General features: G+C 34.1%; 60 protein-coding genes, 1 pseudogene and 1 riboswitch (1 of these 62 running past the window's edge). Of the genes and pseudogenes, 29 read left to right on the top strand and 32 right to left on the bottom strand.

Features of this window, described 5'->3' with window-relative positions:
* On the top strand, positions 1 to 24 hold the 3' end of the coding sequence (locus ACQY29_RS07975) for a purine-nucleoside phosphorylase (protein ID WP_428224692.1). 789 nt of this gene lie to the left of the window's left edge; only the last 24 of its 813 coding nucleotides appear in the window; its start codon lies off the left edge, out of view; it ends in the stop codon at positions 22 to 24.
* On the opposite strand, the gene ACQY29_RS07970 is transcribed toward ACQY29_RS07975, so the two are convergent.
* The 5 genes from ACQY29_RS07970 to ACQY29_RS07950 form a co-directional block, all read right to left on the bottom strand.
* The gene (locus ACQY29_RS07970) at positions 11 to 2,224 is read right to left on the bottom strand and encodes an ATP-binding protein (protein ID WP_428224691.1); all 2,214 of its coding nucleotides are present in this window, start codon (positions 2,222 to 2,224) and stop codon (positions 11 to 13) included. The genes ACQY29_RS07975 and ACQY29_RS07970 overlap by 14 nt on opposite strands.
* A 30-nt stretch (positions 2,225 to 2,254) precedes the next feature.
* Positions 2,255 to 3,256 (bottom strand): type I glyceraldehyde-3-phosphate dehydrogenase, encoded by a 1,002-nt coding sequence (gap, locus tag ACQY29_RS07965; RefSeq protein ID WP_428224690.1) that lies wholly within the window; start codon positions 3,254 to 3,256, stop codon positions 2,255 to 2,257.
* A gap of 118 nt (positions 3,257 to 3,374) precedes the next feature.
* Positions 3,375 to 4,247 carry a lipoyl synthase gene (gene lipA / locus ACQY29_RS07960; RefSeq protein ID WP_428224689.1) on the bottom strand — a complete coding sequence of 291 codons (873 nt, stop codon included), beginning with the start codon at positions 4,245 to 4,247 and terminating at the stop codon, positions 3,375 to 3,377.
* 74 nt (positions 4,248 to 4,321) lie between these two features.
* Entirely contained in the window at positions 4,322 to 5,038 is a 717-nt protein-coding gene (locus ACQY29_RS07955; RefSeq protein WP_428224688.1) for a hypothetical protein, read from the bottom strand.
* A 121-nt stretch (positions 5,039 to 5,159) separates the two neighbouring features.
* Positions 5,160 to 5,987 carry an energy transducer TonB gene (locus ACQY29_RS07950; RefSeq protein ID WP_428224687.1) on the bottom strand — a complete coding sequence of 276 codons (828 nt, stop codon included), beginning with the start codon at positions 5,985 to 5,987 and terminating at the stop codon, positions 5,160 to 5,162.
* 339 nt (positions 5,988 to 6,326) lie between these two features.
* Here ACQY29_RS07950 and ACQY29_RS07945 point away from each other — a divergent pair, with 339 nt between their 5' ends.
* From ACQY29_RS07945 to ACQY29_RS07895, 11 genes are all read left to right on the top strand, one after another.
* Positions 6,327 to 7,001 (top strand): DUF2461 domain-containing protein, encoded by a 675-nt coding sequence (locus ACQY29_RS07945; RefSeq protein ID WP_428224686.1) that lies wholly within the window; start codon positions 6,327 to 6,329, stop codon positions 6,999 to 7,001.
* 66 nt (positions 7,002 to 7,067) lie between these two features.
* Positions 7,068 to 8,081: a UDP-N-acetylmuramate dehydrogenase gene (gene murB, locus ACQY29_RS07940; RefSeq protein WP_428224685.1), complete on the top strand. Its 1,014-nt coding sequence runs from the start codon at positions 7,068 to 7,070 to the stop codon at positions 8,079 to 8,081.
* 47 nt (positions 8,082 to 8,128) lie between these two features.
* Positions 8,129 to 8,629: a GNAT family N-acetyltransferase gene (locus tag ACQY29_RS07935; protein WP_428224684.1), complete on the top strand. Its 501-nt coding sequence runs from the start codon at positions 8,129 to 8,131 to the stop codon at positions 8,627 to 8,629.
* Between the two features lie 33 nt (positions 8,630 to 8,662).
* Entirely contained in the window at positions 8,663 to 9,391 is a 729-nt protein-coding gene (locus ACQY29_RS07930) for a phytanoyl-CoA dioxygenase family protein (protein WP_428224683.1), read from the top strand.
* Between the two features lie 103 nt (positions 9,392 to 9,494).
* On the top strand, positions 9,495 to 10,103 hold the full coding sequence (locus tag ACQY29_RS07925; RefSeq protein ID WP_428224682.1) for an FMN-binding negative transcriptional regulator: 609 nt from the start codon (positions 9,495 to 9,497) through the stop codon (positions 10,101 to 10,103).
* A gap of 275 nt (positions 10,104 to 10,378) precedes the next feature.
* Entirely contained in the window at positions 10,379 to 11,491 is a 1,113-nt protein-coding gene (locus ACQY29_RS07920) for a glycosyltransferase (RefSeq protein WP_428224681.1), read from the top strand.
* Positions 11,482 to 12,030 (top strand): RNA polymerase sigma factor, encoded by a 549-nt coding sequence (locus ACQY29_RS07915; RefSeq protein ID WP_428224680.1) that lies wholly within the window; start codon positions 11,482 to 11,484, stop codon positions 12,028 to 12,030. Before ACQY29_RS07920 ends, ACQY29_RS07915 begins: the two co-directional genes overlap by 10 nt.
* 646 nt (positions 12,031 to 12,676) lie before the next feature.
* Positions 12,677 to 13,921, top strand: coding sequence for an MFS transporter (locus tag ACQY29_RS07910; RefSeq protein WP_428224679.1), 1,245 nt, complete (start codon positions 12,677 to 12,679; stop codon positions 13,919 to 13,921).
* A 97-nt stretch (positions 13,922 to 14,018) separates the two neighbouring features.
* On the top strand, positions 14,019 to 14,777 hold the full coding sequence (rluF, locus tag ACQY29_RS07905) for a 23S rRNA pseudouridine(2604) synthase RluF (RefSeq protein ID WP_428224678.1): 759 nt from the start codon (positions 14,019 to 14,021) through the stop codon (positions 14,775 to 14,777).
* Positions 14,778 to 14,862: 85 nt separating this feature from the next.
* Positions 14,863 to 15,726, top strand: coding sequence for a helix-turn-helix domain-containing protein (locus tag ACQY29_RS07900; protein WP_428224677.1), 864 nt, complete (start codon positions 14,863 to 14,865; stop codon positions 15,724 to 15,726).
* Positions 15,727 to 15,805: 79 nt separating this feature from the next.
* Positions 15,806 to 16,345 (top strand): YbhB/YbcL family Raf kinase inhibitor-like protein, encoded by a 540-nt coding sequence (locus ACQY29_RS07895; RefSeq protein WP_428224676.1) that lies wholly within the window; start codon positions 15,806 to 15,808, stop codon positions 16,343 to 16,345.
* Positions 16,346 to 16,501: 156 nt separating this feature from the next.
* Here ACQY29_RS07895 and ACQY29_RS07890 read toward each other — a convergent pair whose 3' ends face one another.
* Both ACQY29_RS07890 and ACQY29_RS07885 read right to left on the bottom strand, forming a co-directional pair.
* Positions 16,502 to 16,999: a DUF4252 domain-containing protein gene (locus ACQY29_RS07890; protein ID WP_428224675.1), complete on the bottom strand. Its 498-nt coding sequence runs from the start codon at positions 16,997 to 16,999 to the stop codon at positions 16,502 to 16,504.
* Between the two features lies 1 nt (position 17,000).
* Positions 17,001 to 17,276, bottom strand: coding sequence for a hypothetical protein (locus ACQY29_RS07885; RefSeq protein ID WP_428224674.1), 276 nt, complete (start codon positions 17,274 to 17,276; stop codon positions 17,001 to 17,003).
* 47 nt (positions 17,277 to 17,323) lie between these two features.
* On the opposite strand from ACQY29_RS07885, the gene ACQY29_RS07880 reads away from it, so the two are divergent.
* Positions 17,324 to 18,730: a S41 family peptidase gene (locus ACQY29_RS07880; RefSeq protein ID WP_428224673.1), complete on the top strand. Its 1,407-nt coding sequence runs from the start codon at positions 17,324 to 17,326 to the stop codon at positions 18,728 to 18,730.
* Between the two features lie 43 nt (positions 18,731 to 18,773).
* On the opposite strand, the gene ACQY29_RS07875 is transcribed toward ACQY29_RS07880, so the two are convergent.
* From ACQY29_RS07875 to cobU, 7 genes are all read right to left on the bottom strand, one after another.
* Positions 18,774 to 19,811: a YncE family protein gene (locus ACQY29_RS07875; protein ID WP_428224672.1), complete on the bottom strand. Its 1,038-nt coding sequence runs from the start codon at positions 19,809 to 19,811 to the stop codon at positions 18,774 to 18,776.
* Between the two features lie 3 nt (positions 19,812 to 19,814).
* The gene (locus ACQY29_RS07870; RefSeq protein WP_428224671.1) at positions 19,815 to 21,662 is read right to left on the bottom strand and encodes a TonB-dependent receptor plug domain-containing protein; all 1,848 of its coding nucleotides are present in this window, start codon (positions 21,660 to 21,662) and stop codon (positions 19,815 to 19,817) included.
* Positions 21,663 to 21,697: 35 nt separating this feature from the next.
* Positions 21,698 to 22,012, bottom strand: a riboswitch (cobalamin riboswitch).
* Positions 22,013 to 22,170: 158 nt separating this feature from the next.
* On the bottom strand, positions 22,171 to 22,698 hold the full coding sequence (cobC, locus tag ACQY29_RS07865; protein WP_428224670.1) for an alpha-ribazole phosphatase: 528 nt from the start codon (positions 22,696 to 22,698) through the stop codon (positions 22,171 to 22,173).
* Positions 22,683 to 23,486 carry an adenosylcobinamide-GDP ribazoletransferase gene (locus ACQY29_RS07860; protein WP_428224669.1) on the bottom strand — a complete coding sequence of 268 codons (804 nt, stop codon included), beginning with the start codon at positions 23,484 to 23,486 and terminating at the stop codon, positions 22,683 to 22,685. Before ACQY29_RS07860 ends, cobC begins: the two co-directional genes overlap by 16 nt.
* Positions 23,487 to 23,725: 239 nt before the next feature.
* The gene (gene cobT / locus ACQY29_RS07855) at positions 23,726 to 24,736 is read right to left on the bottom strand and encodes a nicotinate-nucleotide--dimethylbenzimidazole phosphoribosyltransferase (protein ID WP_428225893.1); all 1,011 of its coding nucleotides are present in this window, start codon (positions 24,734 to 24,736) and stop codon (positions 23,726 to 23,728) included.
* A gap of 115 nt (positions 24,737 to 24,851) precedes the next feature.
* Positions 24,852 to 25,499: a diphthine--ammonia ligase gene (locus ACQY29_RS07850; RefSeq protein WP_428224668.1), complete on the bottom strand. Its 648-nt coding sequence runs from the start codon at positions 25,497 to 25,499 to the stop codon at positions 24,852 to 24,854.
* 3 nt (positions 25,500 to 25,502) lie between these two features.
* On the bottom strand, positions 25,503 to 26,012 hold the full coding sequence (gene cobU / locus ACQY29_RS07845; protein ID WP_428224667.1) for a bifunctional adenosylcobinamide kinase/adenosylcobinamide-phosphate guanylyltransferase: 510 nt from the start codon (positions 26,010 to 26,012) through the stop codon (positions 25,503 to 25,505).
* A 290-nt stretch (positions 26,013 to 26,302) separates the two neighbouring features.
* Between cobU and ACQY29_RS07840 the strand changes: the two genes are divergently transcribed.
* The 4 genes from ACQY29_RS07840 (at position 26,303) to ACQY29_RS07825 (ending at position 30,360) form a co-directional block, all read left to right on the top strand.
* A complete protein-coding gene (locus ACQY29_RS07840; RefSeq protein ID WP_428224666.1) occupies positions 26,303 to 27,445 on the top strand; it encodes an ABC transporter substrate-binding protein in 1,143 nt (380 codons plus the stop codon).
* A 329-nt stretch (positions 27,446 to 27,774) separates the two neighbouring features.
* Positions 27,775 to 28,782: an iron chelate uptake ABC transporter family permease subunit gene (locus tag ACQY29_RS07835; protein WP_428224665.1), complete on the top strand. Its 1,008-nt coding sequence runs from the start codon at positions 27,775 to 27,777 to the stop codon at positions 28,780 to 28,782.
* Between the two features lie 12 nt (positions 28,783 to 28,794).
* Entirely contained in the window at positions 28,795 to 29,565 is a 771-nt protein-coding gene (locus tag ACQY29_RS07830) for an ABC transporter ATP-binding protein (RefSeq protein WP_428224664.1), read from the top strand.
* Positions 29,566 to 29,598: 33 nt separating this feature from the next.
* Positions 29,599 to 30,360 carry a dienelactone hydrolase family protein gene (locus ACQY29_RS07825; protein WP_428224663.1) on the top strand — a complete coding sequence of 254 codons (762 nt, stop codon included), beginning with the start codon at positions 29,599 to 29,601 and terminating at the stop codon, positions 30,358 to 30,360.
* Positions 30,361 to 30,366: 6 nt separating this feature from the next.
* Here ACQY29_RS07825 and ACQY29_RS07820 read toward each other — a convergent pair whose 3' ends face one another.
* From ACQY29_RS07820 to ACQY29_RS07810, 3 genes are read right to left on the bottom strand one after another with little or no spacing between them, the layout of a single operon-like run.
* Positions 30,367 to 31,329: an acyltransferase family protein gene (locus ACQY29_RS07820; RefSeq protein WP_428224662.1), complete on the bottom strand. Its 963-nt coding sequence runs from the start codon at positions 31,327 to 31,329 to the stop codon at positions 30,367 to 30,369.
* A 3-nt stretch (positions 31,330 to 31,332) separates the two neighbouring features.
* Entirely contained in the window at positions 31,333 to 31,806 is a 474-nt protein-coding gene (locus tag ACQY29_RS07815; RefSeq protein ID WP_428224661.1) for a hypothetical protein, read from the bottom strand.
* A gap of 1 nt (position 31,807) precedes the next feature.
* The gene (locus ACQY29_RS07810; RefSeq protein ID WP_428224660.1) at positions 31,808 to 32,383 is read right to left on the bottom strand and encodes a pseudouridine synthase; all 576 of its coding nucleotides are present in this window, start codon (positions 32,381 to 32,383) and stop codon (positions 31,808 to 31,810) included.
* A 252-nt stretch (positions 32,384 to 32,635) separates the two neighbouring features.
* On the opposite strand from ACQY29_RS07810, the gene rmuC reads away from it, so the two are divergent.
* The 3 genes from rmuC to ACQY29_RS07795 all read left to right on the top strand — a co-directional run bounded on the left by rmuC (position 32,636) and on the right by ACQY29_RS07795 (position 35,142).
* Positions 32,636 to 34,009, top strand: coding sequence for a DNA recombination protein RmuC (gene rmuC, locus ACQY29_RS07805; RefSeq protein ID WP_428224659.1), 1,374 nt, complete (start codon positions 32,636 to 32,638; stop codon positions 34,007 to 34,009).
* A 10-nt stretch (positions 34,010 to 34,019) separates the two neighbouring features.
* Positions 34,020 to 34,388 carry a 6-phosphogluconate dehydrogenase gene (locus ACQY29_RS07800; RefSeq protein ID WP_428224658.1) on the top strand — a complete coding sequence of 123 codons (369 nt, stop codon included), beginning with the start codon at positions 34,020 to 34,022 and terminating at the stop codon, positions 34,386 to 34,388.
* Between the two features lie 196 nt (positions 34,389 to 34,584).
* The gene (locus tag ACQY29_RS07795) at positions 34,585 to 35,142 is read left to right on the top strand and encodes an acyl-CoA thioesterase (RefSeq protein ID WP_428225892.1); all 558 of its coding nucleotides are present in this window, start codon (positions 34,585 to 34,587) and stop codon (positions 35,140 to 35,142) included.
* On the opposite strand, the gene ACQY29_RS07790 is transcribed toward ACQY29_RS07795, so the two are convergent.
* Positions 35,129 to 35,977, bottom strand: coding sequence for a DUF5777 family beta-barrel protein (locus ACQY29_RS07790; RefSeq protein ID WP_428224657.1), 849 nt, complete (start codon positions 35,975 to 35,977; stop codon positions 35,129 to 35,131). The genes ACQY29_RS07795 and ACQY29_RS07790 overlap by 14 nt on opposite strands.
* Before the next feature lie 113 nt (positions 35,978 to 36,090).
* Here ACQY29_RS07790 and ACQY29_RS07785 point away from each other — a divergent pair, with 113 nt between their 5' ends.
* Both ACQY29_RS07785 and ACQY29_RS07780 read left to right on the top strand, forming a co-directional pair.
* Positions 36,091 to 36,462: a hypothetical protein gene (locus ACQY29_RS07785; protein ID WP_428224656.1), complete on the top strand. Its 372-nt coding sequence runs from the start codon at positions 36,091 to 36,093 to the stop codon at positions 36,460 to 36,462.
* Complete coding sequence (locus ACQY29_RS07780; RefSeq protein ID WP_428224655.1) at positions 36,462 to 37,004, top strand: YceI family protein; 543 nt, start codon at positions 36,462 to 36,464, stop codon at positions 37,002 to 37,004. Before ACQY29_RS07785 ends, ACQY29_RS07780 begins: the two co-directional genes overlap by 1 nt.
* 6 nt (positions 37,005 to 37,010) lie before the next feature.
* Here the strand turns inward: ACQY29_RS07780 and ACQY29_RS07775 are convergent, their stop codons facing one another.
* Positions 37,011 to 37,967 carry an ion channel gene (locus ACQY29_RS07775; protein WP_428224654.1) on the bottom strand — a complete coding sequence of 319 codons (957 nt, stop codon included), beginning with the start codon at positions 37,965 to 37,967 and terminating at the stop codon, positions 37,011 to 37,013.
* Positions 37,968 to 38,019: 52 nt separating this feature from the next.
* On the opposite strand from ACQY29_RS07775, the gene nhaA reads away from it, so the two are divergent.
* On the top strand, positions 38,020 to 39,165 hold the full coding sequence (nhaA, locus tag ACQY29_RS07770; protein WP_428224653.1) for a Na+/H+ antiporter NhaA: 1,146 nt from the start codon (positions 38,020 to 38,022) through the stop codon (positions 39,163 to 39,165).
* A gap of 17 nt (positions 39,166 to 39,182) precedes the next feature.
* On the opposite strand, the gene ACQY29_RS07765 is transcribed toward nhaA, so the two are convergent.
* On the bottom strand, positions 39,183 to 41,000 hold the full coding sequence (locus ACQY29_RS07765) for a chloride channel protein (protein ID WP_428224652.1): 1,818 nt from the start codon (positions 40,998 to 41,000) through the stop codon (positions 39,183 to 39,185).
* A 326-nt stretch (positions 41,001 to 41,326) separates the two neighbouring features.
* Here ACQY29_RS07765 and ACQY29_RS07760 point away from each other — a divergent pair, with 326 nt between their 5' ends.
* Both ACQY29_RS07760 and ACQY29_RS07755 read left to right on the top strand, forming a co-directional pair.
* Positions 41,327 to 42,103 carry a DUF1963 domain-containing protein gene (locus ACQY29_RS07760; RefSeq protein WP_428224651.1) on the top strand — a complete coding sequence of 259 codons (777 nt, stop codon included), beginning with the start codon at positions 41,327 to 41,329 and terminating at the stop codon, positions 42,101 to 42,103.
* Positions 42,104 to 42,159: 56 nt separating this feature from the next.
* Positions 42,160 to 42,783: a hypothetical protein gene (locus ACQY29_RS07755; protein ID WP_428224650.1), complete on the top strand. Its 624-nt coding sequence runs from the start codon at positions 42,160 to 42,162 to the stop codon at positions 42,781 to 42,783.
* Positions 42,784 to 42,834: 51 nt separating this feature from the next.
* Here the strand turns inward: ACQY29_RS07755 and ACQY29_RS07750 are convergent.
* The 6 genes and pseudogenes from ACQY29_RS07750 to ACQY29_RS07725 form a co-directional block, all read right to left on the bottom strand.
* Positions 42,835 to 43,089, bottom strand: a pseudogene (locus tag ACQY29_RS07750) (hypothetical protein); the annotation flags it as partial.
* Positions 43,090 to 43,118: 29 nt separating this feature from the next.
* Positions 43,119 to 43,769: a hypothetical protein gene (locus ACQY29_RS07745; RefSeq protein WP_428224649.1), complete on the bottom strand. Its 651-nt coding sequence runs from the start codon at positions 43,767 to 43,769 to the stop codon at positions 43,119 to 43,121.
* A gap of 2 nt (positions 43,770 to 43,771) precedes the next feature.
* The gene (locus ACQY29_RS07740; protein ID WP_428224648.1) at positions 43,772 to 44,914 is read right to left on the bottom strand and encodes a hypothetical protein; all 1,143 of its coding nucleotides are present in this window, start codon (positions 44,912 to 44,914) and stop codon (positions 43,772 to 43,774) included.
* On the bottom strand, positions 44,887 to 45,300 hold the full coding sequence (locus tag ACQY29_RS07735) for a YkvA family protein (protein WP_428224647.1): 414 nt from the start codon (positions 45,298 to 45,300) through the stop codon (positions 44,887 to 44,889). The genes ACQY29_RS07740 and ACQY29_RS07735 overlap by 28 nt, the downstream gene beginning before the upstream one ends.
* A gap of 126 nt (positions 45,301 to 45,426) precedes the next feature.
* Positions 45,427 to 48,411 (bottom strand): histidine kinase, encoded by a 2,985-nt coding sequence (locus ACQY29_RS07730; protein ID WP_428224646.1) that lies wholly within the window; start codon positions 48,409 to 48,411, stop codon positions 45,427 to 45,429.
* Positions 48,395 to 48,526: a hypothetical protein gene (locus ACQY29_RS07725; RefSeq protein WP_428224645.1), complete on the bottom strand. Its 132-nt coding sequence runs from the start codon at positions 48,524 to 48,526 to the stop codon at positions 48,395 to 48,397. Before ACQY29_RS07725 ends, ACQY29_RS07730 begins: the two co-directional genes overlap by 17 nt.
* A 43-nt stretch (positions 48,527 to 48,569) precedes the next feature.
* Between ACQY29_RS07725 and ACQY29_RS07720 the strand changes: the two genes are divergently transcribed.
* Positions 48,570 to 49,463: an IS1595 family transposase gene (locus ACQY29_RS07720; protein ID WP_138424779.1), complete on the top strand. Its 894-nt coding sequence runs from the start codon at positions 48,570 to 48,572 to the stop codon at positions 49,461 to 49,463.
* Positions 49,464 to 49,473: 10 nt separating this feature from the next.
* Here ACQY29_RS07720 and ACQY29_RS07715 read toward each other — a convergent pair whose 3' ends face one another.
* From ACQY29_RS07715 to rpmH, 3 genes are all read right to left on the bottom strand, one after another.
* Positions 49,474 to 50,115 carry a LytR/AlgR family response regulator transcription factor gene (locus ACQY29_RS07715; protein ID WP_428224644.1) on the bottom strand — a complete coding sequence of 214 codons (642 nt, stop codon included), beginning with the start codon at positions 50,113 to 50,115 and terminating at the stop codon, positions 49,474 to 49,476.
* 345 nt (positions 50,116 to 50,460) lie between these two features.
* Positions 50,461 to 53,316, bottom strand: a complete 2,856-nt coding sequence (gene carB / locus ACQY29_RS07710) for a carbamoyl-phosphate synthase large subunit (RefSeq protein ID WP_428224643.1) — start codon at positions 53,314 to 53,316, stop codon at positions 50,461 to 50,463.
* Positions 53,317 to 53,469: 153 nt separating this feature from the next.
* A complete protein-coding gene (gene rpmH / locus ACQY29_RS07705; RefSeq protein WP_428224642.1) occupies positions 53,470 to 53,631 on the bottom strand; it encodes a 50S ribosomal protein L34 in 162 nt (53 codons plus the stop codon).
* A 224-nt stretch (positions 53,632 to 53,855) separates the two neighbouring features.
* Between rpmH and ACQY29_RS07700 the strand changes: the two genes are divergently transcribed.
* Positions 53,856 to 54,371: a DUF2892 domain-containing protein gene (locus tag ACQY29_RS07700; protein WP_428224641.1), complete on the top strand. Its 516-nt coding sequence runs from the start codon at positions 53,856 to 53,858 to the stop codon at positions 54,369 to 54,371.
* Between the two features lie 150 nt (positions 54,372 to 54,521).
* On the top strand, positions 54,522 to 55,232 hold the full coding sequence (locus ACQY29_RS07695; protein ID WP_428224640.1) for a TlpA family protein disulfide reductase: 711 nt from the start codon (positions 54,522 to 54,524) through the stop codon (positions 55,230 to 55,232).
* 7 nt (positions 55,233 to 55,239) lie between these two features.
* Here the strand turns inward: ACQY29_RS07695 and ACQY29_RS07690 are convergent, their stop codons facing one another.
* From ACQY29_RS07690 to ACQY29_RS07680, 3 genes are read right to left on the bottom strand one after another with little or no spacing between them, the layout of a single operon-like run.
* The gene (locus tag ACQY29_RS07690; protein ID WP_428224639.1) at positions 55,240 to 55,608 is read right to left on the bottom strand and encodes a sulfite exporter TauE/SafE family protein; all 369 of its coding nucleotides are present in this window, start codon (positions 55,606 to 55,608) and stop codon (positions 55,240 to 55,242) included.
* A gap of 6 nt (positions 55,609 to 55,614) precedes the next feature.
* On the bottom strand, positions 55,615 to 56,412 hold the full coding sequence (locus ACQY29_RS07685) for a lytic transglycosylase domain-containing protein (protein WP_428225891.1): 798 nt from the start codon (positions 56,410 to 56,412) through the stop codon (positions 55,615 to 55,617).
* Between the two features lie 46 nt (positions 56,413 to 56,458).
* On the bottom strand, positions 56,459 to 57,118 hold the full coding sequence (locus ACQY29_RS07680; RefSeq protein WP_428224638.1) for an alpha/beta hydrolase: 660 nt from the start codon (positions 57,116 to 57,118) through the stop codon (positions 56,459 to 56,461).
* 155 nt (positions 57,119 to 57,273) lie between these two features.
* Between ACQY29_RS07680 and ACQY29_RS07675 the strand changes: the two genes are divergently transcribed.
* Entirely contained in the window at positions 57,274 to 57,609 is a 336-nt protein-coding gene (locus tag ACQY29_RS07675) for a hypothetical protein (RefSeq protein ID WP_428224637.1), read from the top strand.
* The last annotated feature ends 62 nt before the right edge of the window (positions 57,610 to 57,671 follow it).

Below are 57,671 nucleotides of genomic sequence, written 5' to 3'. Positions count from 1 at the left end.
AAAGAATTGATTAAGCAATACTAGTGTCAGAAAGCAAGTTGGTCTCGATGATTTTATAAAAAACATCGGGATTAAACGGCTTAGTTATGACATCATTCATCCCAAATGACATGAGCATTTCCCTATTTTCATTTAGTGAAATAGCCGTCAGTGCTATGATAGGAGTGTAATCGTTAAATTTTCTAATTTCCTCAGTAGCAAGTGTTCCATTGATACCTGGCAAATGCACATCCATCAATGTGATGTCGTAATGGTTGTTACGCATCATATCGATAGCGTCTTCACCCGTTTCGCAAATCGCTACCAGCATTTGTTTTTTCTCTAAAATCTTTTTGGTAATCATTTGATTGATTTTGTTATCTTCAACCAACAAGACTTTTTTGCCTACAAACACAGTGTCGTCTAATTCTTTTTCGGGGGCCTTTATCAATTCTGTAGAGCCATTTTCTAAAACTAAATCAAAGAAAAATTGCGAACCTTCTCCTACAGTACTGGTTACTTTGATGTCTCCTTTCATTAATGAAACCAAACGTTTTACGATGGTTAAACCTAAGCCAGTTCCTCCGTATTTACGGTTGATTTCAACCGAACCTTGAGAAAAACTCTCAAATATTTCATCCAATTTATTTTCAGGAATACCAATACCAGTATCGCGTACTTCAAAATGAATCGTGCTATGATTATTCTGATTCGAAACAAGTTGTGCGACAAAAGTAACCTGACCTTTTTTGGTGAATTTTAAAGCATTATTAATTAAGTTGATAAAAACTTGGGACATTTTAGTAGGGTCGCCTATCAAAAAATCTGGAATATTGGGGTCGATTTCCATTTTGAATTGGTTTTCATTTTGCCCCGCTAATTCTTTTAAAGAATTGTAAATATTATTGACCAATTCTCTAAAGTTGAAATTGATTAAATCCAATTCAATGTTATTAGATTCAATACGATTAATTTCTAAAATTTCGTTGATATAGGTTAAAAGGTAATTCCCTGAAAACTTCAACGATTTTAAATATTCTATTTGACTTTCTTTAGGGTTTTCATCTAATAAAAGATGTGAAATTCCGTTGATAGCATTCAGTGGCGTACGCAATTCGTGACTTACCGTCGAAAGGAATTCTGACCTTGCTTTAGATGCTTTTTCGATGCGTTCTTTTGCAATTTCCAACTCGTTGTTCTTCTCACGAAGTAATTCATTTGACTTGTTTCGGATGATATTGTTTTTATACAACGATAAACTCAACAAGGATAAAATCGTGATTAAAGCAATACTTAAAATATTGATAAGTTTTGAAAATTGCCCCGCTTTTTCTTGGCTTTTTTTATCCTTATCTAACTTTTCCATCGAACGCATTAAGTCGTCAACTTTAACTTGTTCATTGATTAAATGTTGATTTTTTTGTTCGTCTATGGCTTCTAACGAGTCTTTAATGCGAAGATGCTTTTTTAAATAGATAAGTGCATTATTAGTCAACGCCATGCTGTCATATACCTGACTCAGTTGAAAAGTAGAACGAAGTTGCAAACACGTATTTTTCTCTGGAATACTCAATTTATATGCTTTATCTAAATAGTTTAAAGCATCATTATAGTTTTTTTCTTTACTTTTTACAATTCCTAATTGGTATAAAATTTCCGATTCGTTTTTTTCAATTACTTTAGCTTGTTTCGAATTTAAAAGTTCTGTCAAATTAGCTTCTGCTATTTTAAAATCATTTCTTTTAATGTACAACTTAGCCTTTTCAATTTGCATCACCACTTTGGCATCTAACAAATCGATGTTTTCATACACCGAATTAGCTTTACTAAAATATGTTTCTGCTTTAATTTTATTTCCTTTGTTTAGATAACAAACTCCTAAATTAAAATATGACAATGCTAACTTAGTAGATGGTTCTAAAGTATTGTAAATAGAAACCGCACGTATAATTTTCTCAATAGCGTTATCATATTTTTTTAAATCTAAATACACTAAGCCTAAGGTATAATACCCATTAGCTAACGATGCATTATTTAAATTCTTTTGAGCAAACAATATGGATTTATTAGCATTTTCTAATGCTTTTTCGTAGATTTTTATTTCTTTAAAACGAATGGCTGTTTCCGCGTAATAATATGAGCTATCAATACGAGATTCAACAGTAGTGTCTTCCGAAGCAAATATCGTTTCGGGAGTGAGTAAAGTAATTAAAAAAACAAGTAAAAGGAGAATTCTCTTATACATGGGAATTTTCAAAAAATTCCTTAAATATAATTAATTTCTCACAATAAATTCGATTAAATCAATAATTCTCGATGAATAACCTATCTCGTTATCATACCAACCTACTACTTTCACCATTTTATCAATAACCGATGTCAATTGCGCATCAAAAAGACATGAATTTGGATTCCCTAAAATATCTACGGAAACTATTGGGTCTTCGGTATAGGCTAAGATGCCTTTCAATTCGTTTTCTGAAGCATTTTTAAATGCCAGATTAATTTCATCGATAGTTACTTCTCTTTTAACATTGAAAGTAATATCGGTCAAAGAACCATCAGGCACGGGAACACGAATGCCACAACCACCCATTTTACCTTCCAGTTCAGGGAAAATTTTAGTCAAAGCTTTGGCTGCCCCTGTAGTCGTAGGCACTATGGATTGAGAAGCGCCACGGGCTCTACGTAAGTCTTTATGGGGTTGGTCATGCAAACTTTGGTCGGTCGTAAAGGAATGTACTGTAGTTATATACGCTTGTTCAATACCGCAAAGTTCTTGAATCACTTTAATCATCGGGGCGGCATTGTTAGTCGTACAACTGGCATTAGAAACAATAAGTTCCGAACCGTCTAAAATATGTTCGTTTACACCTAATACTACCGTTTTTATAGTTTCTACTTCCGCAGGTGCCGATAGGATTACTTTTTTAGCACCAGAAGTGATATGCTGATGAATTGCTTCGTGCGTTTTGTATTTACCTGTGCTTTCCACTACAAAATCAATCGCTAAATCATTCCAGTTTAACTTTGAAATTTCTTTTTCATGAAAAAAAGCATACGAATTTTGATTTACACAAATCCTTGTATCGGTATGGCTTACCTCGTAAGGAAGTACGCCATGGATACTGTCGTATTTTAATAAATGCGCCATGGTTTTATTGTCAGCAATATCATTGATGGCAACAACCTCTATGGTAGGGTGATTGAGTAATAATCGGAATAAATTTCTTCCAATTCTTCCAAAACCGTTAATGGCGATTCTTGTTTTTTTCAAGGTAATCTTTTTTGTTAAAAATATAGTTTTTATAACTGCAAAGGACACAAAGAATGCGCTAAGCTCGCTAAGATTTCTAAATTCTAAATTCTAAACTCTAAACTCTAAAATCTAAATTCTAAAGAATATGCTTTTCTGCGTGATAACTTGAGCGTACCAAAGCCCCACTCTCCACATGACGGAAACCTAATTCTTTGGCAAATTTTTCATAATTCGCAAATTCTTCAGGCGTTACATAACGTTTTACGGGTAAATGTTTTTTACTTGGTTGTAAATATTGACCAATAGTGATAATGTCAACATTTTGATTACGAATATCACGAATGGTTTCGTAAACTTCTTCTTCCGTTTCGCCTAAACCTAACATGATACCCGATTTGGTTCTACGAATACCTTGTTCTTTCAAATATTTTAAAACGGCTAAACTACGGTCGTATTTGGCTTGAATACGCACTTCACGGGTTAAGCGGCGTACCGTTTCCATATTATGCGAAACCACTTCTGGATTTGCTTCTATAATACGGTCAATGATTCGTTCTACCCCTTGAAAATCAGGAATTAGTGTTTCTAAGGTAGTTTCAGGATTCATACGACGAATAGCTTTGATGGTTTCAGCCCAAATGATTGATCCCATATCTTTCAAATCATCGCGGTCCACACTGGTAATCACCGCATGTTTGATTTTCATGATTTTAATAGAACGTGCTACTTTTTCAGGTTCGTCCCATTCAACGTCTTCTGGGCGTCCCGTTTTTACGCCACAAAAACCACACGAACGCGTACAAACATTTCCTAGAATCATAAACGTTGCCGTTCCTTCTCCCCAACATTCTCCCATATTAGGACAACTACCTGAAGTACAAATGGTGTTTAGTTTGTATTTATCAACCAAACCGCGTAATTCGGTGTATTTTTGACCAATAGGTAATTTAACTTTCAACCATTTAGGTTTGCCTGTAGGTAATATATTTGAAGCTGTAGTTGTTTCCATAACATCATTTTTGCATGGCAAAGATAAGCATTGTCGGGAATATGGTGAAGACTAAAGAAGATTAAGATAACTTCTTATTCCGAAAATTTGGATTGAATATTGAACTTGTATTTTAATTCCTTGGAGTAACCACCAGCAAAATCATATAAACAGCCTGCCAAGGTCCCCCAAGAGTTATACCATAATACTTCAGTTAAAGGTATGTTTCCTAGGATGGTTAGGTTGTATTGGGTTTTATTAAGGAGCCAATGTGATTTCCAAAATTCAGGGAAAAGAAAATTAAACAATATAATATATATCAATATAAATAGCAATGCGTTTAATATTCCTGATAAAAGAGCAGGAAACCATAAATCAGGTCTCATGAATAATATAATTCCTGTAACAAAATAACAAGCAAACCCTGTAACAAAAATAGAATTGAATTTAAGTAATGACGAAAATATCCCCATCAATGAAATCCCTAAAAATAATAGAAGAGAAAAAGCAGGAACTCTTTTTTTCTGGTTTTTAACATTTTCTTCCGTAAAAAACACATCAAAAAGGGTGATGGATAAACTCACGATAAAAAAAGCTGATAAACCATCCTCTATTGAAAATTGTCCTACGCCAGCGGTGGTAGGCGGTTGCCAATAATCTTCAAAATACCAAATCTCAGATACCCATCCAAAAGGAACCGCAAAAAAACCAGCTTTCAGCATTCTTTTCCTGAGGTCTTTTCGGTATGCAAAAATGAGTATCCAAGGGATAAACATTAAAAACGACAACATTAAATATGCGTAAGTAGTCATTAAAACCAATGAGTTTATCATTCAGTTGGCAAATATATAAGGTTTTATCGAATAAATAAAAAAGCAAAAGCCACTCAACAATTTCCTATTGAATGACTTTTTAAAATTGAGGTTAATCAATTTAGTTTACTTGTACCGTAATAGGTAAAGAATATTGCGTACGCACGGCTTGTCCTTGGTAAATACCTGGTTCCCATTTCGTTTTGATCGATTTTAACACACGTATCGCTTCAGTGTCTAAACCGAAGCCAGGACTTCTTGGTACTTTAATATCGGTAATGCTTCCATCAGGTTCTACTACAAAGAAAACAATAATTTTAACCACACTGCTTTCTTCCATTTCAGGAGTTTGAAAACGGTTGCTAACGATTTTTAGAAAGGCTTCTAATCCCCCAGGAAACATTGGACTTTTTTCTAAAATAGCTGGTGAAACCGGGCCTTCTGGAATCGATGGTTTTTCTACCGGTGTCGATGGTGTAGGTTCGGTAATATTTCCTTTAGGGTCACCTGTAACGCTACCATTTAAAGCCATCGGGTTTTCAGAGATTTTTTTGCCGACATCCTCTGGTTTTGTAAAATCCGTTTCAGGAGCATCTACTGCTTGAACAATATTAGGGTTGATTAAATTTTGTGTTTTTGGAGCTATTTTATCCGCTTTCTGGATTTGACGCTCAATCTCTTTTTGGATTTCTTTTTTAGGTAAAACAACTTTGGTTACGACTAATGGCTCTATGAGTGGTCCATGTGAAGAAGTAACAGGTTTATCCGTAAAAGAACTCAAAATAATAGGTAATGAAGCAATACCCGCTAATAAAGTCATTCCGCTAAAAAAGGCTTTAGCACTAGTACTTCCATCTTCTCGGCGTAATTGATACGCACCGTATGCCTTGTTTTTTCCCTCGAAAACAAGTTCTAACCACTCGGTATTATTTATGTTTAACTTTGACATAATTTTTTGGTTTTAAATAGTAAATAATAAAAAGACTACTGCAGCTAGTATTTTTATGTATGAAATAATTGTGCCAAAAAGTTAAAATTTTGTAAAAAATGTAGAAATTTTTCTAAAAAACCCACAACTCTTTTTTCTAACAAGCTGAATAACAAAACTCTTTAACAAAACAACATTTAACTACTAAAACACTAAACCACAATTTCCCCGTTGAACAACATTCTTCTAAACGGATTGAAAAGTATTTTCAAACAAACACGAATACATTTCCCCTCTCTTCTTAACTGGTTATGTTTAACAAAAATCCCTATCTTTAGCTTTTAAAATCAATCAAAAATCATGTTTACACAAGATGCCATCAATTTTCTAGAAGATTTAAAAGCGAACAATACCACGGAGTGGATGCATGCCAACAAAAAACGTTATGAAGCCTACAAAAAGGACTATCATGCGCTCATAGCATCAGTGCTTGATGCCATGAAACCTTTAGACCCAAGTTTAGAACCTCTAGAAGTTAAAAACTGTACGTTTCGTATTAATAGAGATATTCGCTTTTCTAAAGACAAATCGCCGTACAAAACCAATATGGGCATTTGGATGACGACCAACAAAACTCGCAAAAACAGCCCTGGCTACTACATCCATTTTGAAAAAGGAAAATGCTTTATTGGTGGTGGTGTTTGGTGCCCTGATGCGGATGAATTGAAAAAAATCCGTCGAGAAATTGCATTTTTCCATGACGATTTAGAACAAATTGTGGAGGATGCTACTTTCAAAAAAGAATTTGGAGCTTTAGACATTGAAGAAGGAAATGTACTTAAATCAGCGCCAAAAGGTTATGAAGCTAACCATCCAGCCATCGAATATTTAAAATTTAAAAGCTTTACCATTTCACAACCGATAGCCGAAAAAACATTTTCTGACAAGCAATTTGCCCAAAAAATCGCTCAGAAGCTTATATTAATGAAACCCTTAAACGATTTCTTGAACCGAGCACTTGATACAGAAGAGTAAAACTCCTTTTTTCTTTGTGTAGTTTGCCAAATCTTTGCGTACTTTGCGGTTAAATAAAATGTAAAAATGAATATCCTACATAATTTCTCTTTAAAAAATTACAACACTTTCGGAATTGAAGCTAAAGCCCAACAATTTGTAGCGGTTCACTCGATAAAAGAACTCAAACAGGTTTTACAACATAATGCAGAACTAAAGAAATTTATTTTGGGCGGGGGTAGTAATATGCTTTTAACAAAGGATATCGAAGCTTTAGTGATTCACATTGATTTGAAAGGAAAAAAAGTAATTCGAGAGGATGAAGATTATGTTTGGGTAGAAGCACAAGCAGGTGAAAACTGGCACGAATTTGTACTTTGGAACATTGAAAACAACTTTGGAGGCATCGAAAACATGTCTTTAATCCCTGGAAATGTAGGCACCACACCTGTGCAAAACATTGGGGCTTATGGTGCCGAAATCAAAGACACTTTTGTTTCCTGCCAAGCTATGCATATTGCCACACAAGAACTGAAAACCTTCACGAACGCCGAATGTAAATTTGGTTACCGTGAAAGCATCTTCAAACAAGAAGCTAAAGACCAATACATTATTACTTCGGTGGTTTTTAAACTCACCAAACGCCATCATAAAATCAATACGGGTTATGGTGATATTCAAAATGAATTAGCCAAACACAACATTACCGAACCTACAATTAAAGACGTAAGTAATGCCGTAATTGCCATTCGTCAGAGCAAATTACCTGACCCAAAAGAATTAGGTAACAGCGGAAGTTTCTTCAAAAATCCAATTATTTCGAGAGAAGCATTCCACAAAGCCAAAGCACAACATCCCGAAATCAAACATTACGAAGTGTCCGAAACCGAAGTAAAGGTTCCAGCGGGTTGGATGATTGAACAAGCAGGATTGAAAGGCTACCGCGAGGGCGATGCGGGCGTACATGCACGACAAGCTTTGGTTTTGGTAAATTATGGAAATGCAACTGGACAAGACATTTTAAATCTATCGAAATTGGTACAAAAAACGGTTTTGGATAAATTTGGAATTGCCATTGAAGCAGAAGTGAATGTAATTTAAACCTTTTGTTTCAAGTTTCAAGTTAATTTTGTTTAAAGTTAAATCGTATGAAGAAAATTCTCGAAACGCCTCGTCTTTATCTCAGGGAATTAAAAGTCACTGATGCAGAAGATTTTTTCCTTTTAAATCAAGACCCAGAAGTTATCCGATATACGGGCGATGTAGCTTTTAATCATATTTCTGAAGCTGTATCTTTTTTACAAAACTACAATCCGTACGAATTATACGATTATGGGCGTTGGGCGGTCATTCGCAAAGAAGATAACGCTTTTTTAGGTTGGTGTGGACTAAAATATTCCTCAGACTTAGACGAAGTAGATGTGGGTTTTCGTTTCTTTAAAAAATATTGGAATCAAGGATACGCAACCGAATCGGCCAAAGCGAGTTTACATTATGGTTTTGAAACTTTACATTTAAACAAAATTGTAGGACGTGCTATGAAAGCCAATAGCGCCTCCATAAAAGTGTTGGAAAAAATCGGGATGAAATATACAGGCACTTTTGATTTTATGAAACATGAAGGAGTGTTGTATGAAATTCAAAAATAAAATCTCCTAGAGTTCAAAATAGTTTTTTCAATTATGACAACTACAAATCAAGCTACTACAAAACACTTTGAGGAACATGGGTATGCAATTAAAGAAAACATTTACACCGATAATGAGGTCAATGCTATACTTGATTGTATTCAAAAAAACGAAAATTCGAATTTGAATTTTAGAAAAAACACCGAAATATTTGCCATTCGACAAGCACTGAATGAAATTCCTGAACTCAAAAATCTGATTTTCAATAAAAACCTAAAGGCACTCATTCAAGAACTTGGTAGCGAAGCGTATTTTGCAATCAAATCTATATATTTTGACAAACCAGAAACTTCAAATTGGTTTGTTCCCTATCATCAAGATTTAACCATTTCAGTTACCAAAAGAATTGATACCGAAAATTATTGCAATTGGACCAAAAAGAATGACCAAGTAGCTGTTCAGCCTCCTTTATCCGTGTTAGAAAATATTTTTACAATTCGTATTCATTTGGATGATACTACTTTTGAAAATGGAGCGGTTAAAGTAATTCCTCATTCTCATTTGCAACAAATCATTCCTATTGCAGATGTAACCATCGATAAAAGTAAAGAAGTCGTTTGTGCTGTTCCTAAAGGTGGTGTAATGCTTATGAAACCCCTTACTTTACATGCTTCAACACGAACAATCAATCACCAAAGAAGACGCGTATTACATATTGAATTTTCAAATCTAACCTTAGATAACCAATTGGAATGGGCTGAGTTTTGTACAATTTTCGAATAAGTCTACAAATTCGGTTTAAAAATCCTATTCTTTCTACTTAGAAATCCATTTACTATAACTGTAAAAGCTTATTTTTGGATTACAACTTATATAGTAAAAAGAAATGTACATCCCTGATTTATTCAAAAACGAAAATCAAAAAGAAATTACAGATTTTCTGCATAAAAATGCTTTTGCCATTCTTATTAATCAAACCAATGGTAAACTTTGGGGCACGCACACGCCTTTGTTTTTTGAGGCTGAAAGAAATTGTTTCAGCGGTCATATTGCCAAAGAAAACCCTCAAGCTTCTAGCCTAAAAGATGGCGATGAAGTCTTAGCCATTTTCACTGGCCCACACACTTATATTTCTTCCTCTTGGTACGACCATGAAAATGTCCCTACTTGGAACTATATTGCCGTACATGTTTATGGGAAAATTCGAATTTTAAATTACGAAGAAACTGTTGCTTCCCTGAAATTATTAGTCAACAAATACGAAAGCAAACAAGAAAACCCACTTCGAATGGAAGATTTATCTGAAAAAACCATACGCCAAGCGAGAGGCGTTGTTGCTTTTGAAATTGAAATAACCGAGATTCAAGCAAAAAAGAAACTATCCCAAAATAGAGACGATAAAAACTATCAAACTATTATTCAACATTTAGATAAATCAACCGAAATCAGCGACCTACAAATTGCAGAAGAAATGAAGAAGAATAGAAAAGTGTGATGATGGGTGATGGATGATGGATGATGGATGATGGATGAGAATTTAGAAATTAGAAATTAGAATTCAGAATATAGTTGACTCTAATCTTTGAATCTTTGAATCTTTGAATCTTTGAATCTTTGAAACCTGAAACGTGAAACCTGAAACGTGAAACCTGAAACGTGAAACTTGAAACGTGAAACTTGAAATCTGAAACTTAACATTCGTCTCTTACTCTTTTTTGGGAAATGTTAATATAAAAAACTACCTTTGCAGCTGCAATTTCAGAAAATTTTATGGAGCTATTTTTACTCGTTTTATTTTACTTTTTCCTTGCTGTAGTAGCCATTCAAATGGTGTATTACCTTTTTATTTTTGGTAAATTTTCTTTTGGTAAACCTCAAGAAACCAAAGAAAAACACATTCCGGTTTCGGTACTTGTGTGTGCTAAAAATGAAGAAGAGAATTTAAAAAAACTCATTCCTTTACTGGCTAAACAAGACTATCCAAACTTTGAAATTGTAATCATCGACGATGCTTCTTACGATAATACTCGTTTTTTAGTAGAAGAATTTCAAAACGAAATTCCTAATTTAAAATTGGTTAAAGTAGAAAACAACGAAGCTTTTTGGGGCAATAAAAAATTCGCTTTAACACTGGGTATCAAAGCGGCAACAAAAGAATACCTCCTATTCACGGATGCAGATTGTTTTCCAACATCTGACCTTTGGATTAAAGAAATGACATCGCACTTTACCATGCATAAAACTATTGTATTGGGCTATGGTGCCTACGAAAAAGAATCGGGGCTTTTGAATAAATTAATTCGTTTTGAAACACTTTTAACCGCAACTCAATATTTTTCTTGGGCAAAATTAGGCAAACCTTACATGGGCGTAGGTCGTAATCTTGCGTATAAAAGAGAAGAATTTTTCAAAACCAATGGCTTTATCAATCACATGAAAATCCGCTCGGGTGACGACGATTTGTTCATCAACGAAGCTTCTACTGCTGGTAATACCGACATTTGTTATTCGCCAGAAAGTTTTACCTATTCAGCTCCCAAAACTACATTTGGTGAGTGGTTTACGCAAAAGCGCCGTCATGCTTCAACCGCTAAACATTATAAAGCTTTCGATAAAAACCAATTGGCATTATTTTACTTAAGTCAATTTTTATTTCTTGTCACGCCTATCGCCTTACTTGCCCTGCAATACCAATGGATTATCGTATTATGTGCCATCGGATTACGCTACATAAGTGCTTGGATATCGTTAGGATTTTCTGCTGGAAAATTACAAGAAAAAGATGTTATGTATTGGTACCCTATTTTGGAAATTATCCTTATATTCACACAACTGAATGTGTTTTTTAGAAATCTAATTTCAAAACCCGTTACTTGGAAGTAAAAAAATATATCGAAAAAGCGATTAAAGGAGACCAAGTGGCATTTACTTTCCTCTTGGACAGCTATTGGAATGAAGTTTATGCTTTTATGTTGCAACGCACCGAAAACGAAACCGATGCTGAAGACATAACCATAGAAACTTTTTCAAAAGCTTTTGACAAAATAGCTTCTTACAACCCCGAATTCCAATTTAACACTTGGCTGATTGCCATTGCCAAAAATGTTCACATTGACCTTTTGCGCAAAAAGAAATCCTCTTTATTCATCGATATTACTGACGAGGAAGATGATATTGCCTATGGTATTGCCGACAATTCTCCCTCGGCAGAAGACCAAATCATTACCGAACAAAACCTTAACCGTCTGCTACAGTTTATCAAAGAGTTGAAACCTGCCTATCAGGAAGTTATTCAGATGCGTTATTTTCAAGAAATGAGTTATCAAGAAATAGCCGATGAACTCCACGAACCCTTGAATAATGTAAAAATCAAATTGTTACGCGCTAAAAAATTATTGGCTGAGATTATTACGAAGTCTTAGTTTTTAGTGGTCAGTTCAACTGTAGTATTCAGTGGTCAGTCACCATTTTCGGATATCAGTATTTGTAACGTTTAAAAGTTATTTTTAAAAACTAATAATCTTTAGTATGATTTCTTTCAAAAAACCTTTTTTAAAAATAACATTCCCTATAACCCTCATCATTTTTTCCCTTTTCACAAAATGGTGGTATGTACATGTGGAAGACGGAACTGATGGAATAATGTATGGGTTTCCGTTTATCTATCAAGCTCCCGCCTTTTACACTTCTGTAGCACAAGAATACTTCCTTCTCGAATTATTTTTAGACATATTCTTTTATTGGTGCATGATAACAATTCTCCTATTATCGATAAACAAATTCCTTTACTGTATAAAAACAAATAAGACAACGACTTATTTCCTCTATATGAGTACTTTTATTTTAGTCTGTATGCATCTTTTATTAGCAAGTTCACCTGAAAATAAATTTTCACTTTACCGAGAAGATAATATCATTATCAAAAAAACTGGCTTTAAATATTTTTTCTCAAATAAAGAATAACAGTAAACTAAAAAATAAATTCTTAAACAAGTTAAAAAAAGAGACTTTCAAAGAGGATTTTCAACTTCATTCAAATTTCCTATCTTTGGCGAAAACCAAACCAAAATGCAAACTTTTAGCCAAAAAGAAAAACTAAAACACCTTTTATCATTACCTGTTATTGTCGCCTCTTTAGGCTATTTTGTAGATATATACGACTTATTACTTTTTGGTATTGTACGTGTACCCAGCTTAAAAGATTTAGGGTTAGATGCTGATGTTGCTGGAACACTCATCATGAATTACCAAATGACAGGATTGTTATTAGGCGGAATACTTTGGGGCGTTTTAGGAGATAAAAAAGGGCGTTTGTCTGTCCTTTTTGGGTCAATCATCGTTTATTCTTTAGCAAATATTGCTTGTGGTTTCTTACCTCAATTCCCTTTTGAAGACAAAACAACGACCTATGCCCTACTGCGTTTTATTGCGGGTATTGGTCTGGCTGGGGAGTTGGGTGCTGGTATTACTTTAGTCGCCGAATCTTTACCCAAAGAACTTCGCGCTATAGGCACTTCTATCGTAGCTGGTTTCGGCTTGTTTGGAGCTGTAGTAGCAAATCTTACAGTGGAAATGGCGAACAGTTGGACTACAGCTTATTTTATAGGAGGAGGCTTAGGCTTATTACTTTTATTTCTACGAGTTGGCGTAGTAGAATCAGGGATATATCAAGATATTGAAAAAACAAAAGAGGTTTCTAAAGGAAATTTCTTAATGTTTTTCACCAATTGGAACCGATTTGTTCGTTACGTCAAATGTATTTTAATAGGTTTACCCACTTGGTTTTGCATAGGCATCCTAGCGGTTATGGGAAATCAATTTGCTCCAGAATTAGGAATTACCAACATTACTCCAGGTAAAGCTATTATGTGGGCGTACGTAGGGATTTCGGCAGGCGATTTTTTGAGCGGCTTGATTTCACACGCATTACATTCACGAAAAAAAGCCATTTTATTCATGATGTTGTTTACCGTTGTAGGCGTGATACTCATGTTATATAGCGGACAAATAACCGAAAATCAATATTATTTTTACTGTGCTTGGCTAGGTTTAGGCACAGGTTACTGGGCTATGTTTGTGACGGTTGCTTCCGAGCAATTTGGAACGAACATTCGAAGCACTGCTACCACAACAGTTCCTAATATGGTGCGCGGTTGTTTGCCTATTATGCTTTGGGGTTTTGATAGTTTCAAGCAAACAAATTCTGTGATTACCTCCGCTACCCTTGTTGGCATTGTTGTTTTTCTCTTAGGAATTTATGCCACGATGACCATTAGCGAAACGCATAACCGCGATTTGGATTTCGTAGAGTAATTTATTTAAAACTGATACAACTTGAAAAAGTAAAAAAGACTTACATAGATATAGAGATACATTCAGAAATAAAAAATCAAAGTCATATCTTTGCCCTATGGAAGAAAACAAAACACGAATCAATAAATTTTTATCCGAAACAGGTTATTGCTCCCGTCGGGAAGCTGATAAACTTTTAGAACAAGGACGTATTACTATCAATGGAAAAGTTCCTGAATTAGGCACAAAAGTTTCTATTGAGGATGAAATTCGTGTGGATGGTAAACTTATCCGTGAAAAAACCAGTAAACCTGTGTATCTGGCATTTCACAAACCTGTAGGTATTGAATGTACTACAAACTTGACGGTTAAAAACAACATTGTTGATTACATCAATTATCCAAAACGCATTTTTCCTATTGGCCGCTTGGATAAAGCCAGTGAAGGCTTGATATTCATGACTGATGATGGCGATATCGTGAATAAAATTCTTCGTGCTCGTAACAATCACGAAAAAGAATACATAGTAACCGTTGATAAACCCATAACCGAAAAATTCATCAAAAAAATGGGTAATGGGGTGCCAATTTTGGGTACGGTAACCCGAAAATGCAAAGTAAGTCAAATTAATCCAACTACTTTCAAAATCATCCTAACTCAAGGGCTTAACCGTCAGATTCGTCGTATGTGCGAATATTTAGGTTACGAAGTAACCCGATTAAAAAGGGTACGCATCATCAACATTTCCCTTGATGTTCCCTTAGGTCGTTACCGCGATTTGACCGAAGCTGAAATCAAGGAATTAAACCAATTGATAGCTCCTTCAAGCAAAACAGAAGAAGCTAGTTTACCTAAAACAGATTTTAGAAAAAAATAAAAAGACCGAAATTACGGTCTTTTCCTTTTTACACTTTTGTATTAGAAAACAAAACACTAAATTTAATCCAGTTTATTTTCAAAAAATGCAAAACAACCATACCTATAATCTACCCCTCGATTTTTGTAATGACAACAAGATGGATTCAGTGGTGTATTACTATACAGCAGCACAATCCTCTATCAATAATCGCATTTCATTTTCCCACAATGTTCTAAGTCTTTTACTAGAAGGATACAAGGAGGTCTACAGTAACAATAGTAATATTTCTATTGAAAACAACAAGTTCTTTATGCTTCAGTCTGGAAATAGCTTAATGACTGAGAAACTAATAAATAATCGTACCTATGCTAGTATTCTTTTCTTTTTTTCAGATAATTTCCTAAGCAATTTCGTAGAAAAAAGAAAACTTCTACTTCATCAACAACCTGTAAATGAAAACACAGAATCTATTATCGTTTTTGAAAAAGACAATTACATTTACAACTTTGAACGTTCGATGATGTTATTAGGCGATGATATGAAAAACGATTATCACTTGGCAGAAACTAAACTCGAAGAAATTCTTATCTATCTCTGGAAAAAAAACTCAGAAAGCATGAGTTCATTTTTTCAAAAAATTTTATTCCAAGATAAAGAACAATCATTCAAAGACATTATCAAACAATATGAATTAAGTAATCTAAATATCGATGAATTAGCCTTTCTGTGCAATATGAGCCTTTCCACTTTTAAAAGGAAGTTCACGGAAACTTACAACACTTCGCCAAGAAAGTATTTTATAGGAAAAAAAATGGAAAAAGCGCTAATTGAATTGCAAAAGAACAGAAGACCATCAGATATTGGTTTTGAACTTGGTTATGAAAACTTATCTGCTTTTAGCAATGAATTCAAAAAGCATTTTGGTGTAGCCCCCAAACATTACAGTAGTCAATTTGAACCAAAATAATACTTTTTTGATCAAAAAGCGTAACTTTCAAACCGTACATCAGTTGTAATTTTGCCTCATCAATTTAAAAATTAAAAAGATGAAAAAAATTTTATTTCTGTTAGCAACTTTAGCTACTTGTGCAGCTAACGCTCAGAATTTTACACTTAAAAGTAACGATTTAGGTGGACAAGCAACTACCAAACAGGTTTTTAATGGATTTGGCTGTACAGGTGAAAACTTATCTCCACAATTATACTGGGAAAATGCTCCTAAAGATACTAAAAGTTATGCTATCACTATTCATGATGAAAATGCACCAACAGGAAGCGGCTGGTGGCATTGGTTAGCATTTGACATTCCAGCAACCACAAAAGAATTAAAAACGGGCGCTGGCGATATCGCTAAAAATTTAATGCCTGCTGGAGCTATTCAAAGTTTAACCGATTTTGGAAAAGCTGGCTATGGAGGTCCTTGTCCTCCAGAAGGCCATGGTTTTCATAAATACACCATTACTGTGTATGCTTTAAAAACAGAAAAACTAGGCTTAGACAAAAATGCTAGTCCAGCTTTAGTTGGATATTATTTAAATGGCAACACTATTGAAAAAGCATCAATTGTGATGTATTACAAAAGATAAAACCCTTTTTTGCCCCACAAAAAAGTAGAGGCTGTCCAAAAAGTTTAGGACAGCCTTTTTCTTTACTAAAATATTCGGACACCTATCGGAGATAGTTTTCATATAAGCGATTCTCAAGAACTAGCTTCGACTTTTAGGACACCCTCTTTTTATTTTTCATTTCTTCGAAGCTTTGTTTAATTCTTCACCACCTGGAAGATTCATTCGTTTAGTTAATAATGAAATTTCTTGCAAGGAAAACTCACCTGTTAAAGACATCAAAATCGTTTCTTTACCTTCGATAAACAACAACAACTCGTTGACATTATTTGAACCTGCAACCGATTTTACAAAAATCTTAGAACTTTTCCCGTTTTCATTTACTCGCATCAACTCTTCCAATTTACCGCTATAGTGCTCCACATTAGCACGCATATCGGAAGCAGTTTTAACACTTGTCGTTTTAAAAACTTTAAGATTGTCTAATTTTTTTATCAAATTCAAATAGGCTTGATCTTCTTTGGTTTCCATTTTAACCTTAGCCATTAATTCGAACATTTTATTATTCACGATTACCGAGGTAACATTATCTTGACCTTCATATTTATCAAACGGAGTTTGAGCATAACTTGACAAAGACAATACTATCAAAAACAGACTATATATATTTTTCATTTTATTCTTTTTTAAAAATTTTATGAGTGGTATTTTCATACGCTTTCAAAGAATGAGCATTTTTTATGCCAGAATTTAATTGGGTAGATACCAAATTCAAAGCTTTTTGCGTTTCTTCAAAAGCCTCTTCGGGTGAATTGCAAGTTCCTAACATGGCTTTTTCACTAGTTTCATTTTGATTTTCAATAAAATAAAAATAAGAACCAAATCCCAAAAATGCGATGGCAAAGGTCAGAAACCAAAATAAATTTCTATTTTTAACTTTTTCTTTCTTCATGTTAGCATCACTTAGATGCTATAAAAATACGTTATAAACCTTAAAAAATGAAAAAAAAGATTTTCAGAATACTCGCTTTAGCAACTTTAAGTACTCTTTTTAGTTGTACTGATATTGATGATCAGCCTAATTACTCGGATAGAGACGTTTATGATTTCGTTTGGAAAGGTCTCAACAAATACTACCTCTATCAGGAAAATGTACCAAATTTGAATGATAGTCGATTTTCAAATCAAAATGAATTGGATATTTTTTTAAACAATTATAATAAGCCTGAAACTTTATTTGAAAGTTTATTATACAATCGCGGAACGATAGACCGATTTAGCGTTATTTTTAATGATTACACAAAACTGGAACAAGTTTTATCCGGAAGTAATGACACTAACGGAATGGAATACGGAGTGAGTTTAAAAACGGGGAGCTCAACAGACGTCTTCGGTTGGGTAAAATATGTCATGCCTAATAGCGATGCCGCAAGCAAAAATATCAGTAGAGGAACAATTTTTTATGCTATAGATGGTATCCCCTTAACAATGTCTAATTATCAAGGTTTACTTAATAAAACATCATATACTTTAAATCTTGCAGACTATAACAACGGGGCTATAACCCCAAATGGGCAAAGCGTGACTTTAGAAAAAAAACCATATACCGAAAATCCTGTTTTTCTTACAAAAACTATTGATTTAGGAAGTAAAAAAGTAGGTTATTTGATGTACAATGGTTTTTTCAGTGCTTTTGATACTCAACTTAATGAAGCATTTGGAAGCTTAAAAGCAAATGGTATTAGTGATCTTGTATTAGATTTGCGTTACAATTCTGGAGGATCTGTAGCTACAGCTACCCGACTTGCAAGTATGATTACGGGGCAATTTACGGGGCAAACTTTTGCCAAGCAACAATGGAATAGTAAATATATGGCAAGTACTGATCCTGCTAATTTGATTAATCCTTTTACAAATACACTAGGAAATGGAAGTGCAATCAATTCGTTAGGGCTTTCAAAAGTGTATATTTTAACTACAAAAAGCACCGCATCAGCTAGCGAATTAGTGATTAATGGCTTGAAGCCTTATGTGAATGTAATACAAATTGGGCGTACCACTACAGGAAAAAATGTAGGTTCCATTACTTTGTACGATTCACCCAATTTTCAAAAGCAAAAACTAAATCCAACGCATAAGTATGCTATGCAACCGTTAGTTTTAAAAATTGTTAACAAAGATGGTTTTGGCGATTATTCTTCAGGTTTAACACCAACCTATGAACTTGCAGAAAACTTAGCCAATTTGGGTAAACTAGGCGAAATTGACGAACCTTATTTAGCAAAAGCACTTGGATTAATTCAAAATATCCGACTAGGCATACAAAAATCAAAAGATTTTAAAACTCATGAAGAAATTATAGATAAATCTATTAGAAATCTAGAAATGGAAATGTATATAGACTAAAAAAGGGACTCGATGGAGTCCCTTTTTTAGTCTATATTACCTATTAATAAAATCCATTTGGTCCAATTCCTGTACCAATTTCTTTTATTAGGTTACCTGAAGTAGAGTACACAAAAATTTTACCTTCAGAGGCAAAATCACCTCCATCAGCAATAAAAATATTTCCTCCAACTACTTTAAAACCATAAGCTGCACCATATTGTGAAGTTGAAGTATAGTTGAAAATTTCTTTTGTATCAACCGATCTATTTACAATATTACCTCTAAAAGCTTTAGTTCCCACAGTAAAGAAAAAAGCATCTCCTTCGATATCTAAGTTCTTTGCTCCAGCGAAATCTTTTCCTAAAACAGTAGTTGTTAATTGATTGTTAGAAAGATTCACACTAACTAAACCATTGTCATTTAACATATACAATATACCGTTTTTAATTTCCATTGAATTTGTTCCTGATCCAATTTCTAAAGATTTATCAACAGAATTATCTTTCAAATCAACTATAACCAGTTTAGTACTATTATAAGGTTCAGTAATATATAATGTATTATTATATGCTAAAATTCGATCAGCAGTGATCCCTAAATCAATTTTCTTTTCAACACTATTAGTTGTTGTATTTATTACAGCTACATAGTCATCAGTATTACCAGTTGCTGGATTTGCATACGAGTAAGTATTTGCATTTGTAACGTAAGCTTTATCCCCAACAACTACCCCATAACGAGGTGCCACAAAATCTTTAGTTATTTTAGTTTTAGTCTTAAAAGTGTTTTTATCTACTACTACCACTTGATTTGAACCTCCAGCAACGATATAAGCAGTATTAGCATTATAAAAAATATTTTGAGCATATTTACCAATTACATCTCCGTTATTTTCTGCTCCATAAATATCTTTTTTTATTGTTCCTAAATCATTCGAAATATAAGTCACAGTTCCTGACTTATTTCCGCCTTCATTCAATACTAAAAAACCATTTTCATAAGCTCCTAAACTTACGTTTTCTACAGTTTCATCTTTAGTACAACTCACAATTGACAATGCTGAGAACAATGCTACAGCACTTAATTTGAATAATTTCATCTTTTAAAATTTAAAGGTTATTTGAAAATTATAATTTCTACCAGGCATAGGCTTATCTATACTGGTATATTTTGCGTCCAACAAATTATTTACAATAGCTTTTAAGTAAACTTTTCTTTTATAAAAACCATATTCTATTCCTGAGTTCGTTAACCAATAGGGCTTAATAATGTATTCTTCATTATTATCTGAGGTTGTATATACTTTGCCTGTATAATTATTTTGAACAAAAACAGCTAACGATTTATACCAATAACTAACATTAATAAAACTTCTATAATAAGGTGTATAAAACAATTGTTTATTTGTTTCTTGATTAACAGAAGCTGTATAAGAAAGTCCTGTTTTCAAATCGATCAAATGTTCATTATTCCATTTTATTGTTGCATTGGCAAACAACTCACCGCCGTAGACTTTAACTTTATCAACATTCATCGGACGCCATACATCTGAAGTTGTAGGAATCCAACGTATCATCTGAGTTATGTCGTTATAAAACTCTGTCAATCCTACTTTAAAAAATTTAAATTGTACTTCTTGACTCAACTCGCCTTGAATAGCTGTTTCAGGTTTTAAATCAGGATTACCTTGTCCATCCCAATACAAGTCATTAAAAGTGGGTATTCTGAAATTTTTAGACCCACTTGCTTTTAAAGCAAATTTCTTCAATGTTAACACACTTCCTAAAGAAAACAACAAGGGACTCTCAAAATTTGCTGTTATTTCTTTTCGTAATCCACCTTCAATTAACCAATTTCTAAAAATATTTTGCTGGAAAGAAATTGACTCTGAGATTGTCTGACGCCTATTATCGCCAAAACTCCCACCAAAACCATGGGTTGAATTCCATTCCGAAACGGAATATATTTTAGTTTTTTTAAATTGATAATTCAAATTAAGTCTTCCTAAAAAAGTATTAGCTTCACCAAAACTAAATTGATCCTTTTTTTCTAATTCTGGAAAATATTGATAACGCTCGGAGAGATAGGCTATTTTAGGGTTTATAACAAATTTACCCGTAGTTAAACTATAATCTAGTAAATTCCTACTGTAATTGATTATATATTTCGCATGTGGATCTGACTCAGTAGTTAATGCCAAATTCCGATCATTGAAAGCACTTTGAGAAAATAACCTAATATTACTTTTAGGACTAATTTTATGACCAAAACTCAGATTAATTTCCGACAATTGATATTGGGCATTCAAATTATAACGTTGCTTACCTTGCCAATCATATTTGTCTTTATAAGCGTATTTGTTATAGGATTGAAAATGTGAAAATCCAACATTAAAAGATGTCTTTACCCCCGGAACCGATGCTGAAAATTTCCCACTGTAAGTATCAAAAGATCCCGCAGATAAACCAATTTCATATCGATTCTTTCCACCATAAACAAGCTGATTATTCAAATGCACCGTACCTCCTATTGCTCCACTCCCATACAATACACTTCCTCCACCAGCCTTTACCTCAACATTTTGAATACCATTTAAAGAAATAGTATTAAAATCGGTACTTCCGTTTAATTGTGAATTAATATTAATTCCGTTCCATAATACAGCAGTCTGCGAAGCTGTTGTACCTCTAAAAGATACGGTTGAAAGCATTCCTTGTCCGTATTCTTTAAAGTATAGCAAAGTGTTGTTTTTTAGCAAATCACTCAATATAGGTTGATGCTGATTAATTATTGAGTCATTAAACTTTTGCTGTTGATTAACTTTAAGACTAGAATTATGATTCGTTGCAATTACAACTTCTTTTAGAGAAATAGATGTGTTTTTTTGCGACCATGAACTTTGCCCACAAAAAATAATAAAACAGATAAATAGATAACTTTTTAAACGCATAGCTGTTGTGAATCCTAGCTCCCGAAGATTCCAATTAAATTAATACTACAATGGCAGGTCTCCTGGCTTGCGTCTTGTAATTGGCCTTCCCATTTAAATTTTAGACTTTTGATTTTTGATATTCGATTTGAAATCGACATTCTAAAATCTACACTCTAATTTTCTAAAACAGTGGCAGTAGATAATTACAAGCTAGATAGCTTACAGTTGCGGGTACAGCTCAGGCTTATGATTTTAGTTTGATGACTTTAGCTATTAGAACGTTAATTTCTAAATCCAATAAAATCCCTGATTCCCTTTTAAGCATTGTTCCTTAAAAGAAACAACACACCATAAATTTGAGTGCAAAAATAAGCAGAATTAAAGAAAATGCAAACAAATACACATTATTAACAAATACCCTCAATAAAACACACTAAATTCACAACGAAAACAAAAAATCAACAACACAACCCACACAACACTGAGTCGGTCACAAAATTCATATAAGTAAATAAATCCTATATTTTTAAAAGGAATACGTTATTACTTCTCCAAAATCAACTTTAAGTGTAAAGGCATCTTGAAGGGGAAGTTGGGTAAAATGACAATTCAAACTTCTAATCACACCCGCATGCGTAAAGATAACGATAGGTATATCACTATGCTGCAAACGAATTTCATTCCAAAATGCCACGACTCTATCGTATAAAATTTCAAAAGATTCTCCTTGCGGGACTGGCACTTTTACAAAATCTTCCATCCATGGATTTAACTCATTTTCAGGAATGCTACTCCATGCTTGTAATTCCCATGAGCCAAAATTCATTTCCATCAAACGAGGTTCTAAAATCAGGGTATCATCAGGATAACAATACGTGGCTAATTGTGTACAACGAATTAATGGACTACTAAAAACAATGGCTTTTTCAGGGAGTTGCTTCTTTATAGTTATAAAATTTGGTTCAAAATCTGACATCAATGCCACATCACTTTGTCCGTAGCAAATTCCTTTTTCACAAACGGTTTCGGTATGACGTACTAAATAAACTTGCATACCGACAAAATTGTTAATAACGTAGCTACTTCGCTCACTTGTTCTAAAGCCCCTAAACAATCACCGGTATAACCGCCTATCCATTTGGTAAAAAAACGTCCCATATAAGCACGTACCACAAACAACACAGGTACTACCAATAGAAAAAATGGCGTATAGAAAAAACTAAATAACAATAAAGGAACTAAACCAAAGAACAAAGCGCCCGCTACTTCCACCCAACTATACGCTTTAGCAATGGGTTTGCTTTTGCTCAATTCGTCCTCGCGTACATAAGGCAAGGTGAAAGACAAGGAAATCGCATTGCATCGGCTCACGCTGTGATAGACTAAAAACAGCAGCATGACAAAAAGAATTTTATTTTCAAAAGCAAAAGGAATACGATTGATGATTTCAAAAATCACTAAAAACTTACACAGCAACAACAAAACAACACCTATGGCTCCGTAAGCTCCAATAGCGCTGTCTTTCATGATTTTCAAAATTTTCTCTTTCGTCCATCCGCCACCAAAACCATCACAAACATCTGCAAAACCATCTTCATGAAAAGCTCCCGTTGTCAAAATTCCAGCAATCAAACTACAAACAACCGCTATGAAAGGCGTAAACAAATAATTAGCTCCCAAAAACACAAGCCCAGAAACTGCACCTACTAGCCAACCTATCAACGGAAAATAACGCGTTGCTTTATTCAAATATGTAGGGTCATGATTGATGTGTTTTGGACACGGAATACGGGTATAAAACATCATCGCCGTAAAAAATATGTCTAGTTGTTTTTTTATCATTTTTGTGATTCGTTATCGGTTATCAGTTATCGGTTATCAGTTATCGGTTATCAGTTATCGGTTATCAGTTATCAGTTATCAGTTGTCGGGTATGAGTTAGGAGTTAGGAGTTATGAGCCTTTTGAATTCCTAGAGAAGATTATACAGTCAAAATTCTATTTTCTATTCTCTTTTATCTATTCTCTTTTATCTATTCTCTTTTATCTATTCTCTTTTATCTATTCTCTAAGTTCTAAATTCTACTTCTCGCTCACTCCAGCTTCTTCAAAGCTTGCCATTTCATTCAGGAAAGCCACGGCACTTTTAATAAGAGGAAAAGCTAAGGCTACGCCTGTTCCTTCACCTAAACGCAAACCTAAATCTAAAACAGCTTTTACTTCCAATTGATTCAGTATCGCTTTATGTGCTTTTTCTTGCGAACAATGACAAAAAATAGCCTGCTGTTTGATTTGTGGTTGGTAATGTTGCGCTACTAAAAATGCTACCGAGCTAATAAAACCGTCAACTAAAATTAACATTTTGTTTTCAAAAGCTTTCAGCATCCCTCCAGCCATTTGAAAAATTTCAAAACCTCCAAAATAAGCCAACCTAGCTTCTATAGTATCTTCACCTTTGTAACTATTTACGGCTTCTTTTAATATAGCTATTTTTCGTTCCAAAGCTTCGTGAACTACCCCAGTACCACTCCCCACACAAGCTTCGATAGGAATTCCTGTTAGAATACTCATCAATACCGATGAAGTAGCGGTATTTCCTATTCCCATTTCACCAAAACCAACACAATTAGACCCCTCCTCAAAAATTTGTTGCACCACAGCTCCTCCTTTTTCAAAACACGATTTCATTTGTGAGGGTGTCATCGCAGGTCCTTTTAAAAAAGACTGAGTTCCATACGCCTCTTTTTGATGTAGAATAGGCAAATTAGAATCGAAATCAAAATTCACTCCCGCATCAATGACTTTCAATGCCAATCCATTTTGACGAGAAAAAACGTTAATAGCAGCACCTCCATTCACAAAATTCAACACCATTTGTGGCGTCACCTCAGCTGGATAAGCGCTAACGCCTTCCTTAGCTATTCCATGGTCACCCGCAAAAACCAACATGTGCGGCATTTTGATTTCAGGCGTTAACGTGGTAAACATTTTTCCAATTTGAAGCGCTATTTCTTCTAATTGTCCCAAAGCGCCTAATGGTTTTGTTTTGGTATCTATTTTATGTTGTAATTGCTGAACTAAATCCATTTTTATTTTTTTAATGTAAAGAACCTTTTTCTAAATTCTAAATTCTAATTTCTGACTTCTGATTACTGACCACTGATTACTGACCACTGATTACTGACCACTGATTACTGGATTCTGACCACTAATCCTCCTCCCACACCAAAAAGCAATAGTCTTGATATACTTCTTTTCGATAGTTAGGCAATTGAATAGGCTGGGCAAACAAAGGACAATCGACCACAACGGTATGAAACTCACCATTTTCGCCACAAGGGTCTACCCCTAGAGCCACTAAAGCTTCTATAACCGATGTATCAAGTGTTTTTCCTAAAAAATCAACGCCCATCAAGGTATTACAAGACACGATAACACACTGCATCCCTTCGCCCAGCATGGCATGAACTAACGTCAATCGATTATGTTGCCAAAGTGGTAAAACAGCTTGCAATTGTGCTTGTTCACACACTTTTTCCTCCCATTCACGATGCGGAGCTAAATCAATATCACCAAAAACAACCGCTTCCACCGCATACGTTTGTTTGATATCCTGCAACGCCTGAATGTATTTTGATTCATAAGCATTCCAAGTGGCTGGAATACCCACCAGAGGCACGCCTATTTGTTGGGCTTGTTGTGCTAAAATAGACGTTGTTAACCCATGCGAACGCGAAACCCTTCCATTTTCATTCATCATATTCAACAATACTGTGGGCTGAATTCCTTGTTTGAGGGCTTGCATGGCTGCATAACAACTGTCTTTACCACCACTCCAGGACAAAACTGCTTTCATGAATTACCCTTTAATCGTTACTGGAATCCCCGAAACCATCAAAATCACTTTATCTGCTTTTTTAGCTATAAACTGATTCATCCAACCTTGCAATTCGGTAAATTTTCTACCAACTTCAGTATGCGCATGAACGCCCATCCCAATTTCGTTAGTGATTATGATTATAGTTGCATTTTCTTGTAATACCAACTGTTCAATTTCAGCTTTGGCTTGTTGCAAACATAATTCAATATCATTTTTAGTATCTACAAAATAGTTAGTTAACCAAAGAGTCACACAGTCAATCATCGCAACTTTACCGCTAAAATCAATACGACTCAATTGCTTTTCTTCTTCAATATTCGTCCAACGTTCATCACGCTCGCTTTGATGCCGGTCGATACGCTTTTGAAAATCACCATCCCACTTGCGTGCCGTTGCCACATACATAGGTTGGTCACTCAAACTTATGGCTAATTCTTGCGCATACGAACTTTTACCCGAACGCTCCCCTCCTGTAATAAGATATAACATTTGATTATTTTTGAGTGTAAAGATATTTATTTGTAAGTAAAAAGTGATTAGTGAATGGTAAATAGTAACAGTAATTAGTATTCAGTAATCAGTAATCAGTGGTCAGTAGTCAGTAAATAGTGAATGGTGAATGGTGAATAGTAAAAAGTAAATAGTTATAACCCCGGATTTAAGTCTTTAAGGTGTATATTTTCAAATTTTTAAATCTTCAAATCATTTAATCTAAAATTCTAATAATCTTCCAATCCTTTTATCTTTGCATTCAATCAAAACAAACAATCATATATCTCATGATGCCAAAAATAATACGCACGCTAGTTTGGATAAGTCTACTGACCTTAAGTATCCAATGCAAAAAAAATGATACGAACTCAGACAATGTAAGTCAAACTTCATCAACCATAACTGATGCCACGGGGTTTACGCTTCAAGAATACGACAATTATACCGTGGTAAAAGTACTTACGCCTTGGCCTAATGCGCAAAAACCGCTTACCTATGTATTAGCAAAGGCGCATGCGACCATTGCTGATAGTTTGGCTTCTTACCCTAAAATTGAAGTTCCTTTAAAAGAGGTCGTGGTTACATCAACCACCAACATTCCTTTTATGGAAATTCTAGGGGTGGAAAACAAAATCACAGGTTTTCCGCATACAGATTACATTTCGTCTCCTAAAACTAGAAAACGCATAGATACTGGAAAAATTAAAAATTTGGGTGAAAACGAAAAAATTGATTTAGAAAAACTAATTGATTTAGCCCCTCAAGCTTTGATTTCATTTGGAGTGGATGGTACCAATCCTACTTTAACCCAAATTGAAAAAATGGGCATACCTGTTTTAATTCAAGCCGATTGGATGGAACAAACACCGCTGGGAAAAGCCGAATGGATAAAATTCTTCGGTGCTTTATTTGGCAAGGAAAAAGAAGCAAAATCCTATTTTGACCAAGTGAAAAAAAATTATCAAGAGGCGATTCAATTAGTTCAAAACCTAAAAACAAAACCTACCGTTATGTACGGAACGATGTATCAAGACCAATGGTATATGGCAAAAGGCGAAAGCTGGATAGCTCGTTTTATAGCCGATGCGAAAGGGGATTATCTTTGGAAACATTTAAAAGGGGTGGGAAGCGCCCCCTTGACGTTTGAGCAAGTATTTGACAAAGGACAAAATGCTTCCATCTGGATTGCAACAGGGACAGAAACCAACTGGGTGAATTTTGGCAAATCAAACCCGCATTATACACAGTTTAAAGCTTATAAAAATAAAAAAGTATATACCTTTGAAGGTCAAAAAGGCGCAACGGGTGGCACTCTCTTTTTTGAATGTTCTCCAAGCCAACCCGATAAGGTCTTAAAAGATTACATTAAGATTTTTCATCCCGAAGTATTAAAAGAGTACACTTTTACTTTCGCTACCCCTATTCAATAGATATACTGTAGAAAAAAAAAAAAAAATCAACTATTATTAAAACACAAAACGTATCAAGAATAAACACGCTTGATACGTTTTTTTTTATTTCATTACAAAAATCGAACGGACGGTAACTACAAAATCGGGAGTATCGTTTGCTTGAGTGCAAAGCGTATCGAGAGCTAAAAAAATTTAACCGATTGAATAGGAAAACTCATTTAAAAACAAAATCCAAAGTTAAAGTGGTATTACTTAAACAATATCTCTTCTTAGAAATCCAAACAAAGCACCTTATAATGCTCTGTTTTCCTTATTTTTGATGCCTATTATTAGCGATTGAAATAAAATTGAAAAACAAAACACGCATAACAGGCATTATCCTTTTAGGAATTATCCTATTTTTTATGGATTTATGTTTGGGTTCAGTACACATCCCTTTTAAAGAAAGCATTTCTATATTAACTGGAAATGGCGCTACCAAATCGACTTGGGAATACATCATCCTCAATTTTCGATTACCCAAAGCATTGATGGCAATAGTAGTTGGTATGGCATTACCTGTTTGTGGGTTATTAATGCAAACACTATTTCGCAATCCCTTAGCAGGTCCTTATGTATTAGGACTGAGTTCAGGGTCTAGCCTCATGGTGGCATTAGTAATTATGGGCAGTAGTTTCCTTCCTAGTTTTTTGATTCCCATTTTCACCTCATCGTATGGACTAGTCATTGCGTCCAGTTTGGGTTCTTTTGTGGTTCTTTTAGCCATTATGCTTACCGCTCAAAAGGTAAAAAACACCATGTCCATTTTAGTCATTGGTTTGATGTTTAGCAATTTCACCGCATCGATGATTACCATTTTAAGTTACTTCTCTACCGCTGACCAATTGCAAAAATTCACTTTTTGGTCCATGGGCAATTTAGGAAGTGTGGCATGGCATAACCTTTGGTTAATTTTAGTCATCGTTGCAAGCTTATTATTGGTAACCTTAAGTTTATTGAAAAATTTAGACGCACTTTTATTGGGTGAAAATTATGCGCGTAGCATGGGCGTTCCTTACCAAAAGACTCAAAATTACAGCATCATTATTACGAGTATACTAACAGGAACGATAACGGCTTTTGTGGGACCTATTGCCTTTATTGGTTTAGCTATTCCCCACATGGCAAGAATTATTTTTCAAGGGAGCCAACATTTGTATTTGTTTACCACGACCCTACTTACTGGTATCTGTGTGATGTTATTTTGTGATATTGTATCCCAAGGATTTGAAGTTGCTATTCCTATTAATGCGGTTACTTCATTAGTAGGTGCCCCCATTATCATTTGGTTATTAATCAAAAAACGAAATTACTAATCTAGGTGTTCTATGGTATTACAAACGCAAAACCTAAAGATAGGGTATATAAAAAATGGCGTCTCGCTTTCTATTCAAAAACAGATAAATTTATCGTTAGCTAAGGGAAAATTAGTCACTCTAATAGGCGCTAATGGAATTGGAAAATCAACGCTTTTACGTACGTTAACAGGAATTCAAAATCCCTTACAAGGCGAAGTGTTACTAAATAACAAGAATTTAGCAAGCTATTCCGCTTTGACATTAGCACAAAACCTCAGCGTGGTTTTAACCGAAAAATTACCCCCCAGTAACTTGTCCGTGTTTGAATTGGTTGCTTTAGGTCGTCAACCCTACACCAATTGGGTAGGTAAATTAACGCTGGAGGATATTGAAAAAATCAATTGGGCACTGGAACTCACCGAAATCAGTCATTTAAAAGACAAAAAACACTTTGAATTAAGCGATGGTCAATTGCAAAAAGCATTAGTTGCGCGTGCATTAGCCCAAGACACCCCCATCATTATTTTAGACGAGCCTACAACGCATTTGGATTTACACCATAAAGTTTCGTTATTTAAATTGCTAAAAAAATTAGCCCAAGAAACCCAAAAATGCATTCTTTTTTCAACCCATGATATTGATTTAGCCATTCAACTGAGTGATGAAATGCTCGTGATGAAAAAAGATTCCCTTCAGCAATCAGAACCCTGCCTGCTCATAGAAAATGGCACTTTTGACACCTTGTTTGAGGATGAAGATATTAGTTTTGATAAAGAAAAAGGGAAATTTGTGTTTAAGTAATTTTATGTATCTTTAAAAATCAAATCAAAAACAATGAAAACGATAACTACTTTAGTCCTTTTTATAACTTTTACCATGCAAGCACAACTAAAAACCATTAGCTATACCGATGAAAATCAAAAATTAGAAGGTCATTTGGCATTGCCTCAAAACGGTTTACCAAATAAAGCTGGAGTTTTAGTTTTACCTGCTTGGATGGGAGTCGATTACAATGCTAAAGAAAACGCAACCGAATTGGCCAAACTAGGCTATATTGCTTTTGTAGCGGATATTTATGGTCAGGACAAAAGACCTAAAGACACCAACGAAGCTGGAAAACAAGCAGGATATTTCAAAACAAATTACAAAGAGTACCAAAAAAGAATTCAACTAGCATTAGACCAATTGGTAAAAGCAGGAGCAAATCCAGATAAAATTGCTGTCATTGGATATTGTTTTGGAGGTACTGGCGCTATTGAAGCTGCCCGAAACAATCTGAACGTACAAGGAGTCGTTTCTTTTCATGGAGGATTAGGTCGTGATAAAGAAAGAACTATTGCACCTATCCAACCAAAGGTTCTCATTTTACATGGAGCCGATGACTTTTTTATTCCTGAAACCGATATAAAAGCATTTCAAGAAGAAATGCGTAAAGCAAATGCCGACTGGCAAATGGTTTATTACGCAGATGCTGTTCACGCTTTCACCCACAAAGATGCTGGGAATGACAAAAGCAAAGGGGTTGCCTACAATGAAAAAGCAGCCAAGCGCTCTTGGCAAGCCATGAAAGCTTTTTTTGATGAAATTTTGAAGTAATAACTGTTAATAAAAATAAGGCAAACGCTTATTCAATTGTTCTACCAACCACCAGAAGGCTATAGCCAACAAACATATCAGGGGATATTTCAGCAACCAATCGTAAAATCCTTTTTCTGGCAAAAAAGCATCCACCACCCGAATCGCATACGGATGGCATAGGTAAATGCCCAATGATAAAGTGCCGTTAATTTTGCCTTGAAACATATTGGGCGCTGTTTTCACACAATGAAAAGTCATCATGCTCAATAATGGCAATACCAGTAAAAAATCCATTGCCTTGACCTGATGCTTGAAATACCAAGCGACCTCAACCAATAAAATTACCCATAACGGAAAATACAAATGCTTTATTTTTTCAACGACTGTATTCCAATGTTCATAGAGCGTTCCAAGCAACAGCATGGGATAACCGAAGAAAAGGAAATTACGTGTCGTCCCTATATTTTCATAAAAAGTCAAAACCTTTGGAAAAGCATTACAAACGCCCGATTGAACTACTATTTGAAAAGCATAGCCCACAGCCAGCAACAAGAAACTCATTCCGAATTTTGCCTTAACTGCCCAATGTCTTGTCCAATACAGTAAGCCTACCGCCATGACTGTCGCCAACAAATACCATAAATGCCAATAGCCATACAGCATTTTTAGCAATAAGGCTTTTTTATTAAACCAACCTAAATGGTAATAATGCAACACATCAGGCAAATACAACAATTGCCATACTAGATAAATACTCAACAATCGTTGCATATAAGCTCCCAAATAAGCCGAATCTTCAAGTTTATGTCGCAGAAAAAATCCTGAAATCAAAAAGAAAGTGGGCACCGCAATACGCGTAATACCACTGGCGATTTCGTAAGATATCAAACCCACCACGCCTTCCACTTTGGAAACAGGAAAAATATGCAAAGCCACGACTAAAAAAGCCATGCTAATTTTAAGAATATCGAGATTGTTGTTGCGCATTAACTAAGATTTACTTCTATGTCTAAATATTTTTAAAACACTTACCAAAATATGTATATCAATTTCTATTTCACTTGAATTAATAACTACATAAGAATCAGTGCTTTTACAATAACAACTAAAGGAATAGATGGTGTAAGAATCTTCTGAACCCACATTTTTCTCTTGCGCCACTACTCTTTCATTTTCAATATTTTCCCATTTTACTATTTCTCTGTCTTTATACCTTACCCCCTCCAAATTGATAGTCAATTGAATTTCATCTATACCTTTCGAATAAACTTTAAATTTATAAAAAATAAATATACTAGATGCTGTAAGCATAAAACCTAAAAACACAGCTTCAAGCCAAAATGCAACTATAGAAGCAATTAATGTAACTATTGAAAAGAATACATAAGAATAAGATTCTAAAACAGATTTATAAAAATAAACTTCATCTTTTACATAACAATCATTCAAATCAAACACTCGCATCTTAACTCATATTAAAATCTTTAACCTCTCGCACTTCCCCAGCCCGCAACCCTTTCAAATCGATTGCTCCCACACGCACACGTACAAGGCGTAAAGTAGGAAATCCCACCGCTGCGGTCATTTTTCGCACTTGACGAAATTTCCCTTCCGTGAGTGTTATGGACAGCCAACTCGTCGGCCCATGACGCTCGTCACGTATGCGTCGTCCTTCACCTATATAATCGGGAAGCGTTTCTAAAATTCTAGCATCACAAGGTTTAGTGGTATAACGGACTCCCTTTACCCCAATTTCTACGCCACTTTTTAATTTTTCAATAGCTTCAGGCGTCACCACCCCATCCACTTGTGCATAGTATTCTTTTTCAACCGTTTTACTTCGTACTATTTCACTCATCATCCCATCGGTAGTGAGTAATAACAGACCTTCAGAATCCTCATCCAACCTACCTATTGCCATAGTTCCATCTGGAAAATCGTACAATTCTCCCAACTTTTTCTTGTTGCGCTTTTTCTCATAAATAAATTGGCTGATATAGCCGTGGGGCTTGTGAAGAAGGAAATGACGGTGCTTGTTCATGGCACAAAAATACAGTAAAAAGAATTTAGAATTTAGAATTTAGAAATCAGAATTTAGAATTGGGTATTTCAATACAAAAGCCATAAAATAAATTCTCTCTCATCTATTTTCTCTCATCTATTCTCTCTCATCTATTCTCTCCCATCTATTCTCTCCCATCTATTCTCTCCCATCTATTTTCTCCCATCTATTTTCTTCCATCTATTTTCTTCCATCTATTTTCTTTTATTATTTTTACAAATAAAAAATTCCATGTCAGAAACACTTATCGTACTAGCCACATTCCTCATTGCTTTAGCCATAGGTCTTTTCCTAGGCAAACTTCTATTCTCGGCGGGTTCCAAAACTGAAAAAATTCAGCTCGAAGAAAAAAACAAAGGATTATTCGCTCAAATCGAACAACTCAAACAAGCCTTTCAGTCCGAAAAAGAAAACCTGTTGCGTAATATCCAGCAGTTACAATCCGAGAAAGAAACCATTCGCAACGAAAAAGAAGCTTTTGCCATTCAACTTTCTAAAAAAGAAGTCGATTTTGACAACCTTTTAGAGCGTAACCGCGAACAAAAACAAGAAGTAGAACAACTTCAAGAAAAATTCACCAAAGAATTTGAAAATTTAGCCAATAAAATCCTTGAGGAAAAATCGACCAAATTTGCCGAACAAAACAAAGAAAATCTCAAAACCATACTGTCACCTCTACACGACAAAATCCAACATTTTGAAAAGAAAGTAGAAGACACCCACAAAGAAAGCATCGACTACCATGCTTCCCTGCGCCAACAAATCATTGGTTTACAAGAACTCAACACCCAAATGAGCAAGGAAACCCTCAACTTGACTAAAGCCCTAAAAGGCGACAGCAAAATGCAAGGAAACTGGGGCGAATTGGTATTGGAACGTGTTTTAGAAAAATCGGGCTTAGAAAAAGGTCGTGAATACGAAGTACAACAAAGCTTTACGAACGAAGAAGGCAATCGTGTGCAACCCGATGTAGTCATCAACCTACCCGATGGCAAGAAAATGATAGTCGATTCTAAAGTAACCTTAACGGCATACGAGCGCTATGTGAATGAAGAAGACGAAAACTTCAAACAACAATACCTCAAAGAGCACGTAACCGCCCTAAAACGCCATGTGGACCAGTTGAGCGAAAAAAACTATCAGGATGTTTACAAAATGGAAAGCCCTGATTTTGTATTACTCTTTGTCCCTATTGAGCCTGCTTTCGCTCTAGCCCTACAGGAAGATACCTCCTTGTACAACAAAGCCTTTGAACGCAACATTGTTATTGTGACTCCTTCAACGCTTTTGGCTACTTTACGCACTATTGATAGTATGTGGACCAACCAAAAACAACAAGAAAACGCTTACGAAATAGCGCGCCAAGCAGGTGCTTTGTACGATAAATTTGAAGGTTTTGTAACCGATTTAATCAAAATTGGCAAAAAAATGGACGAGGCCAAAACCGAGTATGCCGGCGCCATGAACAAGTTAGTCGAAGGCAAAGGAAACTTGGTAGTTAGCGTTGAAAAACTTAAAAAAATGGGAGCCAAAGCTAAAAAATCTTTGCCCGAAGCGGTAATTAATCGCGCCGAAACCAATGACAATCCAACTTTAATTCAATAAATAAACCCTTATGTTACGCAAATTTTTATTCATTTCCATAGGTGTACTTATTGCAGGAATCGCCTTATTTTTCACCTTTTTTTATTACGCCAACTATAGCGAAGGAAGTCGCACAGGCGAATTAATCAAGTTCAGCCACAAAGGCTATGTGTTCAAAACCTGGGAAGGCGAATTAAGCCAAGGACTCTCCGGTAACAAAATCTTTGCTTTTTCAATTTTAGATAAAGACGAAGCCACCATCCAAAAACTGCGTTCCCTAGAAGGCCGTTATGTCAAAGTAACCTATGTAGAACGCTACAAAACCTTTCCTTGGTGGGGCGACACTAAGTACTTTGTTACCGAAGTCAAAGAAGAAAAATCACCTATTTTTAGTAAATAATTCTAAGGGCGTTCCCTTTAGGTGGCATTAGGTTCTCATTCAAGCGAGCCACCCCTTTGCCACCTAAAGGTCGGGCTGTCCGCACTCGCTTTTTTGCTCGTAGGCTTTCGCAAAGCTCCAGCTACAAGCAAAAAGAGCTCAAACAAAGCTCCCATCCCTAACGCGGGGATTTCAGAAAAAACCTAATTTCAAACCCATCATGAGCAATTTCAAACCCGTATCCGCATCCAAAGTAGTCATTTCAGAACTGATGTTACCCTCGCACACTAATTTCAGTGGTAAAATTCACGGAGGCTATATCCTTTCCTTACTCGACCAAATTGCTTTTGCTTGTGCTTCTAAGTTTTCAGGGCATTACTGCGTGACTGCTTCTGTAGATACCGTCGATTTTTTAGCACCTATCGAAGTAGGCGAATTAGTCACGATGAAAGCATCGGTAAATTATGTGGGAAAAAGTTCCATGGTAATAGGCATACGTGTAGAAGCAGAAAACATCCAAACGGGTAAAGTAAAACATTGCAATTCCTCGTATTTCACCATGGTAGCTAAAGACGAAACCGGCCAACCCACACAAGTCCCAGGCTTAATTTTAGCCACAGATAACGACCTCCGTCGTTTTTACAATTGCATCAAAATGATAGCCAACAAAAAAGACAAGCAAAACCACGAAGAAACTTTTGATTACAAAAGCGAAGAGGCTCTTGCGAACCTCTCTAAATACAATGTTTCCTTGGATTTTACTAAAAAACCCTAACTAAATTAAATCCAAAACTAATTTCCCCTTTACCCCAATCACCGGCTGTTCTACCTAAATAGCCGGTATCATGCATCGCTGCGGAATTGGTAAAAAACATTTGAAAAATATGACCTCCTGTTTCTAAATCCACACCTACAGCTAATGGATTTTTAAACGATGATGCTTTGGCGCGATTCAAATGAGGAGCATAGTCCATATTCAACGAAAATCGTTTCCCTAGCTTATACCTACCTCCCATACCTAGTGCAAACTGAGCATTATTCTGAGTCGTTTCAACTACAAGATTTTCATAAAAAAAAGTAGGCGCCAGCTGTAAAGTTAATTTATCATTGAATTTTCGAGAAACTAACAATTGCGTATTATATGACAAGCGGTGCTGAAATTCCAAAAGGGGGTAATTTTCTTTTTTCATCGCCGAATTTATTGCTAACGAATTAAACCCAACTATTGTAACAGGAAATCCATCAACTAGCTGTTGTTTCAACTTATATTTTACACCAAATTCAAAGGTTTTCCCGTAAGTACTTCGAGAGGCATGAACTGTTATCCCGTTAGTCAGTCCATAAACAAATTTCAATTGCGTAGTTGCATTATCTAAACCAAAAAAGTTCTCCAACCCTTTATCCAAATAACCAAAACGATGCGCTACTACAAAATACATATCGCCTTTTGCAGCTAATTTAGTCGATTCTAGATTCACAATTTTTAACGATTTAAAAGCAGATTCCACAGCTACTTTTTGATTAGCATCTACTCCATTCAACAAATCATCTTGTCCAAAAAAAGCAGTAGGAATCGCTATAAAAATTCCAAACAAAAATTTCTTTAACATATTTTTACAAGTTTTAAAACAACATTTTATTTAAAATATTCGTAATTTTACTAACAGTTGTATAAACAAATATACCACTATATTAACACATTCCCAACCAAAAACCACATATCATGAAAAAAATTTGTTCGTTATTTTTACTAAGCCTTGTCATTTTAAGTTGCTCTAAAGACAGCGAGAGTAGTATTACCCCTACTCCCTCTACTCCCCCATCCACAGATGGCAAATCGCATTACTTGTCAGATGTAGCTCCTATTATCAGCAATCGATGCACAGGATGCCACGGTAACACCCCATCAAATGGAGCTCCTATGTCATTAACAACTTTAGACGCAGTTAAGGAAGCTATACAAAATAGAGGACTTATATCACGCATAAACCTTCCACAAGGTGATCCTGGAATGATGCCAAAAAATGGTACAAAACTATCACAATCTGATATTGATAAAATAACAAAATGGCAAACCGATGGCTTTTTAAACTAATGAAAACAATACTTATAACACTATTACTATTGACTACAAAAATATGTTATAGTCAAAACAAAACATTCACTAAAGAAGGGATAATAAGCTTTGAAGCCTCTGTCCCTTCTTTTGAAGAAGTAAAAGCAACCACTAACACAGGTATTTGCGCATTAAACCCTAAAACAGGGGATATAGCAGCTGTTATTCTGATTAAAAATTTCAAGTTCAAAAACAGTTTGATGCAAGAACATTTTAATGAAAATTATATGGAAAGTGACAGATATCCAAAAGGAGTATTTAAGGGAAAAATAGACAACTTTCAACCTGACTCATACAGCAATACCACTAAAATAACTATTAACGGAATCTTTGAAATACATGGCAAATCCAAAAACATGATTATTCCTGCAACGTTAAAAAAAGAGGGAAACAGCTATAGTATCAACGCTGAATTCATTTTAAAACCAGAAGATTTCAGCATAGAAATCCCTAGCATCGTGGGGTATAAAATAGCTAAAACTGTATCCATTACAAGCCATTTCAATCTTATATCTCAATAAATAACTTCACCCATTTACTCGCTCTATCTTATTCAGCTTGTCAATATGCAATATAGTTGAAGTAAGTGTATCATTATGTTCATACATCGTTTTGAATTTAGCTCCATATACAATCTCTTCAAAAGTATACGATGTACGTTTCACCACACTATTACTAAACATATCATCAAACGCTTTTAAAAAAACAAGGATTTCACCTTTTCGTGTTTTAAAATCTTCTTCGGTAAAACCGTACAAGGGACTATCTTCCGTTATAGGATGTACCAGCGTCCAACTTAAGGTCAATGAATTTACACGATCATATTCTAAATCTAACGGATAAAACCTGTTAACCCATTTCCCTTTTTCCTGCACCTGCAACCCTAAAGTAATTTGAGCTGTGGCATCAGTCAAGGTTGCATTTTTAAATGGCGCCACGCGCATCATTAATGCCATTCCCTCTTGAAAAGGAGCGATCACGGCATTGTGAGAAAATTTCAAATACGCTCTAGGCTTACTAAAACGTCCGTACAACAAACCTGTTGCCAAGGCAAAAGCTAACAATCCCATTAATGCCTCAAAGGAAGCAATGGCACTAGTCACAAAACCTTGAGGATTGATATGCCCGTAACCAACCGTAGTAAAAGTTTGGGCACTAAAAAAATAGGCCTGTCCAAATTTTTCAAGTTCCGTACTTGCAGTAATTCCGTTCAAATGTTCTACACCCACGAAATAATAAATACTCGCAAAAATAAAATTAATAAAAGCATAAACACTTAAAATTACAATATGAAATTTCCAAATAGGCAATTGCAACAGCGTATGAAACCAACTGATTTGATCAAACAAAGGGATTCCAGTTTTCACAACATTTGCTGCCCCTTCTTTAGTCACAAATCGACCGCCATAATTCTCAGGATTCGAACCAAACCCAGTATGCTCATCGGTCGTTAAACGCTTTCTTTTTTTTCCAAAAACAGCCATACACTCTTTATATTTTAAGTAAATTTACCAAATTTTCTTATAAATAGAATCTATGCGTGCAACCAAATTATTTACATCTTTTTTTGAAAGTGAAAAAGCCAGTGGCATTATTCTTTTACTCTGTACAGTATTTTCTATCCTGATTACAAATACATCCATAGGTGAAACTTACAGCCACTTCTGGCATACACAGTTAGGCTCTTTTTCATTGGAACATTTGATTAATGATGGCCTTATGACTATTTTCTTCTTGATGATAGGATTAGAATTAGAACGAGAAATTTACATTGGGGAGTTATCTAATTTACGAAATGCCATGCTCCCAGTCATGGGCGCTTTGGGAGGTATGCTTTTACCAGCCTTAATCTATTATTTTTTAAATCAAGGTACTCTTTATCAAAACGGCATCGGTATTCCTATGGCTACTGATATTGCTTTTGCCATTGGTATTTTATCTTTATTAGGCAATCGCGTGCCTGTGGTGTTAAAAGTTTTTCTGACTGCCCTAGCTGTAATTGATGATTTGGGCGCTATACTTGTTATTGCCTTATTTTATTCCAAAGACCTACACACGACCAACCTATTCATTGCCTTGGGAATTTTTGTCGTTTTATTAGCCATGAACCGATTGAAAGTCTATAAGCTATGGCCTTACCTACTATTAGGCGCACTGATGTGGTGGTTTATGTTACATTCTGGTGTACATGCTACGATTACAGGCGTACTTTTAGCCTTCGCTATTCCGTTTGAAAAGGGTGAAGAACAATCGATTTCCTATAAATTGGAACATTTTTTACACAAACCTGTTTCCTTCATTATTTTACCCATTTTTGCCTTAGCCAATACCGCTATTGCAATTAACTTCAAAACTTTAAGTAATGGGCTCCCTACTTATGCTTGGGGTATCCTTTTAGGATTAGTAGTAGGTAAACCTTTAGGGATTACTTTATTTTCTTGGTTGGCGGTAAAAGTTCGCTTGGCGAGATTAACTCACGGACTACAATGGAAATCTATTTTTGGTGCTGGGATTTTAGGCGGTATCGGGTTTACCATGTCTATTTTTGTCACGCTTTTAGCATTTTCCGATACAGAAATAATCAACAATGCTAAATTATATATCATTATCGCATCAGTATTGGCAGGGCTTTTCGGATTGCTTTATTTGAAAAGTATTTTAAAATTAAAGACCGAAGACTAAGTTTGATGACATCAAATTTAGTCAATCAACAAATTTTTGAAAACGTCACGATAACATTCTAAAATATCATGCTTAGACAAAACACCGTAAACCTTATTACTTTTCAAAACAATTAATTCATTTTGACCAATGCGCTCAAATTTATGCATCACTTCTTCGACCTCGTCCGTTAAAGTAATAGTTTCATAATTTTGAGAAATCAATTCGCTAACTTTGGTATATTTTGCTTGAAATGAATTAAAAATAACACTCTTTATTTCATCAAAGTACAATACTCCCATTACATTTTCTTTTTCATCTACAACTGGAAATATTTTTTGTTGGGATTGAATTACAATAGGAATCACATCTTCCATGGACATTTGTGGCTTCAAAACTTTAACAGGCGTTTGCACAATTTTATGGAGTTCTATACTTTGCAACACATTCCTATCTTTATCACTTGTAAAAACATCTCCAGAGTCTGCCAATGTTTTTACATCCATAGAATAAGGTTCAAAACGTTTAGAAACTGCAAAACTAACCGAGGAAACTATCATTAACGGAATCATCAAATCATAACCTCCAGTTATTTCACCAATCAAGAAAATAGCTGTCAAGGGAGCATGGAACAACCCACTCAATATACCCGCCATTCCTACAATGGTAAAATTAGTCACAGGCAAATTGGTCATACCTATTAAATTAAAAGTTTTTGAAACTAGAAAACCTAAATAGGAACCTACAAAAAGTGAAGGTGCAAAATTTCCACCATTACCCCCACTCCCCAGCGTAATTCCTGTTGCGACAGATTTTACAAAAACAATTAATCCCACAAAGAGTAACAAAACCCATTTTTCATTTTTGAATGATTCTAACAATGTATTTTCTAATAAGGATTCAGGATCTGCAGTTGACAAGGTTTTGATACTCTCATAACCTTCTCCAAATAATGTAGGGAATAAAAAAATTAAACCCGCTAATACTAAAGCTCCAAAAACAGCTCTTGCATAGACTCTTACAGAAAACATACTAAAATAGTGCTCTACTTTCCTAAAAGTTCTGGCGTGGTATATCGAAACCAATCCCGCTAAAATCCCAAGGAGTACATAATAGGGCGTATTTACAAAATTAAACGACTGTTCCTGTTCAAAACTCAAAATCACTTCGCCACTCAAAACAATTTTACTGACTAAAGCCCCAGTAGCCGCCGCAATCATGATAGGAATAAAGGCTGAAATAGAAATATCTGCTAAAATGACTTCAATGGTAAACAACACCCCTGCAATAGGCGCATTAAAAGCAGCACCTATACCTGCCGCTACACCACAAGCTAACAATAAGATTCTATTTTTTTTCGATAAAGCATAATTTTGCGCATAATTAGACCCAAAAGCCGCTCCAGTAATAACAATAGGACTTTCTAACCCCGCGGAACCTCCAAGCCCAACGGTTAAAGAACTGGTCATAATTTGAGCGTACATTTGCTTTCTAGGTACAACACCTCCCTTTTTTGCTATCGAATGTAAAATTTTAGCACTTCCCTTTTCAATATTCCCTCCTAAAAATCTTTTTATTACAAAAACAGTTAATAACAAACCAATTATAGGCAAAATACTATTTGGAAAAGGTAATTTTAGATATTTATTCAAATAATTAGCCCAAACAAAAACTTTGTGTGAAAATGTTTTTAGAAAAATTACTGCAAACGAAACAGATAAAGCAATCGCTACACTGGACAGATATATAAAATTCCGTTCAGACAAAACTTCTTTTGCTTTAAAAAAGAAGAATTCAAACTGAGCAAAAATAGTTCTAAAAAACAATTGAATTCTGGCAGAAATTCGTTTTGGCATAAATATGATTATATTTTGAATGTCCAAATATAACTATAAAACAAATTTATTAAACATAAGTGAACATCTTTCAAGAAAACCAATAATAGGAAACTGAATCTCTTTCAAATAATACAAATTAGAGAAATAATCACCTTTATAAACCAATTCACTTTAATCTATTGCATTTAAAATAAAATAAGTGAAAGGAAATGGAATTCTTGAACTTAACGAAAACTATATTGAATGGTAGTTTCTTCATAAAAACATTGCTAAATCATTTTCAAAAAAACACTAAAAAAGCTTATTTTTAACAAAACAAAAAGATAAAGCTAAAAACATTGCACATGAACTTTCTCAAAAAACTATTCGGTTTAGATAAACACACCAGTCCTACTAGTGAACTTGACGAAAAAATTAACCAAATTCTCAAGCAAGCGGCTCCCTACAAAAGAACAGCCTATATTCCTATTACAAAAAGCAAGACTGCTGAATTTTCTACCGATTCAAAATTTGGAGGTTATCCATATTTACGCCATGAAGAAGATTGGCCTGTTTGTCCAAATTGCGCGAATCACATGCAATTGTTTTTGCAATTAGATTTAGAAAAAATACCGACCAAAAAAGAAGAAGGCTTATTACAACTTTTTTATTGCACCAATGAAGAACAAGATTGTGAAGGTACATTAGAAAGCTTCTTTCATTTTTCCGAGGGATATCACAGCAGAATCATCAAAATTGAGGCCCCATCTGTTTCTATCGTTCCGAAAATAGATACAATCTTTGAAGAAAAAATCATTACGGATTGGAACGCTCAGGATGATTACCCGCATTATGAAGAATATGCCGAACTCGGTATCGATTTTGATTATGACCTGGCAGATGTCTTAGAAGAAAGAAACCTTTTACAAACCATACAAAAAGACAAACTTTTTGGTTGGCCTTTTTGGGTACAATCTATCGAATATCCGAACGACCGAAAAACGGGCAACCGAATGGAACTTCTTTTTCAAATCGACTCCGAAGACAACATTCCATTTCTATTTGGTGATTGCGGAACAGCACATTTAACACAGAGTCCCGATGATAAAAACGAGATGACTTTTGGTTGGGCGTGTTATTAAATATCGAACAGCTACAAAACATTTTCTATATTCACTATAATCAAAAACACTAAAAAATGAACGCAATCAAACTTAACTTCATCAACAATTCAAACGACACCAACAACAGCGACATTGTCATTTTCCAAAAAAATCTAGCCTTAAAGACTACTCATTCGGCAATTGCATGGACAGTGATTGAAAATTGTGGTCCATCTGAAAATCATCCATTCTCTTTTCCGTTAGATATACAAGTAGCATCAGGCGACTCGGACGGGAATTACACTCCCAAATTAGATGCTCAACCTGGGCAAAGTTTTGAAATGATTAGAACGGCATCTGGAGAAAGTTTTCAAATTTCTAAAGAGTCAAGTTCAACTCCAACTACTATTGAAATAAAAAACAATTTGGAAACTGGTGCTATAAATGCCAATATTTTTAAAGATGGAAAATTACTAGCTTCTACCCATACGATTGCTCCATCGCAATTAGCTGTTTTTGAATTCAAACCAGTTATTTATATTGGAGTCATTTCAGAAATAAAAGAAGGCGACGTGATGAATGCTGCCATACTTTCAAATATTAACACAGAACTCAGCCTATTAGGCATCGCCAGTGCCGATATTGTGATGACGGGAGGTGGTCCTGGCGCAAATGCAACTCCATTTCAATTCAGTCTAACCAATGTAAAATATGTATAAAACAAAAAAAACGGCTGTTTAGAGAAACAGCCGTTTTACATATATCGAATCTTACTTCGTTAAATACATTTTCCTTCTCGAATACAATTCGTAGAATTGATCATCTTTCAAATCATCGATAAACAAAATACTTTCACCAGTCGATTTCATTTAAGGCCCTAAAGCTTTGTTTGCCCCAGGGAATTTATTGAAAGAGAACACGGGTTGTTTGATAGCAAATCCGTTTAATTGTGGATTGAAATCAAAATCAGTGACTTTCTTCTCCCCTAACATCACTTTAGTAGCATAATTTACATACGGTTCACCATCTGAAATAATTTTTCAGTAAAAATCACTTAGCATCCGCCTTCTCCGTATATTTTAGCTTTAACAACATTACCTTTTTTATCCTTCACCACTAATTCTGCAGTATAGATTTGGCTTTCGTTTGAACTATCTCCTAGATACTTTTTTAAATGTACATAAGCAGAAAATACCTCATTGGAATATATCATGATTTCATCTTCTCCTTCTATAAAACTTGAGTGCTTCTTTAAAATAATACTTTCACCATTTATCGCAATGATAGCAGTTGTCCCCATATCATCAAAATAAACAAATTTTTCGGCTTTTAGTGCTTCCTTATTAATAGAAAAAACATGGCTACATCCTTCAAAATCTGACGGAATACTTGAAAAAGTACTAACAATAATCGCATTAGAATCTGACTTTGTTTCTGAACTTTCATTTGCTTCTGCTTTCTTTTTCACAGATGTTTTATCGTATTTTTGTAAAGCCAACAACCAGAGTCCTTTAGTTTTAGGATCCGTATTATTTAAAAAAGCAACTAATTTGTTAGCCTCAATTCGTTGTTGATATTTATCTAACTTTTCAAACTTATTTAAATACGCTATTACTTGTTGGTCTATGGTATTTGCTGTTTTTTTCTTTTGACCAAACGAAATTATTGTGGTTAATATTAATATGATTAAAAATTTTGCCTTCATAGTTACATTTTATTACCTATTTTATTTTCAATTTCTTTACTTCGTTGAAATTTTTCTTCTTCAAAAAATTTTTCTTCAAAAATTAATCTTTCATTTTCGCTTATACTCCATATTTGGTGCGCTCCTTCAATTTGACTATTAGAAAATAAAATATCAAACAATAACCCGTATTCATTTTTGATTGCTGTTAGTTTACTTTGAATTTTTAAATCTAAATCGTATAATCTTGAATGATTTTTATCCCAATGGCTGTATCCAATTTTGATTATTTTATCATATAAAAAACACAACTCTATTTTAAGATAAGTGGTATTTTCAGTGATTACATATTCCATCTCTTTATACACTCTTTTTTTCTTAGCATTTGCAAAACGAGAACTAGTTATTTCATGTTTGGTATAACTTTTAAATATTTCTTTCAAATGATTTGCTACAGTTTGCTCCGACATTCCAAATCTAAATTTATAAGGCAATTCGAGTGATGAAATTGGAAATTTTCTCATTTCTTCATTTTTCCTTTGAATGTCTTCTTGAACCTGTCTTAATTTATTAGCTTTAAAAATAACTTCATCGCTTTTTAAAAAGCTAATACCTTCTTGTAAAGTCTGAAATTCAATCCAATCATCTATAGAACTATTACTTTCTCCTTCATTATTTGGAGTCAAAAAATCGACATCATCAGGTTCTACGAGTACGGCATAACCTTTGTCAGAATTTAAAATTATGTAAATCTGTTTTTCTGAATTAGCATGATTGACATAGTTATCATAACGATGATTCCTACCACGATGAGAAAGGTAATCGCCACAAGACTGATATTCATCATACTTTAAACTTTCCACAGTAATAGAATCATTATATATCCATTCAAAATCTTTGTTAACTTTATGAGCTATTGCTTGATCACTCAAAGTAAATTTGGTTTTGTCATTTGACACAAAGTCTAGAGCATAACAATATCCTTTAGAATTTACTCTCAGAAATATATCAATACTGTCATTAACGATTTTTATATTTTTATCATAAAGAAACTTACCAACTGTTTTATCAGCTAACTCCGTTATAAAACTTTGAGAAAAAGCGAATGAACTAAATAAAATGAAAAATAAAATTCTCATTATATTAAACTCTTGCTTTCTTTCCATTCTTTATATTTATCTAAATCGCTAGTTGCACTACTAATTACCAAACCGATTACAAAAACATCGTCAATTAGACCAATTCCAGGAATAAAATCAGGAATAAAATCAATAGGTGAAATTAAATATATTAGTGATGCTACAATTGAAATAATAGTTGCTAAAGGAATTTGTTTATAATTGCCATTTATATAATCTTTTACTATCGAAAAAAACAATTGCAAATAATCCCAAACTTTTTCTAATTGGTTTTTATGCTTAGAAGCTTTTTCCATTGCTTCGTTTACTGTATTAGTTGTTTTTTGTTTATCTTTTATTAAAATTTCAGCTTCTTTTTCAGAAGATTTAAAAGATTTCTCAATTTGATTGAGTTTGTTTTCAACTTTTGACATAATATTAGTTTATAAATTTATATCACGAAAATAATCCGCAAAAAATCAAACTAATAAATAACTTTATGAATTGGATAAAAACAAATACAGGAGCTACTATTTACCCTACGAAAAACAAAAATGAAGTTAAATTTGCAGTAAAATCACAATAGACGTCCCGTCAAATTCTGTAAAATTTGTAGTAATTGGATTTAAAATCTGTGGTTGAATCAAACGAAGTCTTTCCTCGGCTAAAAGTAATGCTTTCGATTTATGCAATTTCACCTTTTCAAAAGAAGCTTTTCCTTTTCCGTTATCTTTAATTTGACAAACCAACAGATGTTTTTCTTTTAGTTTAAATGAGATATCTAAAGTAGGATTTGGATGTTCCTCATTAAAAGCATGTACAAACACATTTTCTATAAAGGGTTGAAAAAGCATAGGAGGCACCGCTATAAAATGAGCATCAATAGCCTCGTCAATAGTAATTGTTACTTGGATGCGATTGCCAAAACGCAAATTTTCAAGTTTAATATAGGTTTTTAAAAAATCTATTTCTTCGTTCAAAGGAATGGACTTTTGAGATGAATTATCTAAAGTAAGTCGCATCAAACGAGCCAATTCACTGATAAACAACAACGAATTATCCACATCATTACTGATTATAAAATCCTGAACGGTATTCATAGCATTAAAAGTAAAATGCGGATTCATTTGCGAAAGTAAAGCTTCCATCTTGGTTTCAGCTAACCTTTTCTCTATAAGTATGCGTTCTCTACTGCGTCGTTTATAATTGTAAACTATGAAAATGACTATTGAAATGACTATCAATAAAACAATAACAAAAAACCACCAACGCAACCAAAATGGTGGCTGAATTACAATTTTCAAGAGCTTAAACAAAGATATCTTACCCGTATTTTGGTCAAATACTTCAATCTCTAAATTGTAAGCCCCATAAGGTAAATAGGACAAGAAAACATTGGTTTTATCGCTATATGGACTCCAGCGATTCCCATTATTTAATCGATAACGAAATTTTAATTTATCCGCAAAAAGATGCCCTTTAGGGACAAAATCAATTGAAAAAGAATTGTGTTTGTAATCACAAATAAGTTCATTATTAGCATATGTAAACCAGTCATACTTGCTTTTAGCAATAGGTTGGTTATTAATAGCAATTCCATTTATAGCAATATCTTTTACAGTTTGCTGTGCTGACAACAATTTAGCAAGGTTTAAAACATAGTATCCCTTTAGGGTTCCAAGCCACAATTCGTCTTGGAATAATTGTGAAGTTTTAAAATTACAATCGTTTAAACCATGTTCCTTGTCTAGTAATCGAATAACCCCATTTTGATACACATTAATTCCTTTTTCAGTACCAATTAATATGTAATCTTTATACGACTCTAAAAAATTAATACTATTCCCAACAATGTCTTTTTTAGGAATGGTTTTAATTATTTTAAATTTGTCTTGATCATTTACAACGAAAACAGTTCCAAACTCGGCTGCTAAAATCAAATTGCCTTTAGCATCAGAAGTGATATGTTTGAATTTTTTCTCATTCCATATATTTTCAAACAAAAACGAGGTAAATTTTCCATTAGAATACGAAAACAAACCGTTAAACACCGAAATCAAATAAGTTTTCTTGCGGTTATTCAAGATCTTAACTATAAATTGTGGTGTTGCATTTTCGAATTTTGAAAAGTGTTTTCCTTGGAGTTTATAAACATCATCGTACAAATAGAGCCCTCCGTAAGTAATCGTTTCAATAAATTTATCATCAATAGTGAAACCAATTTTTAAGCTGTGTTTAGGGATATAATTTACAATATTCCCTCTTTCGTTTAGTTCAAAAATACCTAAATTACTTCCAATCCATATAGAATTATTATGTTTTACCAACTCATAAAAAACAATACCTCTTGCGGGTATATTAAAATTGAGTTCAAAATCTCTTGACTCCCTATAATTAGTGGCTATAGTCCTTTTTGCCTTTGTTATAGTTGCGATTTCAAATGCTTTGAAATTATTTTGATTAACTTCGCATATCTTTTCATTATTCTTGTTTAAAACAGAAATACCTTCATTATGAAGTATAAATCTTGACGTATTGATACTTTCTATATCAATGATATTTTTTTCTTGAAAAGGATAATATTGAATCGATTTGTCCAAACGAACTTCATAAATTCCTTTATCATTCGAACCTACATAAAGTATATCGTTACGCTTATCATAAACAACATTCAATAAAATTTTGGAGTCAATTCCGAATAAGTTGGAAACATTACAAATAGATGAACCTTTAATCTGAAACAATCCTCCATCAGGATTATATACTCCGTCAGCTGCTGCATATAGAATTTCTTTGTTACGTTGTGCGTAATCCCAGAATATAGAACTTTTTAGTTTTTCGAATTCCTTTTTTTCAGAAAGTAAAGCTTGAATATTTGCTTTTTGAAGATAACCTTCATTACCAATAAACAAATTTTCTCCTACTAAATGCGTACTATAATTATTCTTGTTTTTAAAAACTAAATTTACTTTAGGAACTCTTTGACTATAATCAATTTTATAAAGCCCTTCAAAAACACTTACAAAATAAACTTCATCCTTATATACAAAAAAATCAATACAAATGAAATCCTCCTTAGTTTTTGGTACTTTTGGGATAATCATCTTATGGGTATTGATGTCAATTATAGCTATTCCTTGTTCCGTACCAACGTAAATTTTATTTTTAAAATGAAATACTTTTCGCGTTTTATCGGCAGGTAAACCGTTTTTTGAGGTAAAACTATAAAACTTCTTTCCATCAAATTTACTGACTCCACCGCCATAGCTGGCAAACCACATATTGCCGTTTTTGTCTTGAGCTATATCCCAACAACTATTATAACCTAATCCATCATCTTGTGTAATAGTATAAAATGATCCATTTAAAAAACGAGAAACTCCATTTTCAGTTCCAATCCATAATACATTCTCTTTGTCAATAAATAGGGATCGAACGGCATTATTAGGCAACCCATTTGCAGTAGTATAATTAGTAGATACATACTGCTGGGAGAAAATAAAACTGTAGAAAAAAAGAAAAAACAAACTAATTCGTAATCGCATCTATTAGTTTCTTTTTAGAAAATAAAGCATCCGAAACAGGAATAGTCTCCCCAGTAATCAACTCTAACTTGTACTCATCCGATTTAAATCCTTTAATAAAATTTTTTGAGGTCATTAGATAATTTCATATCTTTAAAGTATTGTAAATACTGAGAAAAATGGAAATTTTTAAAGGACAAAACCTCTTAGAGTTTGCTGAATGCTTCAAAACAGATGAAGATTGCAAAAAATATTTGTCAGATTTGAAGTGGAAAGAAGGTTTTTTATGTAGAAAATGTGGTCATACAGCTAGTCAAATTCGGAAAGATTTTTCTAGGACTTGTAATATTTGTAGTCATACAGAATCTAGTAGTGCCAATACCCTTTTTCACAAATGTAAATTTGGCTTGAGAAAAGCATTTTTTATCTGTTTTGAAATGGCTACCACTACTAAAAGCCTTTCTGCTCTGCAGATGAGTGTACGTTATGGAGTTCAGGAAAACACCGCTCGTTTGTTTATGCATAAAGTTAGAGAATCCATGAAATCTAGTGAAAATCATCCAATGGATGGTATTGTTCATGTCGACGAATTTGTTGTAGGAGGTCATGAAGAAACTAAACAGGGAAGAAGTTATGATAGCAAGAAGAAAAAGGCTGTTTGCGCCCTAGAATTAACAGAAGACGGGAAAGTTAAACGATTTTACATTCTTAAAATAAAGGACTTTTCTTCAAAATCACTTCGTCAAATTTTTGACAAACACATTGAAAAAGAAGCAAAAATAACCACTGACAAGTGGAAAGGATACGCACCTATTTCAGAAGAGTATAATATCACTCAAATTCTTAGTAAAAATGGTTCCAACTTCAAAGCTTTACACACAATGATTCATCAAGTTAAAACTTGGATTAGAACGACTCATTCTTGGGTAAGTGATGGAAATATTCAGCGTTATTTTAACGAGTTTTGTTACAGAATAAATCGTTCTCAAAATAAAGAATCAATCTTTCACAATTTGATTAATAAAATGGTAAAGGCAGATAAAATTAATCAAAAGGAATTAGTATGTAGTTAATTGATGACCTCTAAAAATTTTTATTAACCAAATAACTTCTATGAACACGAATAAAACTAGAATCTGCAAGCATTTCTTCAACTTCTTTAAACGATTTTGAAGTAAAATATTCATTATCTATCGTGCACACATTCGAATAAGACCCATCTGATTTACAGTATACAATAGAATTTCCTTGTATTACTTCAAACCCAATTTTGGTAGGAAATACAATTCTTTGTTTATCAACAAATTGATTATTTATATTTTCAGTTAGCAATTTAAAGCGATCAAATGAAATTTTTGTTTCCTTCTTGGTCTCAAAACGAGAAATTGCTATCTTAAAATCGTCAGCATTAATTGGTTTTACAAGATAATCTAAAGCGCTATTTCGAATAGCCTGAATTGCGTACTCTTTATATGCTGTAGTAAAAATTATTTCAAAATTTATTTTATCAAAATACTTAATAAGTTCAAAACCATTTTCATCGGGCATTTGCACATCCAAAAAAACAACATCCGGCTGATATTTTTTAATAGAACGCACGGCAGTTTCTACAGAATTACACGCATCCACAACTTCAATTAAGCCTGAGTAATAACGCTCACAAAATTTTGCAAGAAAGTTTCGAGCATGCATCTCATCATCTACTATAATAACCCTGATCTTCATATTAGTCTAAAATATTTTCAAAAATACATTTTCTAACTAATACTCCCTCCATTTATCTTACGAATAGGCATTTCACATACATAAAAAACCCATTTTGATTTAATTTTGCTAATTTTATTAGAGTTAATTTCTTAAGAAGAAGATACTTTTATTATTGCTACTTTACTAGCTAGACATCAATACAGAAAATCAGTTTTTTAGGAATTACAACTACTATATTGTCATAACAAGGAGTGAACTTGGCGCAAATGCAACTCCATTTCAATTTAGTTTATCCAATGTAAAATATGTATAAAACAAAAAAACGGCTGTTTCTCTAAACAGCCGTTTTACATATATCGAATCTTACTTCGTTAAATACATCTTTCTTCTTGAATACAATTCGTAGAATTGGTCATCTTTTAAGTCATCAATAAACAAGATACTTTCTCCTGTAGATTTCATTTCAGGCCCTAAAGCTTTGTTTACCCCAGGAAATTTATTGAAAGAGAACACGGGTTGTTTGATAGCAAATCCGTTTAATTGTGGATTGAAATCAAAATCAGTGACTTTCTTCTCCCCTAACATCACTTTAGTAGCATAATTTACATACGGTTCACCATACGCTTTTGCAATGAATGGTACGGTACGAGAAGCTCGTGGATTAGCCTCAATAATGTACACCATATCATCTTTAATTGCAAACTGAATATTGATTAGACCCACCGTTTTTAATGCTTTTGCAATTTTTTCAGTATGGTCTTTAATTTGCTGCATAACAAACTCCCCTAAGTTAAATGGAGGCAAGGTAGCGTTACTATCTCCTGAGTGTACACCACAAGGTTCGATATGCTCCATAATACCGATAATGTACACATTACCATCCGCATCACAAATTGCATCTGCTTCTGCCTCGATAGCCCCATCTAAATAATGGTCTAACAACAATTTATTATTAGGTATGTGTTTTAAAATCTCGATTACGTGCTCTTCAAGCTCCTGCTTGTTGATTACAATCTTCATGCCTTGACCACCTAATACATACGAAGGACGTACCAATAATGGGAAGTCTAATTCATCCGCTAACTTAACCGCTTGTTCTGCGTTTTCAGCAACTCCAAACTTAGGGAAAGGGATATTCAACTCCGTTAATAATTCTGAAAAACGACCACGGTCTTCTGCCAAGTCTAAGGCATCAAATGAAGTTCCGATAATCTTAATTCCGTATTTGCTTAATTTTTCAGCTAATTTTAAAGCGGTTTGACCACCTAACTGAACAATTACACCTTCAGGTTTTTCATGACGGATAATGTCGTAAATATGTTCCCAGAAAACTGGTTCGAAGTATAATTTATCAGCAGTATCAAAATCAGTTGAAACCGTTTCAGGATTACAGTTAATCATGATAGTTTCATAACCAGATTCTTTAGCGGCTAAAACCCCGTGTACACAAGAGTAGTCAAACTCAATCCCTTGTCCAATTCGGTTAGGTCCTGAACCTAGAACTACAATTTTTTTCTTATCAGAAACTACACTTTCATTATGCACATACTTTGTACCATCTGCTTTTTCAATTTCAGCTTCAAAAGTAGAATAGTAATAAGGTGTTTGCGCTTTAAACTCAGCCGCACACGTATCTACCAACTTATACACACGTTGAATGTTCATGGTATCACGAAGTGTGTGAACCTGACTTTCTAAACAGCCTAACATGTGTGCAATCTGGCGGTCACCGTAACCTTTTTGTTTGGCTTCTAATAATAATTCTTTAGGAAGCGTATCTAAAGTAAATTTTGAAATTTCTTTCTCTAACAAATATAAAGCCTCGTATTCTTTCAAAAACCACATATCAATTTTAGTGATTTCGTGAATTCTTGACAATGGAATCCCCATAGCAATAGCATCGTAAATTACGAAAACTCTATCCCAACTTGCATGTGTAAGTTTTTCGATGATTTGCTCGTAATTTTTGTATCCTTTACCATCAGCCCCTAAACCGTTACGCTTAATTTCTAACGATTGCGTTGCTTTGTGTAAAGCTTCTTGGAACGAACGACCAATACCCATTACCTCCCCCACGGATTTCATTTGCAAACCTAAAGTTCTATCTGAACCTTCAAATTTATCAAAGTTCCAACGAGGAATTTTTACAATCACATAGTCTAAGGTAGGCTCAAATAAAGCCGAAGTTGATTTTGTAATTTGATTTTGCAATTCATCTAAGGTATACCCTAGTGCTAATTTTGTTGCAATTTTAGCAATAGGATATCCAGTTGCTTTTGATGCTAATGCAGAAGAACGCGATACACGTGGATTGATTTCGATGGCAACTATATCTTCATTTTCATCTGGTGAAACTGCAAACTGTACGTTACATCCACCTGCAAAGTTTCCAATGCTACGCATCATGTGCATTGCCATGTCACGCATTTTTTGGAATATTGTATCTGATAATGTCATGGCTGGCGCCACTGTGATACTATCTCCTGTATGGATTCCCATTGGGTCCATATTCTCGATGGTACAAATAATAACAACATTATCATTTTTATCACGCAATAATTCTAATTCATATTCTTTCCAACCTAAAAGTGCTTTATCAATAAGTACTTCATGAATAGGCGAAGCCTCTAAACCACGTGTTAATAAGGTATCGAAATCTTCTTTTTTATGCACAAAAGCCGCTCCAGTTCCTCCAAGAGTAAACGAGGGACGGATAACTAATGGAAAACCAAACTCCTGAGCAATTTCTTTTCCTTTTAAGAAAGAGTTAGCCGTTTTAGCTGGTGCTTGTGGAATTCCAATTTTATTTAATAAATCCTTAAATTGGTCTCTATCTTCGGTAATATTGATAGCATTAACATCTACCCCGATTAATTTAACTCCAAAATCTTTCCATATCCCTTTATCTTCAGCTTCTAAACACAAATTCAAAGCTGTTTGTCCTCCCATAGTAGGAAGCACAGCATCAATTTGCGGATGCGCTTTAAGGATTTCAATAATTGATTTGGTAGTTAATGGTTTTAAATAAATATGATCCGCCATAGAAGGGTCGGTCATGATGGTGGCTGGATTCGAATTGATTAAGATAACTTCGATTCCTTCTTCTCTTAAGGAGCGAGCAGATTGTGATCCAGAGTAATCAAATTCGCAAGCTTGACCAATAATAATGGGACCTGACCCAATAATTAAAACCGATTTAATAGAAGTGTCTTTAGGCATTGTGTTGTGTTGTATGTGTTGTTGTATTTTTGGTAATTCTTTGTAAACATTCGGCGATGTATACAGCTCAATACTAAAAATTTAGACTTGAGACTTTAAAAAAAAGGCGTTACCAATAAAAGTAACGCCTTAGTATCTGATTGTTTCCAATCATTATTTTTTATGTCTTGGTTCACAAGAAACAGTTAATTTATGTCTTCCTTTAGCACGACGACGAGCAAGAACTTTTCTTCCGTTTGCAGAAGCCATTCTTTCCATAAATCCGTGTTTATTTCTTCTTTTTCTTTTCGATGGTTGAAATGTTCTCTTACTCATAATTTGGTATCTTTAAATCTTGTATATTTTTCTTAACTATTCGGCTTTTCTGAAAACCGAGTGCAAATATACAACCATTTTTTATTTCTGCAATAGCTTTGTAAAAATAATTTCAAATTTTCATTTCTTTTTTCTTCCTCAAAAAATTAAATATATCAGTAAATAAAACATGTTCTATATCTAGCTTAACTTTTCTATATTTGCAACGCAATAAACAAAAAATTATGTTTCACAGAAATATCAAATTAATTCTTGCAGGTCTATTATTCGTTACTGCAATTTGGCAATTTACAGAAAGTAATATTGGAAACGGAATCTTCTTGTTACTATTAACGATTATTCCAATCTTACTTTATTTCAAAAACGAATATATTTTATTAGCCTTTTTAAAATTAAGAAATCAGGATTTTGCAGGCGCTAAAATGTGGTTAGACAAAATCAAAAACCCTGAAACCGCTTTAATTCAAAAACAACAAGGGTATTACAACTACTTAAATGGGTTAATGGTTTCACAAACTAACTTAAACCAAGCTGAGAAATTCTTCAAGAAAGCCATTAGCTTAGGCTTATCCATGGATCAGGATTTGGCTTTAGCTAAATTAAACCTTGCAGGGATTGCCTTATCAAGAAGAAGAAAACTAGAAGCAACAAACCTTTTAAACGAAGCAAAGAAATTAGACAAACATAATATGTTAAAAGATCAAATTGCGATGATGAAAGAGCAATTAAGAAGAATTTAACTACAGTAAATGTTAAAATCTCGAAAACCGCACCATTGGCGCGGTTTTTTTAATATATTTATGTAGATAATCGAGTAAAAAAACATTTTATCGACTTTTTTACAAGGTTTAAAATGAGCATATTAACTTCGCAACAAATAAAAGTTAATTATGAAACAGATATACCTATACATTGTTACGTTATTAATCGCATTGACTGGTTTTTCTCAAGATCAAGAACAACCAAAATCAAATTCTTTTGCCGATGCCTTAAGAAGCAATCTAGGTAAATACAACACTAAGGTTAATCAAGCTTTTGAAAAAAATAATATTGAACTAACTCAAGTATTATTTGATTCTTTGGTTGACTACCATTTGGCAGGCACTAAATTTGAAGATTATACACTTAAAACTTTTGAAAGAAAAAAACTTCAACTGAGCGCTATTCAGAAGCCAATATTCATTCTTACTTACGCTTCATGGTGTGTTCCTAGCAAAGGAGAATTTCAAGCTTTAAACAAGTTAGCACAAAAACACGCTAAAGAAGTACAATTCATCTTACTTTTTTGGGACAAAAGAAAGAATATCAAAAAAATCGCTAACAAATTCAATCACAACATCGAAGTTTGCTATGCTAACGAATCGTATCAAAATGACGCTCCAATTGTAGCGCATTTAAAACACTCGTTAGGATTCCCTACTTCATTCTTTCTGGATGAAAATTTAAATGTCGTTAAAATCAGAAGAGGTGGTGCACACCCAAAGTTAAACAGCAGTTATAATACAGCTTTAACAATGAATTATAACACATTTAGAGAAGGATTAAACACTATTTTAATAAACAAAAACCTAGGTAACGATCAGCTATCTGATTCTAATTAATTTGTAATTATTTATCAAAAAACATTTTGGTACCAATAGCCACCAATATAATGCTGAAAACTTTTTTCAGCATTTTTTGATCTATATTGACTGCTATTTTACTACCAAAGTAACTACCTACAACAAAAAACAGCGCAATAACCGCCGCATATTTCCAGTTGATATAACCTTCTTTATAATAGTTCATCACAGCAAGTGCAGTAACAGGAACAACCAATACCGCTAAACTTGTTCCTTGTGCCTGATGCTGCGAAAACCCCAACACAAACACCATCATGGGTACCATGATAATACCACCACCTACACCTACCAGTCCACTCAGCATACCAGCCAACAAACCAGTAATTATTAAAGCTACAATTGTTCCTACACTCATTTTCTATTATTTTACGGGTATCTCTAAAATATATTTTTTCTTTGAGGGATTATCCAATTTGGTATCACGCAACCAAGGGTTATACAATTTCAACTCTTTATAATTCACACCTTGCGCTTTTGCAAATCGTGCCAAATCAGTAATCGTACTGTCCACCTCAATTTTTTGGGTTTTTACAACTGGATACAACTCCTCCGTTTTTAGATTAAAATTATATTTCGCCGTATTCTGCATGATTTCTTTCAAAGCTAAAATTCTAAACACATAGCGAAAGGTTTCATCGGTGAGCAACAAATCGTAATAATTAGTCACTAATTGCTGGTCAATGGCTTTCTGAATGCCATTCATACCGCCATTATAAGAAGCAGCCGCCAAAGTCCAAGAGCCAAATTTTTCTTTCGCTTTCAACAAATAGTCACATGCTGCATAGGTCGCTTTTTCTAAATGATACCGTTCATCAACGATTTCACTAACTTCCATCCCTTTTTCACGAGCCGTTTGTGGCATAAATTGCCAAAATCCTTTAGCCCCCGCCGATGACGTTGCATTAGTCAATGAACTTTCAATGACTGCTAGATATTTAAAATCGTCTGGAACATTTTTTTCTTTCAAAATCGGCTCGATGACTGGAAAGAAACGATTAGCACGTTTCAATATCATAATTGTAGAACCATGCATGTTTTGATTAACCACCAATTCTCTATCCAAACGTTCTTTTACATCAGTTATATACAAGGGCACTTCCTCACCACAGAAATCCATTTTTTCAGGAAACTCACAGAGATGTTTGACACTCATTAACATCAAACCCACAACAAAAAGCACTACGGCAACTATTTTAAATTTCATTTTAAGCTAAAATTATTTGAGGCAAATTCTCATTTAACCATTTATACTTACTCAATATCATAATATGTGTTCCTCCTTTAATATTGATATAATTTTGAATATTCTTTACAGGAAACATCTCATCTGCATCGCCATGAATATGCACTACGCTTGCATCTGCTTCTTCACGATCCCAACACACAATCTGCTCAATAGCCCAATCGAGATATTCTTTTTCGATACGAGTCAAGAACTTTTTATATAATTCAATACGCTGCTTCACAATTCCTTTACCGAAAACATACTTAGCTAACGTTTCTACATTTTTAGCCAAGCCAGTAGGCAAAAACTTATACAACTTTGTTTTTTTTGCAATTTTCATTCGAGTAGGCAACTCCACATTACTCTTAATACTGGAAATGATAATTACTTTTTTGGGAGCAATAAACTGCGCCATTTCTTGTACCAAAACACCACCAAAAGATACTCCTACTAGCACCACATTTTCTTCGGTTATAGTTGCAGACATTCTTTTAGCATAATCTTTTAAAGACTCTTGAGGTAATGGCATGACCCACTCCAACAAATGCATCTCAAATAAATCCTCGGGTAATTGTATTCGTTCAAAAATAGTAGAACTCGCTGCCATTCCTGGCATAAAATAAACATGTAATTTAGGCATTCTTTTCGTAAAAAATTAAATTTTCAATAAAAGTAAAAAAAAATAATTGGACCTCTAAAGTCTCCCTTAAATTTAGCAATTTATTAAGACCGTAACCCGTTTAAAAACTTACTAAACAACCATCCTATCTGCAAGTATTTCTTATCTTTAACCTTATGGACGCTTCATTTAAAAACGAGACATTAGCATTCTTCGAAACCATAGCTAAATATTATGGTTCCAAAACGGAAATCTCCTCTGGAATTACCACCCATTTAGATGCAGTATCTCAACAAAGCACTTGGCTTTTATCAGAATTTACATTAATCCAATCGGCGTATAGAAACGAGGGGAATAAATTTATGCTGGAAGGAAAGAAAACCTATTTTGAAATTAGCGCCATCCATTTAATTGGTTTTGAACAAAAAGGACGTCACCAATTCGAATTTATTGAACAATATGCACCAAATGTCTATCGTATTACCAAAATCCGTTTTTTGTATAAGTACTGATGGATGATGGGTGATGGATGATGGGTGATGGATGTTGGGTGATGGATGAGTGGGAGAATTTT

This window comes from Flavobacterium sp. (genome assembly GCF_965262375.1).
In the GTDB taxonomy this organism is placed as follows: Bacteria; Bacteroidota; Bacteroidia; order Flavobacteriales; family Flavobacteriaceae; genus Flavobacterium.
The sequence above is the reverse complement of the archived record's forward strand: the minus strand, read 5'-3'. Positions and strand labels throughout refer to the sequence as shown.

Coding starts and splice junctions, on each gene's coding strand:
- ACQY29_RS07685 (WP_428225891.1), bottom strand. CDS start 56,412: ATGTTAATGAGTGTCAAACATCTCTGTGAGTTTCCTGAAAAAATGGAT.
- ACQY29_RS07935 (WP_428224684.1), top strand. CDS start 8,129: ATGAAGAAAATTCTCGAAACGCCTCGTCTTTATCTCAGGGAATTAAAA.
- ACQY29_RS07780 (WP_428224655.1), top strand. CDS start 36,462: ATGAAAACAATACTTATAACACTATTACTATTGACTACAAAAATATGT.
- ACQY29_RS07815 (WP_428224661.1), bottom strand. CDS start 31,806: ATGCGAGTGTTTGATTTGAATGATTGTTATGTAAAAGATGAAGTTTAT.
- ACQY29_RS07870 (WP_428224671.1), bottom strand. CDS start 21,662: ATGCGTTTAAAAAGTTATCTATTTATCTGTTTTATTATTTTTTGTGGG.
- ACQY29_RS07890 (WP_428224675.1), bottom strand. CDS start 16,999: ATGAAAAATATATATAGTCTGTTTTTGATAGTATTGTCTTTGTCAAGT.
- ACQY29_RS07810 (WP_428224660.1), bottom strand. CDS start 32,383: ATGAACAAGCACCGTCATTTCCTTCTTCACAAGCCCCACGGCTATATC.
- ACQY29_RS07725 (WP_428224645.1), bottom strand. CDS start 48,526: ATGACCTCAAAAAATTTTATTAAAGGATTTAAATCGGATGAGTACAAG.
- ACQY29_RS07760 (WP_428224651.1), top strand. CDS start 41,327: ATGAACTTTCTCAAAAAACTATTCGGTTTAGATAAACACACCAGTCCT.
- lipA (WP_428224689.1), bottom strand. CDS start 4,247: ATGGAAACAACTACAGCTTCAAATATATTACCTACAGGCAAACCTAAA.
- ACQY29_RS07755 (WP_428224650.1), top strand. CDS start 42,160: ATGAACGCAATCAAACTTAACTTCATCAACAATTCAAACGACACCAAC.
- ACQY29_RS07920 (WP_428224681.1), top strand. CDS start 10,379: ATGGAGCTATTTTTACTCGTTTTATTTTACTTTTTCCTTGCTGTAGTA.
- ACQY29_RS07730 (WP_428224646.1), bottom strand. CDS start 48,411: ATGCGATTACGAATTAGTTTGTTTTTTCTTTTTTTCTACAGTTTTATT.
- ACQY29_RS07900 (WP_428224677.1), top strand. CDS start 14,863: ATGCAAAACAACCATACCTATAATCTACCCCTCGATTTTTGTAATGAC.
- ACQY29_RS07690 (WP_428224639.1), bottom strand. CDS start 55,608: ATGAGTGTAGGAACAATTGTAGCTTTAATAATTACTGGTTTGTTGGCT.
- ACQY29_RS07740 (WP_428224648.1), bottom strand. CDS start 44,914: ATGGAAAGAAAGCAAGAGTTTAATATAATGAGAATTTTATTTTTCATT.
- ACQY29_RS07950 (WP_428224687.1), bottom strand. CDS start 5,987: ATGTCAAAGTTAAACATAAATAATACCGAGTGGTTAGAACTTGTTTTC.
- rpmH (WP_428224642.1), bottom strand. CDS start 53,631: ATGAGTAAGAGAACATTTCAACCATCGAAAAGAAAAAGAAGAAATAAA.
- cobU (WP_428224667.1), bottom strand. CDS start 26,012: ATGTTATATCTTATTACAGGAGGGGAGCGTTCGGGTAAAAGTTCGTAT.
- carB (WP_428224643.1), bottom strand. CDS start 53,316: ATGCCTAAAGACACTTCTATTAAATCGGTTTTAATTATTGGGTCAGGT.
- cobC (WP_428224670.1), bottom strand. CDS start 22,698: ATGCAAGTTTATTTAGTACGTCATACCGAAACCGTTTGTGAAAAAGGA.
- ACQY29_RS07765 (WP_428224652.1), bottom strand. CDS start 41,000: ATGCCAAAACGAATTTCTGCCAGAATTCAATTGTTTTTTAGAACTATT.
- ACQY29_RS07715 (WP_428224644.1), bottom strand. CDS start 50,115: ATGAAGATCAGGGTTATTATAGTAGATGATGAGATGCATGCTCGAAAC.
- ACQY29_RS07955 (WP_428224688.1), bottom strand. CDS start 5,038: ATGACTACTTACGCATATTTAATGTTGTCGTTTTTAATGTTTATCCCT.
- ACQY29_RS07875 (WP_428224672.1), bottom strand. CDS start 19,811: ATGAAATTATTCAAATTAAGTGCTGTAGCATTGTTCTCAGCATTGTCA.
- ACQY29_RS07745 (WP_428224649.1), bottom strand. CDS start 43,769: ATGAAGGCAAAATTTTTAATCATATTAATATTAACCACAATAATTTCG.
- ACQY29_RS07970 (WP_428224691.1), bottom strand. CDS start 2,224: ATGTATAAGAGAATTCTCCTTTTACTTGTTTTTTTAATTACTTTACTC.
- ACQY29_RS07700 (WP_428224641.1), top strand. CDS start 53,856: ATGTTTCACAGAAATATCAAATTAATTCTTGCAGGTCTATTATTCGTT.
- ACQY29_RS07775 (WP_428224654.1), bottom strand. CDS start 37,967: ATGGCTGTTTTTGGAAAAAAAAGAAAGCGTTTAACGACCGATGAGCAT.
- ACQY29_RS07850 (WP_428224668.1), bottom strand. CDS start 25,499: ATGAAAGCAGTTTTGTCCTGGAGTGGTGGTAAAGACAGTTGTTATGCA.
- ACQY29_RS07825 (WP_428224663.1), top strand. CDS start 29,599: ATGAAAACGATAACTACTTTAGTCCTTTTTATAACTTTTACCATGCAA.
- ACQY29_RS07830 (WP_428224664.1), top strand. CDS start 28,795: ATGGTATTACAAACGCAAAACCTAAAGATAGGGTATATAAAAAATGGC.
- ACQY29_RS07720 (WP_138424779.1), top strand. CDS start 48,570: ATGGAAATTTTTAAAGGACAAAACCTCTTAGAGTTTGCTGAATGCTTC.
- ACQY29_RS07735 (WP_428224647.1), bottom strand. CDS start 45,300: ATGTCAAAAGTTGAAAACAAACTCAATCAAATTGAGAAATCTTTTAAA.
- ACQY29_RS07820 (WP_428224662.1), bottom strand. CDS start 31,329: ATGCGCAACAACAATCTCGATATTCTTAAAATTAGCATGGCTTTTTTA.
- ACQY29_RS07895 (WP_428224676.1), top strand. CDS start 15,806: ATGAAAAAAATTTTATTTCTGTTAGCAACTTTAGCTACTTGTGCAGCT.
- ACQY29_RS07840 (WP_428224666.1), top strand. CDS start 26,303: ATGATGCCAAAAATAATACGCACGCTAGTTTGGATAAGTCTACTGACC.
- ACQY29_RS07910 (WP_428224679.1), top strand. CDS start 12,677: ATGCAAACTTTTAGCCAAAAAGAAAAACTAAAACACCTTTTATCATTA.
- ACQY29_RS07695 (WP_428224640.1), top strand. CDS start 54,522: ATGAAACAGATATACCTATACATTGTTACGTTATTAATCGCATTGACT.
- ACQY29_RS07885 (WP_428224674.1), bottom strand. CDS start 17,276: ATGAAGAAAGAAAAAGTTAAAAATAGAAATTTATTTTGGTTTCTGACC.
- murB (WP_428224685.1), top strand. CDS start 7,068: ATGAATATCCTACATAATTTCTCTTTAAAAAATTACAACACTTTCGGA.
- nhaA (WP_428224653.1), top strand. CDS start 38,020: ATGCGTGCAACCAAATTATTTACATCTTTTTTTGAAAGTGAAAAAGCC.
- ACQY29_RS07785 (WP_428224656.1), top strand. CDS start 36,091: ATGAAAAAAATTTGTTCGTTATTTTTACTAAGCCTTGTCATTTTAAGT.
- ACQY29_RS07800 (WP_428224658.1), top strand. CDS start 34,020: ATGTTACGCAAATTTTTATTCATTTCCATAGGTGTACTTATTGCAGGA.
- ACQY29_RS07680 (WP_428224638.1), bottom strand. CDS start 57,118: ATGCCTAAATTACATGTTTATTTTATGCCAGGAATGGCAGCGAGTTCT.
- ACQY29_RS07930 (WP_428224683.1), top strand. CDS start 8,663: ATGACAACTACAAATCAAGCTACTACAAAACACTTTGAGGAACATGGG.
- ACQY29_RS07790 (WP_428224657.1), bottom strand. CDS start 35,977: ATGTTAAAGAAATTTTTGTTTGGAATTTTTATAGCGATTCCTACTGCT.
- rmuC (WP_428224659.1), top strand. CDS start 32,636: ATGTCAGAAACACTTATCGTACTAGCCACATTCCTCATTGCTTTAGCC.
- ACQY29_RS07925 (WP_428224682.1), top strand. CDS start 9,495: ATGTACATCCCTGATTTATTCAAAAACGAAAATCAAAAAGAAATTACA.
- ACQY29_RS07860 (WP_428224669.1), bottom strand. CDS start 23,486: ATGATAAAAAAACAACTAGACATATTTTTTACGGCGATGATGTTTTAT.
- ACQY29_RS07880 (WP_428224673.1), top strand. CDS start 17,324: ATGAAAAAAAAGATTTTCAGAATACTCGCTTTAGCAACTTTAAGTACT.
- rluF (WP_428224678.1), top strand. CDS start 14,019: ATGGAAGAAAACAAAACACGAATCAATAAATTTTTATCCGAAACAGGT.
- ACQY29_RS07675 (WP_428224637.1), top strand. CDS start 57,274: ATGGACGCTTCATTTAAAAACGAGACATTAGCATTCTTCGAAACCATA.
- ACQY29_RS07945 (WP_428224686.1), top strand. CDS start 6,327: ATGTTTACACAAGATGCCATCAATTTTCTAGAAGATTTAAAAGCGAAC.